The sequence below is a fragment of the Embleya sp. NPDC056575 genome, from assembly GCF_042793325.1.
Classification (GTDB): Bacteria; Actinomycetota; Actinomycetes; order Streptomycetales; family Streptomycetaceae; genus Embleya.
This window is the reverse complement of the sequence record NZ_JBHTVA010000014.1, coordinates 63,136-118,059: the sequence shown is the minus strand read 5'-3', so window position 1 is coordinate 118,059 and position 54,924 is coordinate 63,136. Positions and strand designations below refer to the sequence as shown.

Below are 54,924 nucleotides of genomic sequence, written 5' to 3'. Positions count from 1 at the left end.
CCGCACTACATCCGTACGGCGTACGCTCCGTCGCGTACAGAGTAAACACACCGTACGCCGTGCAGCAACAGCCCGGTATTCAGCGGAAATAAAGGCTTCGCCAAGTAGTGCACCGAAACTAGTGCACCGGTTCGGCGGCAAGGGTGCCCTATAGTGCACTGACCAGGACAGGGAGTACCGACAGCCCGAGAGGCCCCGATGCCCCGCGACGCCACGCCCTCGATCCGGATCGCCGACGAGCTGCGTCGGCGGATCGAGACGGGCGAGTTGCGTCCCGGCGATCGGGTGCCCTCCACCCGGGCGATCACCGCGGAGTGGGGCGTGGCCATGGCCACCGCCACCAAGGCGCTGACCGTGCTGCGCGAGGCCGGACTGGTCCGGGCGGTGCGCGGGGTCGGCACCGTGGTCGCCGACCACTCCGACGCGCCGCGCGCCCGGGTCCGGGCGATCACCGTCCCGCCCACACACCCGCCACGCACCGACGCCGAACTCACCCGGGAGCGGGTGGTCGCGGCCGCGATCGCCATCGCCGACGAACGCGGCCTGGCGGCGGTGTCGATGCGGCAGATCGCCGCCGAGGTGGGGGTGGCTCCGATGAGCCTGTACCGGCACGTGCCCGGCAAGGAGGACCTGCTCACCGCGATGGCCGACACCGTGTTCGCCGGGGCGCCGCTCCCCGCCGGGGAGCGCGTCGGCTGGCGGGCCCGCCTGGAGACCTCGTGCCGGACGCAGTGGGCGATGTACCGCCGCCACCCGTGGCTGGCCCAGGTCATGTCGATGACGCGCCCGCTGCCGACGGTGCGCGGCATGCGGCATGTGGAGTGGGCGATGGCCGAGTTCGAGGGACTGCCGACGGGCGTGATGATCCACATCGCGGTGACGATGCTCAACTACGTACGCGGCACCGCGGTCAATCTCGCCGGCGAATCAGAGGCCGAACGCGCCACGGGCGTGTCCAGCGAGGAATGGATGCAGGCCCAGGACGAGACCCTGGACCTGATCCTGGCCGGCGGCGACTTCCCGCTGTACTCCGCCGCGTTGACCGACCCCGACCTGGAACTGAGCCTCGAAACGTTGTTCACCTTCGGGCTGGACCGCCTCCTGGACGGCATCGCCTGCCTGATCCCCGCGAGCGGGTGAGCGCGCCGCGCCGCGACGGCGGGCGCGCCCGCGCTCACCCACGCGGCAGCGTCACCAGGCTCAGGAAGAACTCGTCGATCCCGCGCACCGTCTCCAGGAACGACTCCAACTCGACCGGCTTGGTCACGAACGCGTTCGCGTGCAGGTCGTAGCTGCGCCGCACGTCGTCCGGCGCGGCCGAGGTGGACAGCACCACCACCGGGATCGTCCGCCACCGCTCGTCGGCCTTCATCGCCGACAACACCTCGCGACCGTCCATCCGCGGCATGTTCAGATCCAGGATCACCAGATCCGGCCGCGCATGCGCCCGCAGCCACTCCAGCGCCTCCATGCCGTCCGCGACCCGACACAGGGTGTGCCCTCGCTCCCGGTCCAGCAACGCCTCCTCGATCATCAACGCGTCGCCCGGATCGTCCTCCACCAGCAACACCGTCAGCGTTCGTGTCATCGCGGTCTGGCTCATTCGCACCACCTTCGGATCACGGCCACGGCCGACCCTCGACCGGACCGACACCCATCCATCGAACTCGGCGCGCACGCACCACCGACCCGCCTCCGAAGGCTAACGCCTCCGGTCCACCGATACGGAGAGCACACCGGCACCGCCCGTCCCGGTCCTTGACGCATATCACGCGATGGCCCATCGTGGGGCGTCGGTCACACTCGGCAACGGGGCGGATGCGCGAATCGGTGCTCGGCGAACCAGGGGGAACCGCCATGCGGATGAACACGGTCGAGAAGATGGTCGTGGCCAGTCCACTGCGCCGGGGCCCGCAGATCTGGTACGAGACACCCCTGCTGCTGCGCCTGGGCGGCCGGCTCGACCCGGGCGCGCACGCGCTGGAGATCGGCTGCGGCACCGGCCGGGGCATCGAGCTGATCCTGAACCGCTTCGGCGCCGCGAGGGTGGACGGCATCGACGTCGACCCCGACTCGCTCGCCCGGGCCCGGCGGCGCTGGCACGGCAACAGCCGGGTCGCCATCGTCCAGGGTTCGGCCACCGACCTGCGCACCGCGGTCGACGCGGCGGACGCGAGCTACGACGCGGTCTTCGACTTCGCGATCGTGCACCACATCCCGGACTGGCGCGCGTGCCTGGCCGAGGTGGGCCGGGTGTTGCGCCCGGGCGGCCGGTTCTACTTCTCCGAGATGACCGCCCGCGCACTGGCCCGCCCCACCCTGGCCCTGCTGTTCGACCACCCCACCGAGGACCGCTTCGCCGCCCGCGACTTCCTCACCGAACTCCCCCGACACGGCCTCGACGTCATCGGCAGCAAGTCCCTCCTCGGCGACTACTTCTTCGGGGTGGCCCAACGCCGGGAGCCACAGGGCCGACCGGCCTGACCGGCCCGGCCCGACACCGCCAAACCCCGGCGTGCACACATCACGCAACAGGCGAAGCGGGCGGCACACCGAATCCGACCCGACCGCTAGGCTCGTCAGGCGATGCTCAACACACACCCCACCTTCGAAACCTTCGTCGCGGTAGGCGACTCCTTCACCGAAGGTATGTCCGACCCGGACGCCCACGGCAACTACCGCGGCTGGGCCGACCTCCTCGCGGACCGGCTCGCCGTCGACACACCCACGCTGCGCTACGCGAACCTGGCCGTGCGCGGAAAGCTGATCCGGCAGATCGCGGACGAGCAGGTCGACACCGCCGTCGCGCTCGACGGCGCGCTGATCAGCCTCGCCGGCGGCCTCAACGACGTGCTGCGCCCGCGCTGCGACGTCGGCGCGGTCTGCGCGGTGTTCGAGCAGGCCGCGGCCAAGCTCGCCGCCGGCGGTGGACACCTGGTGCTGTTCCGCAGCACCGACCCCACCCGCCGACTGCGCTCCTCCGCCCGGCTGATGCCCCGGATCGAACGCCTGGTGGAGTTCGTGGACACCGTCGGCGCCCGCCACGACGCCACCGTGGTCGACCTGTTCACCGCGCGCGTCTTCGACGATCCCCGGATGTGGGCGGACGACCGGCTGCACCTGTCCACCGAGGGGCACCGCCGGGTCGCCGAGGCCACCGCGCGGGCGCTCGGCCTGCCCGGCGACGACGACTGGCGCGCACCGCTGCCCGCAGCCGCGCCGCGCACGTGGGGCGACCGCAGGCGCGCCGACGCGCGCTGGGCCCGAACCCACCTCGGCCCCTGGCTGGCCCGCCGCGCCACCGGCCGCTCCTCCGGCGACGGCCGCGCACCCAAGCGCGCCGAACTCACCCCATGGCGATAGCGCGACCCGGCGGGAATCTTTCCGGCCCCGGGCGACCGACGGCACGCATGTCAGGTTAGGGTTACCTAACAAACACGCGCCGAGTCGCACAGTGCAGGCGAGGAGAACCCCCATGGCGGACAGCCCGGTACGCAAGCCCCGCAAGCTGATCGAACTCGAGGTGCGCAGCACCGAACAGGTCGGCCCGCACCTCATCCGGATCGTCGCCGGCGGCGACGGCCACCGGAACTTCACCGACAACGGCTACACCGACGCCTACGTCAAGGTGCTCTTCCCGCTGCCCGGGGTGACCTACCCGGAGCCGTTCGACATGGAGGTCATCCGGGCCGAACTCCCGCGCGAGGACTGGCCTCGCACCCGCACGTACACGGTGCGCGCGAACAACCCGGCGACCGGCGAGCTGACCATCGAGTTCGTGCACCACGGCGACGAGGGCCTGGCCGGCCCCTGGGCGGCGCGCGCCAAGCCCGGCGACACGCTGCGCCTGCTCGGTCCCGGCGGCGCCTACGCGCCCGACCCCGAGGCGGACTGGCACCTGTTCGTCGGCGACGAGAGCGCCTATCCGGCGATCGCCGCGTCGATGGAGCGGCTGCCCGCCGCCGCCCGGGCGATCGCCCTCCTGGAGGTGGGTACCGCGGCCGAGGCGCCCACCGGCATCCTGCCCGCGACCCACCCCGACCTGGACCTCGACCTCACCTGGATCACCCGCGACGCCGGCCCCGGCCTGCTCGACGCGCTGCGCGCGCTGGAGTTCCCGACCGGCCGGGTGCACGCGTTCGTGCACGGCGAGGCCGGTGTGGTCAAGGAACTGCGCCGACACCTGGTCGACGAGCGCGGCGTCGACCGCGCCGACATCTCCTTCTCCGGCTACTGGCGCAAGGGCCGCGACGAGGACGGCTTCCAGGCGGACAAGGCCGCCGAAAAGGCCGCCGAACGCGCCACCGAACAGCGCGCCTGAGCCCGTCCCGCCCCTCGGCGGTCCGGCCCCGTCCCGGACCGCCGCCGCGCCCCGACCACACCCGAATCGAACTCCCGGGCCGACGACGGCCGCACGGCGCCGCGGCCGACCCGGGCCGGCCGCGGGCGCACGCCGCTCGGGCGAAGTGCCGGGCCGGCCGGGTGAAACCGCGCGTGGGGCACTACCGCGGGCGATCGGGCCGGCACAGGGTGGTGCCCATGAGACGTCCACCACACACCGTCACATCCCTGCTCGCCCTCGCGACCGCCCTCACCCTCACCGCGACCGTCGCCCCCGTGGCCCACGCCGACGACGCCCGGCCCACCCCGGGCGCGCCCGGCATCGGCGATCCGCTGTTCCCGCTCAGCGGCAACGGCGGCTACCGCGCCGACCACTACACGCTCGCCTTCGACTGGCAGGCGCCCGGCGCCGCGTTCCCGGCCGTCACCACCATCGAGGCCACCGCCACCCAGGCACTGTCCCGGTTCGACCTCGACTTCGCGGGCAACACCCTCGGCCGGGTCACCGTCGACGGCCGCCCGGCCGAAACCCGCCGCGACGGGGACGAGTTGGTGATCACCCCGGCCCGCCCGCTGCGCAAGGGCCGCTCGTTCACCGTCCGGGTCGAGTACACCGCCGACCCCACCCAGCAGCGCCACCGCGACGACGCCATCGAGACGTTCGGCTGGATCCCCACCCCCGACGGCACGGTGATCTACCCGCAGCCCGACGGCGCCAAGATGATCTTCCCGAGCAACGACCACCCGAGCCTGCGCACCCGCACCACGGTCGAGATCACCGCGGCCGACGACCTCACCGCGCTCTCCAACGGCACCCTCGTCCACAAGCGCCCGGCCGCCCCCGGCCGCACCCGCTGGACCTACGACAGCCGGCAACCGGTGGCCGGCCAGCTCTTCCAACTCGCCGTCGGCAAGTACACCCTGATCGACGGCGAGGCCGCCGACGGCACCCGGCTGCGCGACGCGATCCCGCCGGACCTGGTCGACCGGGTCGAGCAGTACCGCTCGCTGACCCCGCGACACCTGGCCTGGGTGGCGGACAAGCTCGGCCCGTACCCGTTCGACAGCTACGGCCTGCTCGTCGCGCACACCGACCTCGGCGTCGCGCTGGAGACCCAGGGGTTGTCCCTGCTCCCCAAGGGCGACCTGCTCGGCGACAAGATCAACGCCGAACGCAACATGGTGCACGAGCTGGTACACCAGTGGACCGGCGACAGCGTGGCCATCGAACGCTGGTCCGACCTGTGGCTGAGCGAGGGTCACGCCCGCTACTACGAGCGCGTCTACAGCGAGGAGAACGGCGGCGCCAACCTGGAGGCGCTGATGCGCGAGGCGTACCGGCAACACGACATCTGGCGCCGCGACACCGGCGCGCCGGCCGAGCCCACCGAGCCGAACCTGTTCAAGCGCATGCGCTACGACGGGTCGGCGCTGGTCTTCTACGCGCTGCGCGCCGAGGTCGGCGCGGACACCTTCGCCCGGATCGAACGAGCCTGGACCACCCGCTTCCGGGGCCACGCCGCAAGCACCGCCGACTACGTGCAACTCGCCTCCCAGGTCGCCCGGCGCGACCTGGCACCATTCCTGACCCCGTGGCTGTACGGCGCCAAGACCCCGCCGATGCCGGGCCACCCGGACTGGACCGTCGACCCGGCCTGACCGCGCGCTCCCGACATCCCGGGCGCGGCGGCCGACCACCGCCGCGCCCGGGCCGGTTCGGCGTGCTCCCGCGCGAAACGGCCCCGGGAAAGCGACTTTGCCGACCGCCTCTCCCGTGATAGAAACTGGAACGAACGTCCCACTTTCTTTTCTATCGACGGGAACTCCCGTGCGTAACCCCTACCGAGACATCTTCACCGCGCCCGGCGCCAAGGGATTCTCGGCGGCCGGCTTCATCGCCCGCATGCCCATCTCGATGACCGGCATCGGCATCGTCACCATGCTCTCCGAACTGCGCGGCGAATACGGTCTGGCCGGTGCGGTGGCGGCCACCTTCGCACTGGCCACCGCGCTGATCGCGCCGCAGGTGTCGCGGATCGTGGACCGCTACGGGCAGGGCCGAATACTTCCGTCGGCCACCGCCGTCAGCGTGTTCGCGATGGGTGCCCTCCTGCTGTGCGCCCGCTACGACGCCCCCGCGTGGACCCTGTTCGTGTGCGCGGTGCCGGCCGGCTGCATGCCGAGCATGGGGGCCATGGTCCGCGCCCGCTGGCTGGTCCTGTACCGCGGCTCGGCGCACCTGCACACGGCGTTCTCGTTCGAGTCCGTGGTCGACGAACTGTGTTTCATCCTGGGCCCGATCATCGCCGTGCAGCTCTCGGTGTCCGTCTTCCCCGAGGCGGGGCCGCTGGCCGCGATCGTCTTCTTCACCGTCGGCGTGCTGCTGTTCACCGTGCAGCGCGGCACCGAGCCCCCACCGCACCCGCGCACCGCCGGCCCGACCAGGTCGGTCATGCGGATCCGGGGGCTCCAGGTGCTCGTGGTCACCCTGATCGCGATCGGCGCCATCTTCGGCACCGTGGACGTGGTCACCATCGCCTTCGCCGAGGAGCACGGCCAACGCGGCAACGCGAGCTTCGTGTTGGCCACCTACGCGGCCGGCTCCTGCATCGCCGGGGTCGCGTTCGGCGCGTTCAGGTTCGCCGCCCCGCTCGCCCGGATGTTGCTGATCAGCGTGGGCTGCACCGCGATCACCATCCTGCCGCTGCTGCTCGTGGGCAACCTGCCCGCACTCGCGGCGACCGTGTTCGTCGCGGGCATGTCCATCTCGCCCACCATGATCCTCACGGTCAGCCTGGTCGAGCGCCTGGTCCCGCCCGCGCGGCTGACCGAGGGCATGACCTGGACCACCACCGGCATCGGCATCGGCGTGGCCGCCGGCTCCTCGCTGTCCGGTCTGGTCGTGGACCACTTCGGCGCCCGGGCCGGCTTCGGCGTCGCGGTCGGCGCGGCCCTCGTCGCGGTCGTGATGGCGCTCGGTGGATACCGTGTGTTGCGGCGGACCGCCCCGCGCGTGGTCGGCACGACCGTCGCACACGGCGGCTCGCTGCCCCAGGCCGCACCCGTACGAGAAGGTGAGTCCCACTGACCGAGGAAGCCGTCGACGGCCGGCGGGCCAAGGGCGAACGCCGGCGCCGCGCGCTGATCGAGGCCACCTTGCGGGTGGTCGAGCGGGACGGCGCCGCGGGGGTCAGCCACCGCTCCGTCTCGCGCGAGGCGGGCCTGCCCACCAGCGCGTCCACGTACTACTTCGCCGGCGTCGACGACCTGCTCACCGCCGCGCTCACCACGTGTATGACCGAGGACGCGGCGCACATCCGGGGGCTCGTCGACGCCCCGGGCGACCCCCGGCGCGCGCTGGCCGAGCACCTGCGGCACATCTGCACCGCCCCCGGTCGGCTGGTCGCCGAGTACGAGTTGTTCCTGCTCGCCGCCCGTCGCCCGGAGTTGCGCGAGTCGACCGACCACTGGACGGCCGCCGTCACCGACTTCGCGCTGCGCTTTTGCGGCGATCCGGTTCGGGTCCGGGTCTTCGTCGGCGCGCTGGACGGGCTGCTCATCCAGGCGCTGCTCACCGACGCGCCGCCGAGCACCGACGAGTGGGAGGCGATGATCCGCGACCTGCTGCCGGGCCCCTGCCTGGCGCCCGCCTGACGCCCGCCCGACCGGCGCGCGGTGCGGTCGCCGGCTCCCCGCCCGCCGGATGGGCCAGAATCGGGTCATGTCCCGACGCACCCCGCGGCCCCGACCGGAGGCCGTCACCGCCGCCTCGCCCTGCCCCTGCGGCCTGTCCGCGACCTATGGCGAGTGCTGCGGCGCCCGCCACGCCGGCTCCCCCGCGCCCACCGCCGAGTCGCTGATGCGCTCGCGCTACAGCGCCTTCGTCGTCGGCGACGAGCCGTACCTGCTGCGCACCTGGCACCCGGACACCCGGCCGGCCCGGGTCGGCCTCGACGACCGCACCCGCTGGCTGGGCCTGGAGGTGCACGGGAGCACCGACGGCGGCTCGTTCCACCAGGAGGGCACGGTCGAGTTCACCGCGACCTACCTCGAACGCGGCAACCGGGGCGAGGTGCGCGAGCACAGCCGCTTCGTCCGGCACGAGGGCGCGTGGGTCTACGTCGGCCCGCTGCCTCCGTCGGCCTAGGCAACCGGTTCGCGCACCGCCCGGGGCGGCTACATCTCCGACTCGCCCCACTCCGTGACCGTGAGTTCGTCGCCCACCGCGACCTTTCCGGGGCGCAGCACGGCGAACTTGCCGCCGAAGGCCACCCCGCCCTGCGGCGCGCGACGGTATGCGGCGAAGGTGCGCAGCGGTTCCGGGCCGGCCTTGGCCCCCGTGCGCTGGTCGACCAGGGTGACCGCGCACCGGATCGCGAGCTTGGCGTAGCCCAGTTCGGCCTCGCCGAGCGTGAACCGGCGGATCCGGTCCTCGGTGTGCGGTTCGGCCCAGCCGTCCACCACGACGTTCGGCCGGAAGCGGCTCATCGGCAGCGGCGCCTCCCCGCGCTCGGCCAGGCGCGCGTGCAGCAGCGCGAGCGAGGCGCGGGAGAGCACGTGCAGGGGGGAGCTGTCCGCGTAGCCGCAGGTGCCCGGTATCGCGCCGTCGGTCACCCGGTCGTGCTCCGGCGGCACCCGGACCAGGCGGCTCGGCACGCCGAGCGCGGCGGACAACCACGCGGCCGGCGCGTCGCCCTGGTCGATGCCCCGATAGGGATCGCCGAACAGGTCCACGTCCCGGCGCGGGCCGTCGGTGTCCACCTCGATCGCGACCGGGTCGGCGTCCGGTCGATGCAGGATCAGCCGTGTGCCGTCGGCGTCGATCTCCGGTCGGATCGACGCCAGGCGCGGATCCCGCCGCTGGGTGCGGAAGACGCCGTCCGGATCGGTCACCATGAAGGTCCGGTCGTGGGCGAGCCCGGCGGGGGTGAGCAGGGTGCGCTCCACCGGGATGCCGGCGCAACCCTTGACCGGGTAGTGGATCAGTTCGACTACGGAGATCATCATCGGAGCCTATCGACGGCCGCGACACGTGCGCCGAGCGGCCGCGCGACCCTTGTTACCGACGCGTAGCACTGCTTGACTACCGGACATGTCGACGCACGAGGTCACCAATCAGGTCCCGGCTCCGACCGCGCGGGAGGCCGCCGCCGATCCGGGCCTGTTCGAGGCCCTGCACCGCGAGCAGGCGGATTGGGCCGAGGCCGAGGTGCGCGAGCTGGGCCTGCGCGCGTGGGACGAACGGGCGCAGGAGTGGGGCCGGTTGGCCAACGAGCACGAGCCGGTCCTGCGCAGCCACGACCGCACCGGGCACCGCATCGACGAGGTCGAGTTCCACCCGGCCTGGCACGAGTTGATGACCGTCGCGATCGAGCACGGCTTGCACGCGAGCCCGTGGCAGGAGGACCGGGTCGGCGCACACGTCGCGCGCGCGGCGAAGTTGTACGCGTGGGGTCAGGTCGAGGCGGGGCACATGTGTCCGCTGTCGATGACCTACGCGTCGGTGCCGGTGCTCCGGATCGAGCCGGAACTGGCCGAGCGCTACGAGCCGTTGCTGGCGGCGCGGACGTACGACTTCGGGTTGCGCGAGCCGACCGCCAAGCGCGGGCTGCTGGCCGGCATGTCGATGACCGAGAAGCAGGGCGGCTCCGACGTACGGACCAACACCACGCTCGCGGCCCCGACGGCGGACGGGTCGTACCGGCTGACCGGGCACAAGTGGTTCACCTCCGCGCCGATGTCCGACCTGTTCCTGACCCTGGCTCAGGCCCCCGGCGGGTTGTCCTGCTTCCTGGTCCCCAGGGTGCTCCCGGACGGCACGCGCAACACGTTCCGGCTGATGCGGCTCAAGGACAAGCTCGGCAACCGGTCGAACGCGTCGGCCGAGATCGAGTACGAGGGCGCGTACGCCCGCCTCGTCGGCGCCGAGGGCGAGGGGGTGCGGACCATCGTCACCATGGTCAACGCCACCCGGCTCGACTGCGTGATCGGCGCGGCCGTCGGGATGCGGGTGGGCGCGGTTCGCGCGGCGCACCACGCGGTACACCGGCGGGCGTTCGGCGCGGCGCTGATCCACCAACCGCTGATGCGCAACGTACTGGCCGACCTGGTGATCGAGTCGGAGGCGGCGACCACGGTGGCGATGCGGCTCGCGGGCGCTGCCGACCGGGCGTTGCGCGGGGATCCGACCGAGGCGGCGTTTCGCCGGATCGCGGTCGCGGTGTCGAAGTACTGGGTGTGCAAGCGCGGTCCGATGCACGCGGCCGAGGCGTTGGAGTGTCTGGGCGGCAACGGCTACGTCGAGGAGTCGGGGCTGCCCCGGCTGTACCGGGAGGCGCCGCTGGTGTCCATCTGGGAGGGCTCCGGCAACGTCGCCGCGCTCGACGCGTTGCGCGCGATGGCCCGCGAACCGGCGTGCGTGGACGCGTACTTCGCCGAGATCGACGCGGTCGCCGGGGCGGATCGCCGACTCGACGCGGCGGCCGCGGCGTTGCGCAAGGAGCTGGCCGATCCGAGCGAGGCGGAGTTCCGGGCCCGGCGGCTCGTCGAGTCGATGGCGGTACTGCTCCAGGGCGCGCTGCTCGTGCGGTACGCGAGCCCGGCGGCCGACGCGTTCTGCGCGACGCGGTTGGCCCGCGAGGGCGGCCACGCCTTCGGCACGCTGCCGGCGGGCACCGACGCGGCGCCACTGCTGGCCCGGGTCCCCGGTGCGTAGCGCGACGGGGACGGCGACGGGGACCGTGACCGGGACCCACGCTCTATGCTCCCGCTCATGATCAACTCTGTCGGACTTGTCATCTTCGACTGCGACGGCGTCCTCGTGGACAGCGAGCCGATCGCCATCCGGGTGCACGTGGCGCTCGGCGCCGAGCACGGCTGGCCGCTGACCCCCGCCGACGTGATCGAGCGGTTCGTCGGCCGTTCGTCGACGGCGATCGCCGAGCAGATCGCCGAGCGGGTCGGGCCGGACGTGGCCGCCGAGTGGACCCGGGGCTTCGAGGCGCGGCACCGGGACGAGGTGGAGGCGGGCCTGAGTCCGGTCGAGGGCATCGAGTACGCCGTGGACACCCTCGCCGACCTGGGCCTGCCCACGTGCGTGGCCTCCAGCGGCAGCCACGACAAGATGGCCCACACCCTCGGCCGAACCGGCCTGTACGACCGCTTCGCGGGCCGGATATTCAGCGCGACCGAGGTCGCTCACGGCAAGCCCGCCCCCGACGTCTTCCTCCACGCCGCGGCCCGGATGGGCGTCGCCCCGGAACACTGCGTCGTGGTCGAGGACAGCCTCAACGGCCTACGCGCCGCCCGCGCGGCGGGCATGCGCTCATTCGCCTACGCGGGCGACCTGGTGCCTCCGCACCTGCTGGAGGGCCCGACCACCACGGTCTTCAAGTCGATGCGAGACCTGCCGGCCCTGATCACCGGCACTCCCTGACCCACGGCACGGACGGCCCGCCGGGGCGGTCGGCGGGGGCGGCCGGTGGCGGCTGCCCGCTCCGGGTCAGGCCTGGTTGGTCGCGATCACTCGGGCGACCACCTCGACCGCCCGGGGGGCCGGTACACCGAGGGCCACCAGAGCCGCCACCGCCTGGTCCCCGGCGGTGACCACGATGTCCGTCTCGGCCGCCTGGAGGAGCGCGACGCACATCCCCTCCACCGCGAGCGCCAGCACCGACGCGGGCAGATGGTCCGCGAATACGCCACTGCGCTGGCCGGCCGCGATCAGCTCGATCGAGCGCTCCCGGACCGGTGCCAGCATGGCCGGGATCCCGCCGTCCTCCAGGTTGCGCTGGGCGAAGCTGATCAGCAGCCGATAACGCTCCCCGCCCTCCCACGCGGCGAGATCGAACCGCGCCACCGCCTCCTCGGGCGAGTCGCCGGCACGGCGCGCACCCTCGACCGCGGCCAGGATGTCCCGCCGCGCCTCCTCCGCGAGACCCGCGACCAGCGCCTCCCGGCTCGGGAAGTGCCCGTACACGGTGCGCCGCACCACTCCCGCCGCGCGTGCGATGTCGTCCATCGACGCGTCGGCGTCGCGGATCAGTTCGCTGCGGGCCACCGCCAGGATCCGTTCCCGGTTCGACTGCGCGTTGCGCCGACGCGGCGGCGCACTCGCGGCGGCGGGCGCCGCGGGCGCGTCGCCGACCGCTGCGGGTCCGGCCGCTGCGGCACCGGCCGGAATCCGTGCGGCGCCCGGTTTCGTCTCCATCGCGCGTTCCTCCCTGGGGTGACCTGGAGCCTGCCAGAGATCCGGCCCCGTCGGCACCGACACTCCGTCCCGAAGCGACGAATCGCCTGATTCACCCGACTCGTTCCACAATATTTGCACAGCCGTGTGCAATCAACTAAGTTGCACATCGTTGTGCAATTACTGCGGCTGCGCCGGCCGCCTGCCCCGAAAGGCGTTCGATGTCCGTCTTCGCCACCACGCCGGTCGATCGCATGGACCGGCCGTACACCCGCCGCTGGTGGGCCCTGGGCGTGCTCTGCCTGAGCCTGCTGATCATCGTCATGGCCAACACCTCGCTGATCGTGGCGGCTCCCGACATGACCCGCGATCTGGGCCTGTCCAGCCGCGACCTGCAATGGGTGATCGACGCCTACACCGTCCCGTACGCGGCGCTGATGCTCGTGCTCGGCGCGATCGGCGACAAGTACAGTCGCCGCGGCGCGCTCATCACCGGCCTGGTGGTGTTCGCCGCGGGCTCCGTCGCCGGTTCCCTGGTGCACTCGACCAGCGGCGTGATCATCGCCCGCGCGGTGATGGGCCTGGGCGCCGCGGTGATCATGCCCGCGACCCTGTCCCTGCTGGTCGCGTCCTTCCCGCGCAGCGAGCGGGCCAAGGCGATCACCGCGTGGACCGCGACCTCGGGCCTGGCGATCGCCCTCGGCCCGCTGATCGCCGGCTGGCTCCTGGAGCGCCACGCGTGGGGTTCGACCTTCCTGATCAACGTGCCCGTCGCGCTGATCGCCCTGGTCGCCGCGCTGTTCGTGGTCCCACCGTCGAAGGCGCACGACTACGGTCGGCTCGACCTGGTCGGCGGCGCGCTGTCCATCGTCACGCTCGGCTCACTGGTGTACGCGATCATCGAGGGCCCGCACTTCGGCTGGGGCACCGGCCCGGTGACCGCGCTGGTCCTCTTCGTCCTGGGCCTCGGCTCGTTCATCGGCTGGGAACTGCGGCACCCGCGCCCGATCTTCGACCTGCGCAAGTTCGGCGAGCGGGTCTTCTCCGGGTCGATGCTCGCCGTACTGCTGTTCTTCCTGGGCACCTTCGGCGCGATCTACTTCCTCACCCAGCACCTCCAGTTCGTGCTCGGCTACAGCCCGCTGGAGACCGGCGTACGACTGCTGCCGCTGGCCGGCGCGGTCTGCCTGGGCGCGATCGCCACCGGGCAGCTCACCCCGCGGCTCGGCATGCGGGTGACGGTGACCGGAGGGATGGCCCTCGGCACCCTCGGGGTACTGCTGATGACCCGGGTCTCGGACGGCTCCGGCTACACCGACTTCCTCGCCCCGCTGCTTCTGCTCGGCCTCGCGATCGGACTGAGCGTGTCGCCCTGCACGGAGGCGATCATGGGCTCGTTCCCGGAGAACGAACTGGGCGCGGGCGGCGGCGTCAACGACACCGCGGTGGAACTCGGCGGCGCCCTCGGCATCGCGATCCTGGGCTCGGTACTGGCCACCTCGTACGAGTCGGAGTTGACCAAGGCCGTAGACGGCAAGCTGCCACCGGAGGCCATGAACGCGGCCCAGGACTCCATCGGCGGCGCCCTGGCCGCAGCCGAACAGGTAGGCCACGTAGCCGGCCCCCAACAGGCCCAGGCCCTGATCCAAGCCGCCGACCACGCCTTCACCCAGGCGGTGGCCCACACCAGCCTGATCGGCGGAATCATCCTGGCAACAGGCACGATCCTGGTCGCCCTGATCCTCCCGAACAACACAAAAACATCCCAAATGCATGCAATTCAAGAGAAAGACTCAGCCCTCAACTCCACAAAACAGCCAGTCGCCTAGCCCCCGGGGCCCTCACCCGCAACAGACAGGGCCCAGGGCGGATCGCCGGCGAGTGCGCGCGCCCGCCGGGCGGGGCAGCCCGGATCCTGGGCGCCGACGCACCCCGGAGGCCGCGCGCGTCGGATGGCGCTCGACCCAGTGGCCGGGTCGGCGCCACCGACGCGCACACCAAAAACAACGGGCGGAGCGGGCGGGCACGCACACCAACCCAACTCAGCCAAGGCGCAACCGCAGCGCACCCCTGACCGCCCGCCCCACCCACGCCTCGAAGCGCTGCCACTCCACCAGCTCGGCCCCCGTACGAGGCTCCGGCCAATCCAACAGCGCGTCCCCCGCGTCCAGCAGGTCCCAGTACGGATGGTGCTCCGCCACCCGCCCGGAGGCCTTCGCGTACGCGGGCAGGAACTCCTCCGCCACCGCCACCCCGTGGGTGAGCGCCAGGTTGAGCCGCATCCGAGCCAGGTCCACCCCGCGCGGACCGACACAGCCCGTGGTCCAGTCGACCACCCCGCCGATCTCCTCGCCCAGCCACAGCAGTTGCCCACCGTGGAAGTCCCGGTGGATGAACCCCGGCACGGCCGGCGGCGGTTCCTCGGCAAGCGTGGCGAACATGCGCTGCCACACGTGCGGCCGGGTGGTCCACGCCGGTACCGTCCGCGCCCCGTCGACGGCCGGATCGTAGTAGGTGGCGTATTCCACCAAATCCGCCCCGCTCGCATCGACCGCGTGGATCGCCGCCAACACCTCGGCCGCCCGGTCCATCAGTACGGCCGGGTCCGCCGGCGGCTCCGGTGTACCCGGCACCCGCGTGGTCAACAGCGCCGGCTCCGCCCCCGCCAACCGCGCCGCGACCAACTCCGGTGCGGGGACCGGGGTTTCGGCGAGCAGACGCAGCGTGTGAGCCTCCTGCTCGGGGCGGTACCACGGGTCCCGGGCCAGCCGCTCCGCGTCGTGGAAAACCCGCAGGACCAGATCGCCGACCGTGTAGAGCCGGTTGGCACCGACCCCCATGGGCTCGACCGGCAGATCCCCCACGATCTCCCGCAACCAGGCGAGGGTTTCGGCATTCGGCATCGGTTCGGACTCGGACTCGGCCACGGGCACGGACACGGATCGGGCTCCTGTTCGGCGACGGGTTCACTCGCCGGCGGTCGCCGACACGGCGCCGCCCGACGACAAGCCTGCCACGTACCGCCTCCGCGCTTGAACTTCACACATGTTGACTTCAAGGCACACCCCTCGCCAAGATGACTTAGGCAAGCCTTACTTCACCGATCCGGGGGTGGCCGCATGGCCAAGGACGCGCATACGGATCCCACCGCCGGCGCCACACGTCCCACCGACACGACCGACGCCGACGAAAACTCGCGGCTGGTTGATTTCGCGGCCTCCAGGGCATCGGCGCGGCGATGTTGCTCGCCACCGGACTGCCGTTGATCGCCCAGGCGTACCGGGGCCAACGCCGCAACATGGCCATCGCGACGTGGGGTTCCGTCCTGGGCGCGTGCGCGGCGGTCGCCCCGCTGCTCGGCGGCCTGCTCGTGGACGTGGCGAACTGGCGATGGATGTTCCCGGTCAACGTCCCGATCGGGCTCGTCGCGTTCGCCCTGGCCGCGGCGAGGCTGCCCCGGGAGCGGCCGGCGCCGCAGGCCGGTCCGATCGACCGCACGGGCGCGATCGTGCTCGTGCTCATGTGGGGGCTGCCGAACCTGACCGTCACGCGTGGCGACGCGGTGGGCTGGACCGCGCCCGCGATCCTGGGTGGTTTCGTCGGCGTCGCCCTCCTGCCGACCGGCTTCGTCCTGGTCGAACGGCGGGCGGCGGCGCCGATGTTGGACCCGGCCCTGTTCCGGATCCCGACCTTCGTCGGCGCGTTGTCGATCTCATTCCTGTCCCGCTTCGTGACGGTCGGCTCGTCGGTGTACTTCCTGCTCTACTTCCAGGGCGCGTTGGATCTGTCGCCGCTGGAGTCCGGGCTCCTCCTGCTGCCGATCTTCGTCCCGCAGTTGTGCCTGGGCCTGGTCGCGGGCCGGTTGCAGGGGCGCTTCGCGGCGGCGCACATCATCGCGGCGGGCTTCGTCGGCCTCGCGCTCGGCGCGCTGCTGATGGGCCTGACGTTCACCCCCGACGCGTCCTGGCCGGCGCTGCTGCCGGGCCTGTTCGTCTGGGGCGTCGGTGGTGGCATCGCGTCGAGTCCGGTGATGTCGATCGCGGTGAACACGGTGCCGGTCGAGCGCGCCGGAATGGCCTCCGGGACCGCGAACGGGCTCTTCCCCATCGGTGCGGCGGTGGGCATCGCCGCGCTCGGCGTGCCGTTCTCGGCCCGATTCGACGCGGAGTTCGGTACGCCGGCGGGCGTGCCGGACCCGATCCGCGCCGAGATCGTGGCCGCCGCGCGCAACGGGGACACGGACCGGATCCGCGAGGCGACGCCGGCCCACGCCGGCGAGGCGGTGTCGGCGGCGATCGACCACGCGTACGCGGCGGGCGCCTCGGCGGTGATGTACACCGTCGCCGCGCTCGCCCTGATCACCGCCGCCCTCGCCCCGGCCCTGATCCGGCAGCACGATCTGCACCTCGCCGACGACGAGGGATAGCCCCGGGGCAAGCGGGCGCCGCCGCCTATCCTGGCCCCATGTCCACCGGCCCCACCCGCAAGCGCCCCACCCATCGCGGCGGGCGGCCCACCCTCACCCGCGAGGGCATCGGGCGCGCCGCGCTGGAGCTGGTCGCGCGCGACGGCGGGGCAGAGTTGACCATGCGCTCGCTCGCGGCACATCTGGGCGTGTCGCCGCGCGCGCTGTACAACTACGCCGTCGACCGCCGCGCCGTGCTCGAACTGGCCGCGCTGGCCTGGCAGTCCGACTGGCGGATCCCGACCCTGGACCCGGCCCGACCCGCCGACGGCGTGCGCGATCTGTGCGCCGCGATGCGCGCGTGGTACCGCCTGCACCCGCGCGCGGTGACCATCGCCGTCGACGAGAACCTGACCGCCGCCGTGCACCCCCGCACGCTGCGCAACAACGAGGCGATCCTGACCTTCCTGGTCGCCATCGGCCTGGATCCGGCGACCGCGAACCGGATCTTCCGCGAACTGGTCCTGCGCGTCGCGGCCTTCGTCCGGCTCAACGACGCGTGGCACGACGCACCGCCGGCCGGCCTCGACCCGCCGACCTGGGACGCCGCCCCCGCCGCCCGGCTCGCGACGGACCCGCCCGCCGACCTGCCCACCACCGCCCGCATCGCCGCGACGGCCCCGGTGGACTCGGTCGACGAACAGTTCGCCTTCACGATCGACCTGCTCGTACAGAACATCGAAACGCTGCTCCGCCCGGCGCCCTGAGCAAACCCGGGGTGTCTTCGAGCTCTAAGCGGAAAGCGCGTCCGGATCGGGGATCGCGCACACCGCCGCGACCTCGTCCAGCGACAGCCCCAGCTCCAGGGCCAGCGCCGCGATCGTGAAGAACGCGGGGGTCGGCGCCCGGCCGGTCTCGATCTTGCGCAGCGTCTCCGGCGACAGTCCGGCCGCGACGGCGACGTGGCCGATGCTGCGTTCGCCGCGCGCGCCGCGCAGCAGCGCGCCCAGTTGCAGGCCGCGCGCTCGTTCCAGTGGGGTCAGCGGGGTTCGCACCATGACCGTGATACTAATACCGGTATAAGAATTGGTCGAGGAGGGACCCATGGTCGAAATCAAGACCCGAGCCGAAATAGCCGCCATGCGCGAGGCCGGGAGAGTCGTGGGACAGGCCCTGGAGGCGACCCGCAAGGTCGCCGCCATCGGCGTGTCGCTGAAGGAACTGGACGAGGTCGCGCACACGATCCTGCGCGAGGCCGGGGCCACGTCCCCGTTCCTGGGCTACCGGCCGTCGTTCGCGCCCGTCCCGTTCCCGGGCGTGATCTGCGCCTCGGTCAACGACGCGGTGGTGCACGGCATCCCGACCGACTACCGGCTGCGCGACGGCGACCTGGTCAGCATCGACTGCGGCGCGACCCTGCGCGGTTGGACCGGCGACGCCGCGATCACCTTCACGGTCGGCACGCCGCGCCCGAAGGACCTGACACTGATCGCCGACACCCGACGCGCACTCGAGGCGGGCATCGCGGCGGCCGTACCCGGCGGCCGGTTGAGCGACATCTCCGCCGCGATCGGCGCGGTCGCCCGCGGGGCCGGCTACGGCATGCCGCGCGACTGGGGCGGCCACGGCATCGGCCGCACGATGCACGAGGACCCGCACGTGCACAACGAGGGCCGCCCCGGCCGCGGCATGGCGCTGCGCCCCGGCCTGACCCTGGCCCTGGAGCCGATGTTGCTCGCCGGCGGCAAGGACGCGTGCTACACCGCCCGGGACGGCTGGACGTTCCACACCAGCGACGGCTCCCGCGCCGCGCACATCGAACACACCATCGCGATCACCGAGGACGGCCCGCAGATCCTGACCCTGCCCTGAACCCACGCCGCCGGAGCCCTCGGCCCCGCCCCGGCCCTACCCCACCCGAACCGTGCGCCCCTCGCGCCGGGACACCACACACGCCTCGGCCACGGCCTGCGCCGCGAGCGCGTCGCCGCCCGGACAGGGGCTGGCGACGCGACCGGCGGCCATCGCCACGAACGCGGCCAGCTCCGCACGGTAGGCGTCACCGAATCGGGTCAGGAAGTCGCCCTCGGTGACGCCGCCGCAGGCATGGGTCCCGGCGGTGCCGGCCACTTCCAGCCGCACGTCGTAGCCCGGCTCGTGCCGCCGACCCGCGTGCGCGGTGCCGAGCGTGCCGTCGGCGAGCCGGAACAGCACCGCCGACACGTCGACGTCGTCGTGCTCCCGGAACACCGCCGCGTCCCGGTTCGCCCCGATCGCGGTCACCTCGACGATCGGCACACCGGTCACCCACGGCACGATGTCGAAGTCGTGGATGTGCGTGTCCCGATAGATGCCGCCCGAGGTCGGCACGAACGCGGCGGGCGGCGGGCGACGATCCACACTCACCGCGTGCACCCGGGTCACCGTGCCGAGTCCGCCGGCCTCGACCGCCGCGCGCGCCGCGACGTACATCGGGTCGAACCGGCGCTGGAAACCCACCTGGAGCCCGGCCCCGCGCGCCTCCACATACGCCACCGCCTCGCGCGCGACGATCGGGTCGAGCGCGATCGGCTTCTCGCACAGGATCGGCAACTTCGCGTCCGCCGCCGCCCGCAGCAGCGCGACATGCGCCGAGGTCGGCGCGGCGACCACCACGGCGTCCACCGCCGCGAACACCTCGTCGAGCCCGACCGCCGCGACGCCGGCCGCCCGGGCGAACTCCTCGGCCCGCCCCCGATCCACATCCGCGACCACGACCCGCTCGACCGCCGCGATCGCGCTCAACGCCCGGGCGTGAAACCCCCCGATCCGCCCGACGCCGACCACTCCGACCCGCATACCGCCCCCTTGCACACCCACACCACCCGGGCCAACCGGACCACCAAAACCCAACCACACCCGCGCCCACGCCCCGAACCCGTCTCCCCGCACCACGCCCACCATCGAGTGACCCCGAACACCACCGACCGAGTGGCACCGACGAACACACCGCCGGCGCTGCCGGAATGACTCGCCCGAAGGGGGTAGTCGTGGAGGAATGACCATCCCCCGCCGCTCGCTGTTCCTGACCGTCCCGGCCGCACTGGCCCTCTCCGGCCTGCCCTCGGCCCGGCACGCGGCCGCCGACGCCCCGGATTCCACCGCGACGCTCCCGCCCGCGCCCGCCCGAGCCGGCGTTCCCCTCCCCGCCGCCATCGGCGCCCGCCTGGCGGCGCGAATCCCGCCCGAGACCGCCCAGTTGTTGCTGGTCGTCGGCGACGGCCGGGACGCGGACTCCGGCACCGCCTCGTTCTGGACCCGCGAGTTCGACGGCTGGCGGGCCCGCGACGCGTGGCCCGCGCACAACGGCCGGGAAGGCTGGACGTTCGACCACCACGAGGACGACCTGCGCACGCCGATCGGCGTGTACACCCTGACCGACGCCGGCGGCGTGCGCCCCGATCCCGGCACCCGGCTGTCCTACGACCGCTCCGACGACTTCACGATCGACGGCACCGGCTTCGCCGGCGAGCCCTTGGCCGGCACCTTCGACCACGTGATCGCGATCGACTACAACCGGGTCCCCGGGACTTCGCCGCTGGACCCGGTCCGCCCGCGCGGCGACGCGTTCGGCGGCGACATCTGGCTGCACATCGACCACGGCGGCGCCACCCACGGCTGCGTCACCCTGCCCGCCGAGGCGCTGGTGTCGCTGCTGCGCGTCCTGGACCCGGCCGCGCACCCGGTCGTGGTGCTCGGCGACGGCCCGGCACTGGCCCAGGACGGCCCCGCTTCCTGACCTCGCGGCAAGGCTCTTACCCTGTCCGGGTGACCTCCGCCAAGCTCCGTCCGCTGCCCGCCGAAGTGATCACCCTGCTGGATCAACTCACCCCCTGTCCCCGCCTGGTCGAACATCTGCGCATCGTGCACGACGTGGCGTGCCGGCTGTGCGACTGGGTCGCGGCGACCTTCCCGGAACTGGCCTTCGACCGTGACGCGGTGCTGTTCGGCGCCGCCACCCACGACATCGGCAAGACCCTGCACCCGGAGGAGTTGTCCGGGCCGGGTTCGTGTCACGAGCAGGCCGGCTACGACCTGCTCACCGCCCAGGGGGTGTCCCCGTCCCGAGCCCGTTTCGCCCGCACGCACGCGGCCTGGAACCCGACCGACCCGGACGAACTCCTGGTCAGCCTGTCCGACAAGGTGTGGAAGGGGAGGCGGGTGGCCGCCCTGGAACAGGACCTGATCACGCTCCTCGCGACCGCCTCGGGCCGCCCGGAGTGGGAAATCTTCCAGGCGCTCGACGACTTCGCGACCACGATCGAAACCGACTCGCTCCTGTTCTGACCCCGCCCGCCGAACCGCCCCGCGAAACCACACCGTCGCCCCGCCCCACGACGCTCCGCCCCGCGCGACGCACCACCCACCGCTCAGCGCGGCAACCGCCGCCACAGCGCCCGAGGCAGCACCCGCATCCCGGCGAACACCGGCCGCAGTGTGCCCGGCACCCACACCTCGCCCCGGCCCCGCACCAGCGCCCGCACGGTCGCGTCCGCCACCTGCTCCGGCGTGCTGGACAACGGCGCCGGCGACATGCCTTGGGTCATCCGTCCCACCACGAACCCGGGCCGAACCAGCAACAGCCGTACCCCGCTGCCCGCGAGCGCGTCGGCCAGACCACTCGCGAAGCCGTCCAGACCGGCCTTGGCCGAGCCGTAGACGTAGTTCGCCCGCCGTACCCGGACCCCGGCCACCGAGGAGAAGACCACCAGCCGACCGTGCCCCTGCGCGCGCAACACGGCGGCAAGGTGCGTCAGTACGCTCACATGCGCGGTGTAATCGGTGTGCACCACCGCGACCGCGTGCGCCGCGTCGACCTCGGCCCGGCGCTGATCGCCCAGGACGCCGAACGCGGTGACCACGACGTCCAGGGCCCCGTGCCGGGCGATCACGTCGTCCAGCATCGGCCGATGCGTGGCCAGATCGTCCGCGTCGAACTCGACCCGGTCGACCCGCCGGGCGCCGGCCTCGAGCAGCCGCGCCTCCTCGTCGTCGAGGTCGTTACTGCGCCGCGCCGCCAGCACGACGGTGCGCGCCCCGCGAGCGATCAGCCGCTCCGCGACCGCCACCCCGATCTCACTGCGGCCTCCGAGGACCAAAACGGTTCCACTCACGGGCACAGTCTGCCGGATTCCCGGCCCGCGCCCGCTCCCCGTACCCGGCGCCGACTCAATAGCCTTGTCCGCGTGACGCCGAACCCGAACCCGAACCAGGCCGCGCGCACCGACCCGGCCCCGGACCCTCGACCCATCGTGCTGCGCGGAGCCGAGGCCGCCGCGTCCGCGGCCGAACCGCTGCGGGCGATCCTGGCCGAGCTGATCCGCGACGGCGCCGCACTCGGCTGGGTGGATCCACCGGACCTCGCCGAGGTGGGCGACCTGCTCACCGGCCTCGCCCAGGCGCAGCGGTCGGGCGACGCCGCGCTGCGGTTCGCGTACGCGGGCGAGGAACTGCTCGGGTTCGGCTACTGGCGGCGCTACACCCGGCCGACCCATCGGCCCAACGCCGACCTGGAGAAGCTCGCGGTGGCGCTGCCCGCGCACGGCCGCGGCATCGGCCGGCGGCTCACCGAGGCGTTGCTCGACGACGCGCGGGCCGCGGCGGTCGAGATCCTCACTCTCGACGCCCGGGGCGACAACGTCGGCGCGCTGCGGCTGTACCGCTCGCTCGGCTTCGTCGAGTACGGCCGGCTGCACGACTTCGTCGCGGTCGGCGCGCGCCGCTACGACAAGTACTTCTACTCGATCGACCTGCGCGCCTCCGTCGCGTGATCGGCCGCCCGCGGGGCCGCAGGGCCGCGGCCGGCGCGGAGCCGGGCCGCCCGCGTCCGCAACCATTACCGGCCGCGCCCACGACGGTGTCGGACACCGCGGCGGTGCTGCGCGCGGACGCGCCGGCGGCGGCCTGGGTCGCGGCGTTGAACGAGGCCGAGGCCGACGGCCGGATCGAGGTCGAGCTGCCCGCCGGCGACCGGCTGGCCGCGGTGCTCCTGGATCTGTCCGTCCCGCACGAGGACGTCAACGAACTGCTCTCCGCCCGGTCCGTACTGCTCGCCGATCCGGTGCTGCGCGAGCTGTTCGAACGGGCCGTCCGGGTGCTGGTGGCCGACATGGGCACGCCGACGCGGCGCCGCCCCTTCCCGCCGCTGCCGGCGGCGTCGGGCGTGGCGGGCCGGTGGTTCCACGTGTATGTGTACGTCGCCGCGCTGCCGCACGTACTGGCCCACCACCACGGGCTCGGCATCCCGCCCGAGGTGTCCCGCCGCACCCTCGCCGACCTGGGCCGGCACCTGGCGCTGCATCGGCGCAGGCACGGCTCGGGCGGGCTGAGCGCGCGGCACTGGCCGGGTTACCACTTCCGCGGCGAGCTGTACCAGCTCGGCCGGCTCCAGTTCCAACGTTCGACGATGCGCGAGAGGGCGGCGGCGAGCGCCACGGCGCTCGGGCTCGACCACGGGCCCGAGGACCCCGCGCTGGAGCTGCACATCCCGGATTTCCTCGGCCCGATGTCCCCGGCGGCGTGCGACGAGTCGTTGGACCTCGCCCGCGCGTTCTTCCCGCGCCACTACCCGGGCGAGCGCTACACGGTCGCGGTGTGCGGTTCATGGCTGCTCGACCCGCAGTTGGCCGAGTATCTGCCGCCCGAGTCCAACATCATCCGCTTCCAACGCCGCTTCCACCTGTACTCGGACCCGGCCGGACCCCGGCCCGACGACACCGCCCCGATCGGCTTCGTCTTCGGCAACCCCGACCTACCCACCGCGTCCCTCCCCCGGAACACATCCCTGCAACGCGCGATCGGCGACCACCTACGCACCGGCCGCCACTGGCACGTACGCACCGGCTGGTTCGAGTTGTGACCCCCTCGCGCGTCCGGAAAAATCCGCCGGCGCGCGACCGTCGTTCCGGGCGAGGATGCCGGGATGAGGGACGATCTTCGACGTCGCTTCGCGGCGTACACCCGGGAACCGGTCACCGACGGCATGTCCGGGGCGGGGGTGTACCGACTGCGCGGCCGTGGCGGCGACGAGCTGTATCTCAAGATCGGCACGCCCAACGAGCACCCGGATTCCGGCTTCCACGTGTCCGCCGAGGTGGCCCGGGGCACCTGGGCGGCGAAACAGGGGCTGCCGGTCGCCGAGATCCTGGACCACGACGTGGACGACGCCGGGGGTTGGCTGCTCACCCGGGCCGTGTACGGCCGCTCGGCCGCCGACCCGTGGCCCGCCGAGCAGCGCGACGCGGTCGTGGACGCGCTCGCCGACCTGGCCCGCGACCTGCACCGACTGCCCGTCGCCGACTGCCCGTTCGACCGCACACTCGCGGTCACCGTGCCGGCCGCCGAGCAGGCGATCGCGGCCGGCCTGGTCGATCTCGACGACGTCGACGAGGAACGGGCGGGCCGCACCGGTCCCGAACTGCTCGCCGAACTGCTCGCGACAGTCCCGCCCACCGAAGACCTGGTGGTCGGCCACGGCGACTACTGCCCGCCCAATGTGCTCCTCGACCCGGACACCGCGCGGGTCACCGGCCTGATCGACCTCGGCCGCCTGGGTCGCACCGACCGGCACGCCGACCCGGCCCTGCTCACCCGCAGCCTCCTCGACGACGACCACGGCCAGTACTCCCCCGAGCACACGGCCCGCTTCCTCGCCCGCTACGACCCGGACAACGCCCTCGACCCACAACGCTTGCGCTTCTACCGCCTGCTCGACGAATTCTGCTGACCCCGCCCCCGACCGCTCGGCCTCCCCCACCGGACCCGTCCCGACACCGTCGGGGCAGGTCGAGGACCGCGGCGCACTCGCCCGCCACAACGCCTCCTCGTCACCGGTCGACCGGGGCGTTTCGGACGAAGACTCCGGCGCGGGCCGCTGCCTCGGCCGCGTCGGCCGCGCGGCGGGCCTGGCCGGCGTCGACCGGCTCGCGCGTGATGAACAGGCGGTAGTACAGGGCGCCGACGGCCGTGCGCACCACCTCGCCCGCATCCGTGCCCACCGGCAATTCCCCACGCCCGACCGCCCGTTGCACCACCACCTCGGCCTGGGCGAGTCGACCGACCAGAAAGTCGTGCAGCGCCGCGCCGGTGGTCGGATCCCGCACCGCCGCCCCCACGAGGGCCCGTGCGATCGGCCCGCGCCCGGGGTCCTCGAAACCCGACACCACCATCGCGGTGATCGCCCGCAGATCGTCGCGGAGCACACCGGTGTCCGGCAGCGGCCACGGCTCCTCCGCCGCGAGGTCGAGCGCGTCGGCGGCCAGCCCGGCCGCGTTGCGCCAGCGCCGGTACACCGTCGTCTTGTGTACCCCCGAGCGCACGGCGACCGCCTCCACGGTCAACCCGTCGAAGCCCTTGTCCGCCAATTCGGCCAGCGTCGCCCGCCGCACCGCGTCCCGGGTCCGCGCGGTGCGCCCCCCGGGCCGCGCCTCACCCACACCACTCACCCGACACCCCAAAAGCAACCCGGTTGCATTAGCAATGCTCCATCCGTCATACTCATACTAACGCAACAAGGTTGCATTTACCCGGCTCACCCATAAGTACCCGCCCGCGTCGCGCCGAACGAGAGAAGGCCCGGATGACCACCCCCGCCGCGATCACCGGACTCCCGGTCGCCGACCGCGAGTCCGGCCCGTACTCGATCGCCGTCGGCCCGGACGGCGCCCTGTGGTTCACCCTGGTGCACGCCGGTCGCATCGGCCGTCTGGACCCCGCCGACGGGCAGACCACGATCCACGATCTCGGCGACCCGACCTGCGGCCCGACCGTGCTGGTCGCGGGCCCCGACGAGGCGCTGTGGTTCACCCAGTACAAGGCCCACCGCATCGGCCGCATCACCACGACCGGCACGGTGACCCACTTCGACCTGCCCACCGCCGATTCCGGGCCGTACGGGATCACCCGCGGCCCCGACGGCGCGCTGTGGTTCACCGAGACCGCCGCGAACCGCATCGGCCGGATCGACCCGACCGGCGCGGTCACCACGTTCGACCTGCCGATCCCGGCCGCGTTCCCGTCGGCGATCACCACCGGCGCCGACGGCGCGCTGTGGTTCACCCTCAACGCCGCCAACGCGCTCGGCCGGATCACCACGACCGGCGCGGTGACCGTGCACCCACTGCCCACCCCGGGCGCGGCCCCGGTCGGGATCGCGGCCGACCCCGACGGCTCGGTGTGGTTCACCGAGATCGGCGCGGGCGCGATCGGCCGCCGCACGGCGTCCGGCGAGTTCACCCAATTCCCGCTGCCGGACCGGGAGTCCCGCCCGCACGCGGTGGCGCTGGACGCGGCCGGCCACTGCTGGTTCACCGAATGGGCCACGAACCGGGTCGGCCGACTCGCCCGCGAGGGCACTCTGACGGAGTACGACTTGCCCGGCGTCGCCGCCGAACCGCACGGCCTCACCCAGGGCCCCGACGGCGCGATCTGGGTCGCCCTGGAGACCGGCGGCCTGGCCCGCGTCGAGCCCTGAATCACCTGAAAACCCCTGGTGAACGCCGATTCGCCGGCCCCATCCACCACCCCTCCCGGATCCGACCCGACGCCGAACACGCCCCCCGTACGCCCCTGTACGCGCCCGCGCACGCGAAATGAACGACCGTCGACACCAATCACGAAATGGTGCAAAGCCTGACAAAAAGTGCCTATGGTCGAAGACACGGGGCGTCGCCGAGCCCGGCGATGTGGTCACCACGAGGGAGCACCCGATGCTTACTCAGCACGTCCGTCAGTCCACGCCGGTCCACGCCGGCACCGTCGCGACGCTCATGGTCGAGCAGGAAACGACCATCAGCGACGCTCCGCTGTGCGTGCCGGAAGACTTCGGCGGCGGTGTCGGCCTGCTGCTTGCCGGCCTGCTCCTGTCCCCGAAGCCCCCGAAGGAGCGGTGACCCCGGACGAATCGTCCGTGACACCACCGGTTCCGACGGAAAGTTGAACACCACCATGCCCTTCGCCGGCACCTCGCCACACGAGGACTACACGGCGGCGGTCGAGCGAGTGGCAGGCCAGGCCCTCGGCGTCCTCATGGACGCCGGGGGCGCGGTCGTGCCCGCCGGATTCGCCGCCGACGACCTGCACACAGCACAAACCCGCGACCCCGACGCCGACTTGCCCGGCCTGCGGGTCCTGGGCTCGGACGCGCTCGCCCCCCACGTCCTGCGCGGCACTCCCGTACCGACCGATCGAGCCGAGGCCGCCGCCAGAGCGTTCGCCGTCTTCCCGCCCGACGCGGTGGGCGCCTCGCCCGACACCGCGTGGATCGTCACCTGGCGCGACTGGGCGACCGCCCGCACCCTGACCCGCTTCGGCCTGACCGTGGACGTGCCCGTCCCCGGCGACGGCGCCCAGGTCGCCGACGCGACGTCCTGGCAGACCTGGTCGGTACGCATGGCCCAACTGTCCTCCCTGGCCCTGCCCGGCCTGGACGGGCCCATCCACACCGCCGCCCGCGAAGGCGTCGAGGCCCTGTCCCGGGGCCTGGTACGGGCGATGCTGCGCCGCGACTACCGCACCGCCGCCCGGATCGCCCGCTGGCTCGCGTGGGTGGCCGCCGACGGCGTCGCCCCGCCGCTGGACCTCGCGCCGCTGCTGCGCCACGTCCGGCTGTTCGGCGGCGGCAGCACCCGTACCGTGCTCGACACCCGTATCGCCCAACACGTGACCGGGCTGGAGGGCTCATGAACGCCGAGGTGCTCAAGACCGCGCACACCATCGGCTCGCGAGCGTTGCGCTGGCTGCACGACAACGCCGAGTTCGGCACCCTGCCCACACACACCATCGTCGACTTCAACGACCGCGACGGCGCGTACAAACCGCTCGGCGAGACCGCGCTGGCCACCTCCCTGATGTTGCGCGAGGGGGTCGCCGGGCCGGGCGACCTGGCCACCGCGCGCAACCTGATCGGCTTCGCCTGGGAGCAGTTCCAGTCCGGGAACTTCCTCTACGAGCGCCAGCTCCGGCACCCGCTGATCACCGATCCGCTGGAGACGTACGCGCACTTCGCCCGGGCGGGCCTGCGGCACGAGCCGATGGATCGTCTGCAGGAGCACCTGGCCGAGTTGCGCTCGGTGCAGGGCATCGAACTGATGCCCAACCGGCGGCTCGCGGTGGCCAACGCGAGCCGGGTCGCCGGATCGAACCGCCGATTCGACTGGGCGGCGCTCGCCGCCGACACCTGGTTGGGCCTGACCCCCGAGCCGTGGCTGATCGACTGGATGACCGCGTACTGCATGACCCACACGGTGTTCCACGTCACCGACTGGGGGGCGCATCCCGAACTGTTGCCCGCCGAGATCCAGGACTATCTGCGGCTCTGGTTGCCGGTATGGGTGGACATCTGGGCCGAGGTGTCGCAGTTCGACCTGGTCGGCGAGTTGTTGGCGGTCGACGCGTGTCTGACCGAGCCGGTCTGCGACGCGCGGGGCTGGGAGCGGCTCGCGGCGGCACAGCACGAGGACGGGCTGCTGCCGCGCGACGCGGATCCGATCGACGAGGACCCGAAGCAGGCGTTCAAGGACCACGAGCACACCGCCGTGGTCGCGATCGTGGCCGGCACCATCACGCTGGCGCGCTCCCTGGGTACCACGCCGGCCCCCGTTCCCGCGTGAGCGAGTCGCCCGCACGGTTGTTGGCGCCGCTGTTGCGGACCGTGCCCTCGGCCGGCGCGCTGGTCGTGGGCACGGTCCGGGCGGGCGAGTCGTCGGTGGTGTGCCGAGGGCCCGCGGTGGACGCCGACGCCCGGTTCGAACTGGGCTCGGTGACCAAGACGTTCACCGCGCTGCTGTTGGCCGACGCGGTGGCGCGCGGTGAGGCCCGCCTCGACGATCCGCTGATCACCTACCTGCCGCTCGGCGCCCGGCCGCGCTGGTCCTCGGACGTGACACTGCTGCATCTGGCCACGCACACCTCCGGGTTGCCCCGGCTGCCGGCCGGCACGCTGCGCACGGCGTTGCCCGCCTGGTACTCGAACCCGTACGCGGGCTACACCGAGCAGCGCCTGTTCGCGTTGCTCGGCCGGACCCGGCCGCACGCGCGTCCGGGCACCCGGGTGCTGTACTCCAACCTGGCCGTGGCGCTGCTCGGACACGCGCTCGCGCGCGCCGCCGGCATGCCCTATCCGGACCTGGTGGTGGCCCGGCTCGGAGTGCCACTGGGGCTGACGATGACCACGTGCGACCCGAACGGGCCGCAGGTGACGGGATATCTGCGCGGTCGACCCCGGCCGCCGTGGGACATGCCGGGGCTGCCCGCGGCGGGAGCGCTGCGCGGCAGCGGGACGGACGTGACCCGGTACCTGGCCGCGCACCTGGATCCCTCCGGGGTGCAACCCGCCTCGCTCGCCCGCGCGTTGGTCGACGTGCGGCGGCCTCGGCTGATCTGCCCCGGCGGCGGTGATCGACTGTGTCTGGTGTGGAATCTGCGGGTGCGTCGGGGGCACGATCTGATCTTCCATGGCGGCGCGACGCGCGGGTTCACCACGTTCGTGGGCTTCAGCCCGCAGACCGGGGTCGGGCTCGCCGCGCTGGTGAACCGGGCGACGGGGGACCGGGGGCCCTTCATCCAGGTCGCCTACGACACGTTGCGGGCGCTCGCGGACGACGCCGGGGCGGGCTGAGCCCTCCCCGCACACCGGGCGAGCCGATACTTCGACCGCCGCGGCCCGGATCCGGGCCGCGGCGGTCGTGCGCTGCGCTATGCCCCCTCGTCCTCCGCGTCCAGGGCGTCGGCGACCGCGCGGAGCCAGATCACCACGGCCTCCGCGCCCGGGTCGACCGTGCCGATCGCCCGGTCGCCGAGGTAGCTGCTGCGGCCCCGGCGGGCGCTGTGCGTCGCCGTCTCCTCGGTGCCGGCGGCGGCCGCGTCGATCGCCTCGGCCAGGCTCGCGCCGCCGACCAGGGCCTCGCCGGCGGGTACGAGCGCGTCCAGCATGGTGCGGTCGCCGACCCGGGCGCCGCCGAGTTCGCCGACCGCCCGGGCGCCTGCGGCCAACGCCTCGCGCCACCCGTGCGGTGACGGGTCGGCCTCCACCGCGCCCGCCGCGCGCAGCAGGAGCACCGAGTACAGCGGCCCCGAGGTGCCGCCGAGGGCGCGTCGTACGGTGTCGGCGAGCCCGCGCAGCACGGCGGCCGGGTCGCCGCCGCCGTAGCCGGGCAACTCGCTCCGGACGGCCTCGGCGCCGCGCGCCAGGCTGATGCCCAGGTCGCCGTCGCCGACGATCCGGTCCAGCTCGGTCAGGTGCGGCTCGGCCTCGGTCAGCGCCGCGCACGCCGCCTCGACGGCGCGGGTGAGGGGGGTCTGCTCGGTCAGCGCGGTGCGGGCGTCGGCGGTGCCGGGGGCGGGGGCCGCCGGCAGCACGGTGACCTCGCCCACCCGGCCCGCCACCGGCGTCGGCCACGCGGGGGCGGAGGTCGCCGCGTCGAGGCGGGCGAGCCGGGCGTCGTCGACCCGGAGCAGGGACAGCGAGACGCCGGCCATCTCCAGGGCGGTCAGGAACGGGCCGCGCCAGGCCCGCTCCAGGACCAGACCCCGGCCGGCCAGGTTCCGCACGGCGCCGCGCAGCACGATGTCCAGTTCCATGGTCGGGGTGCCGCCGAGGTTGTTGACCAGCAGCGCGACCCGGTCGCCGGCTTCGAGGCCGGTTTCCGTCACGATCCGGTCCAGGAGTTCGGCCACGAACGTGTCGGCGGGCGCGATCTTGTCCCGGCGTACCCCCGCCTCGCCGTGGATGCCCAGGCCCAATTCCACCTCGTCCTCGCCGAGTTCGAAGCCCGGCTGCCCGGCGGCCGGCACCGTGCACGGGCTGAGCGCGACGCCCATCGTGCCGAGCGCGCGGGCCGCCGCCTCGGCCTCCGCCCGGACCTCGGCCAGCGTCGCGCCCGCCTCCGCCGCCGCTCCCGCGACCTTGTGCACGAACACGGTGCCGGCGATCCCTCGCCGGCCGGCGGTGCCCTCCCCCGCGGCCAGCGCCACGTCGTCGGCGACCACCACCACCTCGACCGCGATCCCCTCGGCCCGGGCCAACTCGGCGGCGAGGCCGAAGTTGAGCCGGTCGCCGGTGTACGACTTGACCACGAGCAGCACCCCGGCGGGGCCGGCGACGGTGCGGATCGCGGCCAGGATCGTGTCGGTGGCCGGGGAGGTGAACACGTCTCCCGACACGGCGGCGGTCAACATCCCGGGCCCGACGTATCCCGCGTGCGCGGGCTCGTGGCCGGCGCCGCCGCCGGAGATCACCGCGACCCGGCCGCTCTGCGCGTACGCCCGCGCGTCCGCGCGCAACGCGACGTTCGCGCCGTCGAGCAGGGCGATGCCGGGGTTGGCCAGCGCCAGCCCCTCCAACATCTCGGGGACGACGTCGCGGGCGGAATTGATCAGCTTCTTCATGGCTGCATCTCTACCTGGCCACGCCGCGGACGAATCCACCGGGTCGTCCCGAATCACGGGCAACCGGGCGGGCGGTACACGCGTGTCGATCATCGGGACCGAAGGTCCCGGGGCGCGGCGGATCGCCGTCCGGCGGTCGTGCCGCCCGGCCCGTGGCGGGAGTGGTTCCTCCTCAGGACTTCCGCCACGAGCCGGACTCCGGTCGGTGCGGCGGCACTCACCCGTCCGCGGGCACCGACTCGCGGATCTTGCGGCCGGCGCCCGGACGCGGTTCGCCGTCCACGGACACACAGATCCCGTAGACGCGGGCGTACGAGGTCCAGCCGTTGGTCCGGCCACGATTGTTGCTGATCTGGACGCGCGAACGGGTGACATCCAGTGCGGAGACCAGGTGCAGGTACATCTTTCCCGCGACCCTGGCCAAGACGATGTCCCCGAGAGCGAGACGGGCCGGGTCCACCGGCGCGACGGTCACGAGTTGGCGACTGCGAATAAGCGGGGCCATGGAGGTCCCGCGCGGGCGAAACTCGACGGTGGCGCCGCGCGCCACCTTGGCGGCCATGCTGTCCATCATTCCCATCGCGGAACAGGATGACGGATGAACGCCGAACCGGCCACGGGTTTTTTCGCCCGCCGGCCGGCCCGACGAACCAACCCTCGACGACCCACCCGAAAGGCCGCGGATGAGCACCCGACCGCACCACTACCGATTCGCCCACGTGGTCTTCCGCTCGATCGCGCTGCGCAACGCCGCCGGGCTGCTGGCCGCGCCGCTCGACGAGCTGAACGCGCGGACCGCGGACCTGTGGGTCGGCGTCGGCGGCGAACTGCCCGAGGAGCAGCGGCTGCCCGCCGACGGACTGGCCCTGTCGCACGTGCCGCTGGGCACCGGGACCGCCCTGCTGGTGCGCTTCCCGCCCGCGCTGCATCCGCCGGAGGCGCATTTCGCCCTGCTCCTGGGGCCGGATGTGGTGGGTGAGCCGCGCTACTTCGTCCTGGAGGAGGGCCTCGACATGTTCACCCGTGCGCGGGTCACGGTGCTCGGCGCCTGGAACGCGGACACCCACCTCAACCTCGGCCCGGGCCCGGTCGCGGAGGCGGACGCCTTCGTGACGGCGGTCGGGGCGCGGGTGGGGTAGGACGGTGGGCGTGGGGCGGCCGGCTCGGCCCGGTGTCGCCCTCGCGCGGGTCAGCGGGCCGGGCGGTCGGCGGTGGTCGCGCGCCAGGGGGCGGTCAGCGCGTCCCGGTCGGCGGCGGACATCAGGTGGGGCGCGCCGAGCGCCATCGCGGCGTGCAGCAGCGGGGCGAACGCGTGCGACCACGGCTCGGCCGGCACCTCCTCGCTCTCCCCGTCCTCCTCGTCGTACAGCGTCTCGAACGCCGTCGGGCCGCCGCGTTCGCGCGCCGCGGCTTGGACCGCGGCGGACACCGCCAGGAACCCCCTGCCGATCGGCGAATCGGCCGGGCCCGCGCCGGGGACGGCGAGGGTGGCGGAGTGGTCGCGGTCGAGGTAGGGCGCGGCGTTCGGTTCACCGGCGAGCCAACGATTCCAGGCCGCGCCGTAGCGGGCGGCGGCGCCCGGGATCGAGGCCGCGGCGAGCCGGGCGGCGGCCTGCGGGGTGAGCGCGCGGGCCGCGTCGAGGACGTCCACCACCGCCGCGCCGTGCGGGCCGAACAGCGCGGACGTGGGCAGTTCGGCGAGCACGTCCACCGTGAACGCCCGGATGTACTCGGCGGGTTGGCGCAGCGCCTCGTTGGCCCGCGTCAGCGCCGCGCGCTCGGCGTCCGTCTCGGGCGGGGTCACCGCGACCCGGTACAGCCGGCCCGGCCACCCGCCGACGATCACGCTCGACAATTCCCGGTCGACCACGATGCACGGCGGCTCGAAGTCCGCCTTGGCGATCCGGCGCCCGACGGCCGCGCCGGCCATCGGCCCGGGGCGCGCCTCGCGCACGAAGACGAAGCCTTCCTCGGGAGGGTCGGTGCGGATCATCCGTCCAGCGTAGCCCCGGCTTTCGGGCCACCCGCGCCACGCCGCCGGCCAGGCTTGCCGCACACGCGTGCTACGCCGGACCGGGTGCCACCGACCCGGTGCGGTGACCGCCGCGTTCGGGGCGGCCGTCGCGGCCGCGGGACAACTCGGTTGCCGGGAAAACGGCGAAGGCGACAGAATTGCGCATTGCAAGTGACGGCCGGCGGCGAGTGGTGCGACAGCGGGGGCACGTGTGATCGAGACAAGCGCGATAATCGGGGTCAGCGCCGTGGCGCTGGGGATGGTGCTCACTCCCGGGCCCAACATGATGTACGTGACCTCGCGCAGCATCACCCAGGGCCGCCGCGCCGGCATGGTGTCGCTGCTCGGTGTGGCGCTCGGGTTCATGATCTACATGTCGATGGCCAACCTCGGCCTGTCCGCCGTGTTCCTCGTCGTGCCGGAGCTCTACCTCGCGGTCAAGCTGGCCGGTGCCGCCTACCTCGGCTGGCTCGCCTGGCAGGCACTGCGGCCCGGTGGTGTCTCGGCGTTCGCCCCGCAGGAGCTGACGCCCGACTCCAACCGGCGGCTGTTCACCATGGGGTTGCTGACCAACCTGCTGAATCCCAAGGCCGCGATCATGTACCTCTCGCTGATCCCGCAGTTCGTCGACCCGAAGGCCGGGCACGTGCTGCTTCAGGGATTCGTGCTCGGCACCATCCAGATCCTGATCAGTCTGACGGTGAACGGCGTCCTGGTCCTCGCGGCCGGCTCGATCGCCATCTTCCTGACCAAGCGGCCGTCGTGGCTGCGCATCCAGCGCTATGTCATGGGCACCGTGCTCGGCGGCCTCGCGGTCAAGCTGGCCACCGACCGGAGCCATCCCGCCACGGCCTGACCCATCGACACCCCCGGGAGCGGAGCGGTATGCGGCTCGACGAGTACGCCCGGTACGACGCGGTCGGCCTGCGTGACCTGATCCGGAGCGGCGAGGTCACCGCGGCCGAGGTCGAGCAGGCCGCCCGGGCGGCGATCGAGGTCGCGAACGCCGAGCTGAACGGGCTCGCGCTGCCCGTGTTCGAGCCGGCCCTCGACCGCTCCGCCGACCCGCACGCGCCGTTCGCCGGCGTGCCGTTCCTGATCAAGGACTCCGGGCCGGTCGCGGCCGGTGTCCCGTTCTTCCTGGGCAGCCGCGCGGTGCCCGGGGTGGTCATGCCGCACGACAGCGAGCTGATGACCCGCTTCCGGGGCGCCGGTCTCGTCACCCTCGGGCTGACCACCGCGCCGGAGATGGCGATCAGCTTCGCGACCGAGTCGGTCAGGTACGGCATCACCCGCAACCCGTGGGATCCGGAGCGCGGCGCCGGTGGCTCCAGCGGCGGCGCCGCGGCCCTGGTCGCCGCCGGCGCGGTCCCGATCGCGCACGCCACCGACGGCGCGGGCTCGATCCGCGTGCCCGCCTCGGCCTGTGGCCTGGTCGGGCTCAAGCCCACCCGGGGGCGTACCCCGTGCGGCCCCGACCTGGGCGAGTCGTTCTTCGGGATCTCGTACAACTTCGCGCTCACCCGCACCGTGCGCGACACCGCGCATCTGCTCGACGCGGTTTCCGGTCCGGCGCCGGGTGACAAGTACGGCGCGCCCACCCCACTGCGGCCCTACTCCGCCGAACTCGGCGCCGACGTACCGCCGTTGCGGATCGGCGTGACCACCCGGGCGTGGTCCGGCGTCGCCGTCGACCCCGAAGCGGCGGGAGCGGCCACGGCGGTCGCCGGGCTGCTGGGCGAAATCGGCCATCGGGTCGACGAGGCGGGCCCGTCGGTCGACTGGGAGAGCGTGCTCGACGGGCTGGTGCCGGAGGTGGTGTCGTTCGTCGCCGCCCCACTGCTCGGCGCGCCCCGCCCGCCCGACCCGGCCAGGCTGGAGGCGGTCACCCGGCAGATCCTGCACGACGTGCACGCGGTGACCGCGCTCGACCTGATCGCCGCGTTCGACGCGCACAACCGGGTGTCCCGCTCGGTCGGGACCTTCTTTGCCGATCACGACCTGCTGATCACCCCGACTCTGGGGCAACTCCCGGCGCCGCATGGCACGTTGGACTTCGACGACCCGAAGCACTCGGTCCGGGGATGGCTGGAGACGATCTTCGCCTACGGCCCGTTCACCGCGCTCTTCAACGTCACCGGCCAGCCCGCGATCAGTCTTCCGCTGGGGCACAGCGCCGACGGCCTGCCGATCGGCGTGCAGCTGGTGGCCCCGTTCGGCCGCGAGGACACCCTCCTTCGGGTCGCCGCGCTGCTCGAACAGGCCCTGCCCTGGCACGACCGCGTCCCGCCGACGTTCGTCGGCGGCCGATAGCGGCTACTCGCCCTCGGGGAGGAACCGCACCGGGATCACCCCGGTGCGCTTCCGGGCCACCTCGCGTGCCTCGCCCGGCAGTTCCTCGACGTCGATCAACCGGGGCAGCAGATCGGGCTCGATGGTCAGCGCCCGAAAGCACACCCCGACCGTGAGGTCGTGGTGGGGCCGGGAGACCACGGTGATCGCATCGCCCGCGCGCACCTCGCCCGGTTCCAGCACCCGCAAGTAGGTTCCGGGCAGGGCACGTTGGGTGAATCGGCGGACCCAGCGCCGCTCGTCCAGCCAGTGTGCGAACGTCGAGCACGGAATGCGCGGGACGGAGACCTCCAACAGCGGACCCGCCGCGCCGCCCACCCGCCAGCGCTCGCCGATCAGGGCCGCCTCGACGTCGAGGTCGGTCGTGGTCAGGTTCTCGCCGAAGCTGCCGTTGGCGAGTTCGCGGCCCAGGTCGGCCGACCACATGTCCAGGTTCTCCCGGGCATAGGCGTATACCGCCTGGTCGTTGCCACCGTGGTTTTGTCGGTCGTAGATCTCGTCGCCGACCAGTCCGCTGCCGTGGCCGCCGTATTTGGGCCCCGGCGGTCGCACGGCGACCGCGTGGTCGACCGGCCGCTTGTCGATCCCGGTCAGGTCGATCCCGGCCTTCACCGGGTTGGCGCGCGGATGGGCCAGGTTCACGGAGAGGACGTGAGACATACCGGCAGGCTACCCGCTCCCTCCTGGCGGGCCTCGGCGGGCCGATTCGGCGGTTTTCCGGGGGTGTTCCGGCGGATTCGGCCCGGTCGAACCGCGTATCCCGGTCCAGAACGGGGCAAACACCTGTTATCGGCGCCCTCGGGGACGCCGACGCCCGCCTTTGCGGGCATCAGGGAGGGACCACGACATGAGCGCGCTGTCGAAGACCGTGAAGAAGATCCAGGGGTACATCCGCCGCAATCCGCGCCAGGTCGAGCAGGGCAAGCGGCACCTGCGCGACCGGCTCACCCGCCGTCGCGGCGGCAACAGCGGCTCCGGCAACCCGCCGACCACTTAGGCCCCACCAAGCCGGGGCGAACGCATCGGCCCGCACCCGCGCACCGCTCGCGAACGCCCCGGGCACCCACCCCCTCCGCGCCCCGCCGCCGACCGTCTCGCGGCCCTCCTCCGCGACACCGACCGCGAACTCCCCCTCGACCGAGGCCGATCGGCCGATCGATCGTTCAACCGATCAGCGTCGCCTTCGCCCGCACCACGCAGAACTCGTTGCCCTCCGGGTCGGCGAGCACCGTCCACGACTCGGTGCCGGTCTGGCCGACGTCGACGCGGCGGGCGCCGAGCGCGATCACCCGCTCGATCTCCGCGTCCCGCTCGCCGGGACCGGCGCCCGGGGTCAGGTCGAGGTGCAGTCGGTTCTTGACCGTCTTCACGTCCGTCACCGGCATGAAGCAGATGCCGACCGGCGCTCCCGGCTCGGTGCCGATGACCACCTCGCGCTCGCGCTCGGACAACACCTGCCAGCCCAGCACTTCGGCCCAAAAACGCGCGAGTCCGGGCAGATCGTGTGCGTCGATGACGATGTGATGCAGGGAAATGGCCATGCGCGCCATTGTGCGCGGGGCGGTCGGCCGGACCAACCGGGTTTCGCGCACCGCCGCACACCGGCCGGCCGACCCTGCCCGCCGGATCGTCGGTCAGCCGTGGTTCACGACCACGGTGCCCACGAAGCCACCCTTGGCGTGGTGGCGCAGCGCGTCCGGGATCTCGTCGAAGCCGAACTCGCGGTGGATCGTCGGCCGCACCCGCCACGCGTCCACCGCGCGGTTCATCGTCTCGAACGCCGCCCGGTTGCCCACCGCGAGCGGACGCAGCACCGCGCCGGCGTTGAAGAAGTCGGTCGGGGACGGCGTGGAATCCGGGGCGTCCGTGCCCAACCAGTGCCCGACGAAGGCGATCTCGCCGCCGAGCGCGGTCGCCGCGAGCGACTGGGACAGGTCCCCCACGACGTCGACGACACGGTCCACCCCACGCCCGCCGGTACGCCGCCGCACCTCCTCGCCCCACCGGGGGTGCTGCCGGTAGTCGACCACCTCGTCGGCCCCGAGCGCCCGCAGTTGCTCCGCCTTGTCCGGGCTGGACGTCGTGGCGATCACCCGGGCGCCGGACCGCTTGGCGAACTGCACGGCGAACAACGACACACCTCCGGTGCCGAGAGTGAGCACGGTCTCCCCCGGCATCGGCGCCCGGCCGCCGGTCAGCGCATTCCACGCTGTCACCGCGGTCAGCGGCAGGGCTGCGGCCTCGGCGAAGGACAGGTGCGCGGGGATGTGCACCAGCGCCCGCTCGTCCGCGAGCGTGTACTCGGTGAACATGCCGTCGCGCGAACTGCCCAGCTGGGCCGCGTAGTCCAGGCCGAACGGGCCGTCGATCCAGTCCGGGAAGACGGTGGCGGCGACCCGGTCCCCCGGCGCCACCCGGGTCACCCCGGCGCCGACCGCGACCACCTCGCCGACCCCGGCGCAGCCCGGAACGACGTCCGGCAGCACGGGCAGCGGATAGTCGCCGGCCAGGACGAGCAGCTCGCGCAGGCTGATCGAGGAGGCCCGGACCCGAACCAGCACCCGACCCGGACCCGGCGCGGGCTCGTCGTGGTCCCGCACGGTGAGTCCGTCGATTCCGGCGCCCGGCCGCAGGTGGTAGCTCTTCATGGTGGTGCCTCTTCCGCGTTGCGACGATGGTGTGACGATCCGCTGTTCCCGGCCCGCCGCTCGGCGGGCCGTGGTGACGATCCTGCGAGCGAGCCGCCCGACAGGACAATTCCCGCAAGGGAATTGCCCGCGGTGCCCGCACTGCCTAGAACTGGCCCATGAGCACGATCACCCACGGCCCGGAATTCCCCGCCGAACTGCGGCGCTGGCGTACCGCTCGGCGGCTGAGCCAGCTGGAGCTGGCCGCCCGCGCGGAGACCTCCCAGCGGCACCTGAGCTTCATCGAGAGCGGTCGGTCCCGGCCCGGCCGGACCATGATCATCCGGCTCGCCGAATCCCTGGAACTGTCACTGCGCGAGCGCAACGCGCTGTTGCACACCGCCGGCTTCGCGCCGGTGTTCCCCGAGTCCGATTGGGACGCCCCGATGATGCGGCCGGTCCAGGAGGCGCTGAGCGCGGTGATCGAGGGTCATCTGCCCTATCCGGCGATGGTGCTGCGGCCGTACGGGCAGATCGTGGCGGCCAACGCGGCGATCGACGTGCTCACCGACGGCGCGGCCCCGGAACTGCTCGGGCAGCCGATGAACATGTTGCGGCTGATGCTGCATCCGCGGGGCATGGCACCGCGGGTGGAGAACCTGGCCGCGTGGGGCCATCACGTCATCGAGAACATGCGGGCCCGGGCGCTGCGCAGCCCCGATCCGCTGCTCGACACGTTCATCGAGGAGCTGCGCGGCTACGTCCCGAACGTGGAACCGGGCCCCGACCACCTCGGCTTCGCGGTACCGCTGCGGTTGCGGGACCCGGCGAGCGGGGGCGAGTTGCGCCTGCTCACCACGCTCACCTCGTTCGCGACGGCGACCGACGTCACCGTGTCCGAACTCCACCTGGAGGCGTTCCTGCCCGCCGACGAGGCGACCGCGACCGCCCTGCGCCGCCACGCCGCCGAACGTTCGTGAGCCCGGGCGGCCCGAGCGGGACCGGCCCGGCCGGCCGCCCCCGAAACGCACGAAACCGCCGTGCCGCCCCGGAATCGGGACGGCACGGCGGTGGTGTACCCGGGCCCGCGGACCGGGTCAGAAGTCCTCGTCGAAGGAGACCGATCCGGTGACCGCGACCTGGTAGGCCGACACCCGCCGCTCGAAGAAGTTCGACAGCTCCTGCACGTCCTGGAGTTCCATGAAGCCGAACGGGTTCGCCGAGCCGTACACCGGCGCCATGCCGAGCTGGGCGAGCCGCCGGTCGGCCACGTGCTCCAGGTAGGAGCGCATGTCGGCGACGGTCATCCCGGACACCCCGCCCTGGAGCAGGTCCTCGGCGAACGCCGTCTCCGCGTCCACCGCCTCGGCCAGCATCCGCCGTACGTCCTCGGCGAGTTCGTCGTCGAACAGGTCGGGCTCCTCGGCCCGCACCGTCTCGACCACGGAGAACGCGAAGTCCATGTGCGCGGACTCGTCGCGGAAGACCCAGTTGGTCCCCGAGGCGAGGCCGTTGAGCAGCCCTCGCGAGCGCAGGAAGTAGACGTAGGCGAAGGCGCCGTAGAAGAACAGCCCCTCGATGCACGCCGCGAAGCAGATCAGGTTGAGCAGGAACTGCCGCCGGTCGTCCCGCGATTCGAGCCGGTCCAGGCCCATCGCCGAGTCGATCCAGCGGAAGCAGAACTCCGCCTTGCGCCGGATCGACGGGATGTGCTCGACCGCGGCGAACGCCTGCTCGCGCTCCTCGTGGTCGGGCATGTAGGTGTCGAGCAGCGTCAGGTAGAACTGCACATGGACGGCCTCTTCGAAGAGCTGCCGCGACAGGTACAGCCGGCCCTCGGGCGAGTTGATGTGCCGGTACAGGTTCAGCACCAGGTTGTTCGCCACGATCGTGTCGCCGGTCGCGAAGAACGCGACCAGGCGCTGCACGAGGTGCCGCTCCGCCGGGCTGAGCTTGTCCAGGTCGGCGAGGTCGCTGTGCAGGTCGACCTCTTCGACCGTCCAGGTGTTGCGGATCGCCGCCCGGTACTTCTCGTAGAAGTCCGGATACCGCATCGGGCGCAGCGTGAGGTTCATTCCGGGATCGAGCAGGCTCACGTGCACGCCTCACATGCTTCGGGGTTCTCCAGCGAGCAGGCGATAATCTCGACATCGGAGGGGGCGAGGTCCGAGATCTCCTCGACCGGCGCGGCGGACGCCTGCGCGGGCACGGTCGCCTGCTGGATCCGCGTCGCGGGGCGCGAGCGCAGGTAGTACGTGGTCTTGAGACCGGTGGACCACGCGTAGCGGTACATCGAGGACAGCTTGCCGATGGTCGGGTCGGCCATGAACAGGTTCAGCGACTGCGACTGGTCGATGTACGGCGAGCGGGCCGCCGCCAGATCGATCAGCGCGCGCTGCGGAAGCTCCCACGCGGTTCGGTACAACTCCCGTACGTCCTCCGGGAGTTCGGCGATGCCCTGGACCGAGCCCTCGGCGCGCTTGATCCGGTCGCGCACCTCGGGGGTCCACAGGCCGCGGGCCTTGAGTTCACGCACCAGGTAGCCGTTGATCTGCAGGAACTCGCCGGACAGCGTCTCGCGCTTGAACAGGTTGGACACCTGCGGCTCGATGCACTCGTAGGCGCCCGCGATGGAGGCGATGGTCGCGGTCGGCGCGATCGCCACGAGCAGCGAGTTGCGCAGCCCGTGCTCGGCCACGCGGGTGCGCAGCGCGTCCCAGCGCTTGGTCCGGGTCGGGTACACGCCCTCCCACAGGTCCGGCTGGAGCCGGCCGCGCGCGGCGTGCGTCTCGGCGTAGGCCGGGTGCGGGCCGTGTGCCTCGGCGAGCGCCGAGGAGGTCTCCAGGGCGGTGAGGTAGATCTCCTCGGAGATCAGCGTGGACAACTCGCGCGCCTCGGCCGAGTCGAACGGCAGGCCGAGCGTGAAGAACACGTCCTGCAGGCCCATCAGTCCCAGGCCCACCGGGCGCCAGCGCGGGTTGGACGCGGCGGCCTGGTCGGTCGGGTAGTAGTTGATGTCGATCACGCGGTCGAGGAAGATCACCGCGGTGCGCACCGTGGCGCGCAGCTTGTCCCAGTCCATGCCCTCGCCGGCGACCACGTGCGCGCCGAGGTTGACCGAGCCGAGGTTGCACACGGCGGTCTCGCCGTCGCTGGTGACCTCCAGGATCTCGGTGCACAGGTTGGACAGGTGCACCACGTTGCCCGGTTCGGCGGCCTGGTTGCAGGTCCGGTTGGCGGCGTCCTTGAAGGTCATCCAGCCGTTGCCGGTCTGCGCGAGGGTGCGCATCATCCGGGCGTACAGGTCGCGCGCGGGCATCTGCCGGACGAATCGGCCGTCCCGCTCGGCGGCTTCGTACACCTTGTCGAACTCGGCGCCCCACAGGTCGGGCAGCTCGGGCAGCTCGTTCGGGTCGAACAGCGACCAGACGCCGTCCTCCTCGACGCGCCGCATGAACAGGTCCGGCACCCAGTTGGCCAGGTTGAGGTTGTGCGCACGACGCGCGTCCTCGCCGGTGTTCTCCCGCAGTTCGAGGAACTCCAGGATGTCGGGGTGCCAGGTCTCCAGGTACACGCAGGCCGCGCCCTTGCGCCGGCCGCCCTGGTTGACCGCCGCCACCGACGAGTCGAGGGTCTTCAGCCACGGCACGATGCCGTTGGAGTGCCCGTTGGTGCCCCGGATCAGCGAGCCGCGCGAGCGCACCCGCGACCAGGCCACGCCGATGCCGCCGGCGAACTTCGACAGCCGGGCGATTCGCCCGTACATGTCATAGATCGACTCCAGCTCGTCCTTGGGCGAGTCGAGCAGGTAGCACGAGGACATCTGGGTGTGCACGGTGCCGGAGTTGAACAGCGTCGGCGAGCTGGGCAGGTAGGCCAGCGAGGACATCAGCCGGTAGAAGCCGATCGCCTCGCCGGGCTCCTTGGACAGACCGCACGCCACGCGCAGCAGGAAGTGCTGCGGGGTCTCGACCACCTTGCGCGAGACGGGGTGGCGCAGCAGGTAGCGGTCGTAGACGGTGCGCAGGCCGAAGTACTCGAAGCGGCGGTCGCCGTCGGCGTCGACGGCGGCGTCCAGCTCGGCGGCGTGCGCGGCGACGAACGCCGCGGTCTCCGCGCCGATGATGCCCTCGCGGTGACCGAGCGCGATGCCGGCGCTGAAGGAGGCGACGCCGGCCTCGGCGGCCTCGTCGGCGATCCGGCCGGCCAGCAGGCGCGCGGCGAGCCGCGAGTAGGCGGGCTCCTCGGCGATCAGCTCGGCGGCGGTGCGCACGGCCAGGTCGGCCGCCGCGCCGCGGTCCGCACCCTCGTTCAGACCCGCGACGACCCGGCGGACGACCCGATCCGGATCGACCTCCGGCAGATCGCGCGCCTGGGTGCGCACCAGGGTGGCAAGGCGGTCCTCGGGGCTCTCGTCGACCCGCATCCGGGTCGCGCCCACGCTGTCCACAACGGTCACGTGCTCTCTCCTCGCGAGCTCGTACGTACAGGTGACCCCACGCCCGAAGGCGCGGGCAGCCGGCAGGTATTCGGACTCGCGGGCATGCCGGGGCACCGCCGGGCACGGCGTGTGCTCGGTGGTCCGCGGAGTGCCTAGGGGCCGTCGCTTCCCGTACGCCCTTCGGCGTCCGGCGCTCTATGACGACTTTCGTTCCCGCTCACCGCTGCGGGGGCAGTTCCGGCCTCGCACCGGATTCCCTCTTGCCTCGCCTTCCCGGAAACTTCGGTCGGGCGAACCAGCTGCGTCGCAGAGCATATATGTAGTGGCGGGGTGGTCGTTGCACCCCCAGGTGTTGTGTCGGGTCCCGATTCCCGGCGTGTCACGGTTCGCCGGAGACGTGCCCGGGTGGTACGACCGGCGAGCAATTGCGACACGCGTCGAGCGCCCCGAACCCCCGCTCCCCCGGCGTCAGTCCGGCCCCACCGGGCCTGCACGGGCCGCGCGGGACGGGGCCGGGGGCGGCGGGAGCACGGCCGGGGCGGACCGGATCGATGGTGGATCGCACGTCGGCCGCCGCGCCGATCGGCCGGCAAATTCCTTCCTCACCGGGCGTGTCGCAGGGCGCGTGACAAGAAGCACATCGCGCCGCGGTCGGCCGATTCACGCGGAGCGGATCGGCGGCCTCGGCCCTCGGGTCGGGACGAGCGGGGTCGCCTCCGGGCCCGGATCACGCCGCGCGGCCGACTCACGGCCGACGCGTGCGCGGGCTCGGTCCGGGTGGGCGGGCGTGTCGGGGCGGGCTGCCTTGCGGTCGGTCCGTCGGCCGGGGTACCTCCCGGCCCGAGTCGCGCCATTCGGCGACCAACGCCTCGTAGACGGGAGTTTCGAACGTCTCGGTGGGCCACGGCCCGTATGGGGCCCGCAGGATCTTCATGTCGACCCAACCGCGCGGGAGGGCGCGAAGTAACCGCCAACCGAGTGATGCCACCCGGTCGATTGACGGCCCACCCCGGGTCGGGTCGCCCACGACGACGCCCGGTCGCCGCCGCACACGGTGGGCGGCACGGATGGCGCCCCCGCGCGCGGTCCTCCTACTCGGGCGGGTAGGCCGTGGTGCGCAGGGCGGTGAAGGCTTCGGCCAGGGCCGCGGCCGTCCAGTGGGCGTTCAGACCGCTGGGGTTGGGGAGTACCCAGATTCCGGTCTCGTCGATCGTCTCCGACTGGCGGCCGACCACCGCCTTGGGGCGGCCGAAGCCGGTGCGGTAAGCGCCGATGCCGAGGACCGCCAACCAGGCCGGTCGGTACCGGCGTACCTTCGCGGTGAGCGCCAGGCCGCCGGCCCGGTACTCCTCCTTCGTCAACTCGTCGGCGCGCGCGGTGGTTCGGGCCACCACGTTGGTGATGCCGAGGCCGAGCGTGGTCAACTCGCGCTGCGCGGCGGGCTCGATCAGGCGCGGAGTGAAGCCCGAGGCGTACAGGGCCGGCCAGAACCGGTTGCCGGGACGGGCGAAGTGCCGCCCGGTGGCGCCCGACCAGAGCCCCGGGTTGATGCCGCAGAACAGCACCCGCAGGTTCGGCGCGATCACGTCCGGGATGCTTCGACCGTGCGCGGCGGCCAACTCGTCGGCGGTGGGATTGCGGCCGGGCGGGATCGGCAGCACGATCGACGCGGCGGCATCGGTCTTCGCGCCCGCCTGCTCCGCGCCCGCCGCGCCCGCCGCGCCCGCCCGCGCCTCGTCCCGCCGGCTCACGGCGCCTCCGCGATCATCGCCGTCCCCACCGAGCGGAAGCCGATCCGGTCGTACACCCGCGCGACGTCCTCGTCCCCCGCGCTCAGGAACACCGTCTCGCTCCCGCCCTCCAGCGCGTGCCGGGCCAACTCCCAGGTCACCGCCGCCGCGAGGCCGCTGCGCCGGGCCGCGGGCAGGGTGGCCACGCCGACGATCTCGGTCGTGTCGTACAGGTGCTGGTAGCTGCCCACGCACAGCGGTCCGGCCGGGCTGTACGCCGCGAACATCACCGTCTCGCCGCTGCGCAGCCGCTCGTTGAGGTAGGACAGCAGGCCCGGATCCTGGCCGAGCGCCGCGGTGTCCCGCTCGGCGGGCCCGTCGGAGCCGGGCGCGGTCCCGGGGTTGGCGAAGCCGACCGCCGCGACGCTGTGCACGATCGCCAGGTCGGTGGCGTCCGCGCGGATTCGCCGCAGCGTCACCAGGTCCGGCAGATCCGGGCGCTCGACCGGATGCTCGTCCGGGTCGAGCACCATCAGCGGGTGCTCGTGTACATGCAGTTCGGCCTCGATCGCGGCCGCCCGCAGCGCGGGCGTGCTCTCGTGGACCCATTCGAACGTCTCGGGCACTTTCAACTCTCTCTGCCGCGCCCGCACCGCGCGCACGTCCGCGACGGTGGGCTCGGCGAGGCCGCCGAGCGTGGGTCGGGCATAGTAGGGCCACCCTTCGCCCTCCCGGACGAACAGCGTCAGCGCGCCGATCGCCTCGGTGCGGGTGAACCGGCGGGGCACCGCGTCGTAGAAGGTCTCCAAATGCGCGCGCAGTTCCGCGGCGGACTTCGGCATGCGGGTCAGTGTGACACGGCCGTCGGCACCGGTTCGGCCCGGTGTCCGAAGCCCGCCTTCACCCCGGAGCCCGCGTTCGACCCGAAGCCCGCCTTCAACCGGCCCAGGAGTTCGGACAGTCGCTCCGCGTCCTCGTCCGGCCAGTCGGCCAGCCGCTCGGCGATCACCGCGAGGCAGCTCTCGGTGGCCCGGTCGACCACGGCGCGCCCCTCAGGGGTGAGTCCGAGCAGCACCGACCGGCCGTCGCGCGGGTCCGGGCGGCGGGCCACCCAGCCGTGTTCGACCAGGTGCGCCAGGTGTCGGCTGACCACGGACATGTCCAGGTCGAGGAGTTCGGCCACGCGCCCGGCGCGCAGCGGTTCGGCGCTGCGGCCGAGCACGAACAGGACCGCGGAGCCGGGCGGCAGACTGCCGGGCGGGACAGCCTTGACGAGGCCGCGGTGTACGCCGACGATGCCCTCCAACTCGGTGAGCAGGTGCCGACAGGCTTCCCTGGTGGCCATGGCGGCTCGCTCCTTCCTGTGCGCGGGCGGTGGTACGCCCGCGCCGCGGCGACTTCGTTGCCTGCCACAACCATAGAAGAACTTAGTTGCATTCGACAACTTCTCCGGCCGGAGGATCCGCCACGCCCGGCCGGCGCCCGGGTACGGTATGCGGCGTTCCCGCAGCCGACGGAGGCACCGCCGTGTCCGGATCGCCCGCTCGTCGCGTGTTCGACGCGCATCTGCACATCGTCGACCCGCGTTTCCCGCTCGTCGCCAACCACGGCTACCTGCCGCCGACCTTCACCACCGCCGACTACCTGGCCCGCGCCGTCCCGCTCGGCGTGACCGGCGGCGCGGTGGTGTCCGGCTCCTTCCAGGGCTTCGATCAGACCTACCTCCTCGACGCGCTGGACCGACTCGGCCCCGCCTTCGTCGGGGTGACCCAGCTGCCGCCCGACGTCCCCGACCGGCGGATCGCCGAGCTGGACGCGGCCGGGGTACGGGCGATCCGGTTCAACGTCCGGCGCGGCGGCTCGGCGACGATCGACCACCTGGACCGGCTCGCCCACCGGGTCCACGAGATCGCCGGTTGGCATGCCGAGCTGTACCTCGACGCCCGCGATCTGCCCGACCTGCTCCCGGTGTTGACCGCGCTGCCGAGGGTGAGCATCGACCACCTGGGCCTGTCCCGGGAGGGGCTGCCGCATCTGCTGCGGCTGGTCGAACACGGCGCCCGGGTCAAGGCCACCGGTTTCGGCCGGTTCGACGCGGACGTATCCGCGACGCTGCGCGCCGTCGCCGCCGTCGACCCGCGGGCCCTGCTCGCCGGCACCGACCTGCCCTCGACGCGCGCGCCCCGCCCGTTCCAAGACGCCGATCTCGACCTGATCGCGGACTCGGTCGGGCCGGACCTGGCCGCCGCCGTCCTGTACGACAACGCGCACGCCCTCTACCGTCCGCGCGATCAGGCGGCGCTCGTCGGGTCGGTCGGCGCCCCCGGGCCGCCGGCACCGCTCACTCCCGGGCCGCGAGCGCCCGGACCGTGTCCATGTCGTCCGCCTCCGCGGCCGTCTTGTCCTCCCGGTAGCGCAACACCCGCGCGAAGCGCAGCGCGAGGCCGCCCGGATAGCGGGTGCTGGTCTGCAGCCCGTCGAAGGCGATCTCCACGACGAGTTCGGGTCGCACCCACACGGTCCAGTCGTCCCGGCGCACCTCGAGTTCCCGCAACCGCCGGGTCTGCCACGCGAGCAGTTCGTCGGTGAGTCCCTTGAACGTCTTGCCGAGTATCACGAACCCGTCCCCGCCCGGATCCCGCGCGCCCAGGTGCAGATTGCTCAGCGTGCCGCGCCGGCGCCCGTGGCCCCACTCGGCGGCCAGCACCACCAGGTCGAGGGTGTGCCGCGGTTTGACCTTGACCCAGCCGGCGCCGCGCCGACCCGCCGTGTAGGGGGTGTCCAGGGACTTCACCACCACCCCTTCGTGCCCGCGTGCGACCGCGTCGGCGAAGAACGCCCGCGCCGCCGCGTCGTCCCCGGTGACCAGCCGGGGCACCAGGAGTTCGGGCGGCGCCAGGTCCGCGAGCGCGGCCCAGCGGTCCGCGCCGGGGTGGTCGATCAGGTCCTCGCCGTCCACGTGCAGCACGTCGAACAGGTATACCGTCAGCGGCGTCTCGGCCCGCAGCCGCGCCGCGTCGCGGGTCCCGGTCCGGGAGGCGGTGATCTGGAACGGGTGCGGCCTGCCGTCCGGGCGCAGCGCGATCGCCTCGCCGTCGAGCACGGCGGTACGCACCGGCAACGCCCGTACCGCCTCGACCAGTTCGGGTACGCGCGGGGTGATGTCGTCCAGGCTGCGGGTGTACACCGCGACCCGAGCGCCGTCGCGGTGGATCTGCACCCGGATGCCGTCGATCTTCCACTCCAACGCGACCTCGGCGGCGGGGTCCTTGGCCCGCAACCTGGCCAGCGCGCCGGCCACGTCCGGCGCACCGGCGGCGAGCATCGGGCGCACCGGGCGGCCGACGTCGAGGGTGAGCGCATCGAGCGCGGCCCGGCCGCCGTGCAGCGCGGCGGCGGCCACCGGTCCGGCGGCGCCGCGCAACATCAGCGCCCGCCGTACCGCCGTGGCCGGGACCTCGGCCGCGCGGGCGATCGCGTCCGCCATCACCCCGTCCAGTGCGCCCTGGCGTACCTCGCCGACCAACAGCCCGATCAGGAAGCGCTGTTCGACCTCGGTCGCGCGGGCGAACAGCGCGTCGAGCGCGGCCCGTCGGGCGGCCTGCGAGCCGGTACCGGTGGTGGCCCCGATCGCGGCCAGCGCGGCGTCCACCTCCAGGAGGGTCAACGACGCCTCGGCCGCGGGCTGCGGCACCGCCCGCAGCATGGCGGGCCCCACACCGATCTGCCGCTGGGTGAGCGTGCCCGCGAGATAGGCGACCACCACGGTCGCCTCGTCCGGCTCCGCCCGCCGCAGACACCCGGCCACCAACTCCGCCTTCGCGGTCCGCCCGGACTCCCCCGCGATCTCCCCGGACACGACGGCCACCTCCCGAAACGACAGCGACCCCACGCCCACCACTCCTCCCGACGACTCCCCCCACCATGACCGCCGAGACCACATTTCAATCCCCGGCCCCGGGTCGCCCGCCCGACGGACAACCGATGCGGTCCGACCGACTCGCCGCGACGGGGCGGCCCCGTGGTATTTGACGGAACATGAGGCCCGCCGGTGCTGCCGCCACCGCGACGCCCGAGCCGGCCGTCGTGACGTCGGGGCGACCAGGAGCCCGTGAGGCCGAACGCCGAACGGGCCGGGGCATGCGAGGGATTCCCGCGTGACCCGGCCCGTTCGGCGGCAGGTGCGATTGGACCTGGCGCGTGCCTTCGAACTCCCGCGCTAGAGAATCGCGCCCGGGCGGTACTTCGCCGCCTCCGGGTGCTTCTCCGCGACCGCCTCGACCCGACGGACCACCTCGGCCACCTGGGCGGCCGCGGCGCCGGTGAACGACAGCCGGTCGGCGAGCAGCGTGTCGAGGGCGGCCCGGTCCAGCGGCAGCCGCTCGTCGGCGGCCAGGCGGTCGAGCAGTTCGTTGCGTTCGACGCCCTCCCGCAGCGCCAGCGCCGAGGCGACCGCGTGCTCCTTGATCACCTCGTGCCCGGCCTCGCGCCCCACCCCACCGCGGATCGCGGCCATCAACACCTTGGTCGTGGCCAGGAACGGCAGGTAGCGGTCGAGTTCGCGCGCGACCACGGCCGGAAACGCGCCGAACTCCTCCAGCACGGTCAGGAACGTCTCGACCAGCCCGTCGAACGCGAAGAACGCGTCCGGCAGCGCCACCCGCCGCACCACCGAGCAGGACACGTCGCCCTCGTTCCACTGGTCGCCCGCCAACTCGCCGACCATCGAGGCGTAGCCGCGCAGGATCACCGTGAAGCCGTTGACCCGCTCGCACGAACGTGTGTTCATCTTGTGCGGCATCGCCGACGACCCGACCTGACCGGGCTGGAAGCCCTCGGTGACCAGTTCGTGCCCGGCCATCAGCCGGATCGTCTTGGCCAACGACGACGGCGCGGCGGCCAACTGGACCAGCGCGGTCACCACGTCGTAGTCGAGCGAGCGCGGGTAGACCTGACCGACGGACACGAACGCGTGCTCGAAGCCCAGGTGCGCGGCGACCCGCCCCTCCAGCTCGGCCAGCCGGTCCTCGTCGCCGCCGAGCAGGTCGAGCATGTCCTGCGCGGTGCCGACCGGGCCCTTGATCCCACGCAGCGGGTAGCGGGCGATCAGGTCCTCGAGGCGGTGGTAGGCCACCAGCAGCTCGTCGGTCGCCGACGCGAACCGCTTGCCCAGCGTGGTCGCCTGCGCGGCGACGTTGTGCGAGCGGCCGGCCATGACCAGCTCGGCGTACTGTGCGGACAGCTCGGCGAGCCGGACCAGCAGCGCCACCACCCGGTCGCGGACCAGTTCGAGCGAGGAGCGGATCTGCAACTGCTCGACGTTCTCGGTCAGATCGCGCGAGGTCATGCCCTTGTGCACGTGCTCGTGGCCGGCGAGGGCGTTGAACTCCTCGATCCGGGCCTTGACGTCGTGCCGGGTGACCCGCTCGCGCTCGGCGATCGAGGCCAGGTCGACCTGCTCCACCACCCGCTCGTAGTCGGCGACCGCGCCCTCGGGCACGTCGATGCCCAGGTCGGCCTGGGCACGCAGCACCGCGAGCCACAGTCGGCGCTCGAGCACCACCTTGTACTCGGGGGACCACAGCGTGGCCAGCGCCGGGGAGGCGTAGCGGTTGGCCAGAACGTTCGGAATGCGGGGCTTGCGCACAGGCTGGGACGTCACGACCGGGGAGTTTACCGAGCCGCCGGCCCCGCTCTCACCGGCCGTCCACGATCGTGGACGGCCGGCGGGCCCGGTGCGCGTGCGCCGGGTGTTCGGCCGCGTCGCGCTTCGCCCCTACGGTACGTCCATGATCGTCGCGCGCTCCCTGGTCCTGTTCGCCTTCGCCGCGCTCGCCGAGATCGGCGGCGCGTGGCTGGTCTGGCAGTCCGTGCGCGAACACCGGCCGTGGTGGGTGGCGGGCCTCGGGGTGATCGCGCTGGGCGTGTACGGGTTCGTCGCGACCCTCCAGCCCGACGCCGATTTCGGTCGGATCCTGGCCGCCTACGGCGGGGTGTTCGTCGCGGGCTCGCTGGCCTGGGGCATGGTCGTGGACGGCTTCCGCCCGGACCGCTGGGACGTGGCCGGCGCGAGCGTGTGCCTGGTCGGCGTGGCGCTGATCATGTACGCGCCGCGCCGCTGACGTCTCCCCGTTTCACCGATACGGCCGAATCACCGGTGCGGCCGACGGCACGGACGGCGGCGAGGGGACAATCGACGGCATGGACAAGATCCGGCCCGCCTACGAGGAACTGGGCGCCGAGGGTTTCTACGCCCGCCACGGGGCGGAGTACCGCAACCCGCACGAGCCGCGGGTGCGGGCGGTGCTGGCCGAGGTGCTGACCGGGCCGTTCGCGGCCGAGCCCGGGTTGGCGGCCTCGGTCCTCGACCTGGCCTGCGGCAGCGGCGAGGCCACGCTGGCGCTGCGCGACCTGGGCGCGCGGGAGGTGACCGGCGTCGATCCGTACACCGGCGATGCCTACCTGGAGCGGACCGGGCGGCCGGCCGAGCCGTTGCGGTTCGAGCAGATCGCGGCGGGCGCGCTGGCCGGGCGCACCTATTCGCTCGTGGTGTGCAGCTACGCGCTGCACCTGCTCGCCGAGTCGCGGCTGCCGGCGCTGGCCTACGCGCTGACCGAGGTCACGACGGCGTTCGTTGTGGTGACTCCGCACAAACGTCCGGTGCTGCGGCCGGAGTGGGGGTGGCACCTGCATCGGGAGTTGCTCGTGGATCGGGCCCGGGCCCGGGTGTATCGGACATTCCCGGAGTCGACCGGGACCGCCGTGCCTGCCGGGTCCGCCGGGTCTCCCGGGGCGACTGGGCCAGGGTGACGCCCGCGCTGGCGATCACCACCAGCGCGATGCCCGCGATCTGCACGAGCACCAGCGACTGGTGCAGCACCAGGAAGCCGGCCATCCCGGCCACGGCCGGCTCCAGGCTGGCCAGCAGGCCGAACGTGGCCGGCGGCAGGTGCTTCATCGCCAGCATCTCGAAGCTGTACGGCAGCGCCGAGGACAGCAGCGCGACACACGCGCCCAACCCCAGCATCTTGGGCTCGACCAGTGCGGAGCCGGCCGTCGCCACACCCAGCGGCGTCACCAGCACCGCGGCCACCACGAAGCCCAGGGCCAGGCCCTCGATGCCGTCGAAGCGTGCGGAGATCTTCGAGGCGACCACGATGTAGCCCGCCCAGCAGGCCGCCGCGGCCAGGATGAACACCACCCCCACCGGGTCGAGGCCGCCGAATCCGCCGCCGCCGAGCAACAGCACGCCGCCGGCGGCGAGCACGATCCACACCATGTCGCGCAATCGGCGGGACAACACCACGGCCAGGCCGAGCGGGCCCAGGAACTCCAGGGTGACCGCGGGTCCCAGCGGGAGCCGGTCGATGGCCTCGTAGAAGCACATGTTCATGCCCGCGAACATCACGCCCAGGCCGGCCACCACCAGCCAGTCGCCGCGTGAGCGTCCACGCACCCGGGGCCGGGAGAAGGCGAGCAGCAGCGCGGCGGCGATGACCAGACGCAGCGTGACCGCGCCCGCCGGTCCGACCTGCGGGAAGAGCCGGGCCGCGAACGCGGCGCCGAACTGGATCGAGCACGCACTCGCGAGCACCAGCAACACCGCACGCCCTCGCGGCCCCGGCAACAGCCGGTCGGCGAGGGCGGGATGCGGGCGCGCGGGCACGCCGGTGGTGGTGCGGGAGGTCATTCCCCGACACTACGGACACCGTCAAGCCGGTTCAGCCGGCGGCCCCGGATTTCGCGTCCCGTACCACCACGCGCAGCGCGTCCGGGATCGGGCCGAGAGGCGCCGACAACTCGTTGATCCGCTTCTTCGCCTCCCGGCGTTCCCGACCGCCGAGCACCGTGCGCAGTTCACCCTGGTAGGCGAGTACGGCCAGGGCCGCGTCCGGAGTGGGCACCTCGGCGACCCGGCCCTTGAGCGCGGCCCGCATCGCGTTCACCGCCGCGACGCGCATCGGTGCCTGCCGCAGCACGAACCGGCGGTACGGGATGAGCCCGAACAGGCGGCGCGTCTCCTGCCGGATCACCCGGTCGTGCACCAGCGAGTCCGCGACCCGGTCGACGGCCTTGCCGTCACGCTTTTTCACCCAGTACCGCCAGCGGTGCGCCCGCTCGCTCGCCTCGATCCGGGCCAGCAGGTCGGCCGCCAGCTCACACGGCGGCACGGCCGCTCCGGCCCGCCCCGTCCGCCCCGACGTCGCCCGGACCTTGCCGGCGTCGTCGCGGATCAGGCCCAGGTCGTGGAGCTCGTACAGGGCCGCCGCCTGCAGCGTCGCCCCGAGGTGGGTGCGGCTCAGCATGCGTTGCCGTTCGGGGCTGTAGGCCAGCAGGAACACTCGTTGGGGCAGTGTCGCGTGCATGTCGACCTCCTCGGCGCCGGGGCGTCGGATCGTCTCCGGGATGGTGGTTCGGTCCTCCGCCTGTGCGGTGACCTGCGAGATGGCCCGCGAGGTGGTCGTCACGGCGCGGTCTCGACGTCGCCAGGGTCGCCACCGTCGCCGCCGCGCCGACCAGGAGTGCCAGGGTCGCCTCGATCGCCACCGTCGCCTCCACCGGGCTCGGTATCGGAATCGGAATCGGTATCGGAATCGGCGGCCGAGCCGGCCGGCGGAGCCGACTTGGGCGGGCGGCCCCGTCGGGCCGGTCGCCCGGCATTGCCCGGCATCCGCCCCGCGTCGCCCAGCGCACGGCGCAGCAGGAACTCGATCTGGGCGTTGGTGCTGCGCAGTTCGTCGGCCGCCCACTTGGCGATCGCGTCGTGCACGGCCGGGTCCAGCCGGAGCAGGATCTTCTTGCGTTCGGTCACGGGGACCGACTATGCGTACAGGGAACCCGTGTTGACCACGGGCTGGGTGGCCTGGTCGCTGCACAGGACCACGAGCAGGTTGCTGACCATGGCCGCCCGACGGTCGTCGTCGAGTTCCACCAGGTCGCCTTCCTCGAGCCGGTTCAGCGCCAGTTCGACCATGCCCACCGCGCCCTCGACGATCCGCTGCCGGGCCGCGACCACCGCACCCGCCTGCTGGCGACGCAACATCGCCTGGGCGATCTCCGGCGCGTAGGCGAGCCGGGTGATCCGCGACTCGACCACGCTGACCCCGGCCGAGGCGACCCGGGCACCGATCTCGGCGGACAACTTGCCGGTGATCTCGTCGGCGTTGTCGCGCAGGGACATGCCGCCCTGGCCGTGGTCGTCGTACGGGTAGCTGTTGGCGATGTGCCGCACGGCGGTCTCGGTCTGGATGGCGACGAACTCCTCGAAGTCGTCCACCTCGAACTTGGCCTGCGCGGTGTCCTCGACCTGCCAGACCACGACCGCGGCGATCTCGATCGGATTGCCGTCGTTGTCGTTGACCTTGGCGGTCTGCGTCTCGTGGTTGCGGATCCGGGTGGAGACCTTGGTGCGGTCGGTGAACGGGTTCACCCAGCGCAGCCCGTCCTTGCGCAACGTGCCCTTGTAGTGCCCGAACAGCTGAAGAACCCGCGCCTCGCCGGGCGCGACGGTGGTCAGTCCACACAGCCCGAACAGCGCCAGGACGATGATCACGATCCCACTCGTGACGGCGGCCACCTTCTGCCCGTCGTCCAGGAGCGCGCCGACCACGGTCAACCCGATGCCCCCGGCGATACCGAGCACCCCCACGACCAACGCGGGCAACCCGGCCGCCCCCGTCACCACCCGCTCCCGCACCTGAGGCGCCGGCATCTCCACGACGGCCCCGGACCCGAAATCACTCACAACGTCCACTCCCCACTCGACCAACCTGTCATCACCACTATAGCAAAGTGATATCACTTTTCCGCAAGCCCCGAACCCCCGACCCGGGCCCCGACCGACAGGCACCACAGCCGGGCGACGAATCGGCACCCGACCGCCGACGCGCGCTCCTTACGCGCGGGCGGTCGGCGAGCGGGAGGGCCGGCAGCGAGCGAGCCGGCAGCCCAACGGGCGGGCAGGCGACCGGCGAACGGCCTGGCACGCGGGCGGCCTGGTGCCTCGACGTCCGACGAGTGGCCGTGGTCGTGTCCGGGGGGGTGGGCACCGTCGTGGTGGTCGGGTCGGTGGCGGACGCGCGGCGGGTGGACACCCGGTCGGGTGCCGCGCCGGTCGCCTCCCGATCAGGTCAGCGACTTGATGGTGCCGCCCGACTTGAGCGTGGCCATCACCTGGGGGCGGGCCGTGGTGTTCGGGGTGGCGCCGGGGGACTTGAGGATCAGTTGGCGAGCGTCCGCCGAGCCGGTGAGGGGGGCGGAGGCGGTCAGCTTGACCACATCCCGGCTGCCGGCCGCGACCAGGTACCAGGTGCCGGATCGGGCGCGCCACCACGTGGCGGTGACGATGTCGTTGGCCGAACGGCTGCACGCGGGCGAATCGGCGAGCCGCTCGACGGTCTGC

Annotated in this window: 55 protein-coding genes, 3 pseudogenes and 1 riboswitch (1 of these 59 only partly in view); of the genes and pseudogenes, 32 read left to right on the top strand and 26 right to left on the bottom strand. The window is 72.9% G+C overall.

What is annotated here, in order from left to right; all coding sequences use genetic code 11:
- Positions 1-198: 198 nt before the first annotated feature.
- Positions 199-1,140, top strand: a complete 942-nt coding sequence (locus tag ACFRCG_RS13740; protein WP_380031143.1) for a TetR/AcrR family transcriptional regulator C-terminal domain-containing protein — start codon at positions 199-201, stop codon at positions 1,138-1,140.
- A 34-nt stretch (positions 1,141-1,174) separates the two neighbouring features.
- Here the strand turns inward: ACFRCG_RS13740 and ACFRCG_RS13735 are convergent, their stop codons facing one another.
- Complete coding sequence (locus ACFRCG_RS13735) at positions 1,175-1,603, bottom strand: response regulator (protein ID WP_380031141.1); 429 nt, start codon at positions 1,601-1,603, stop codon at positions 1,175-1,177.
- Positions 1,604-1,857: 254 nt separating this feature from the next.
- Between ACFRCG_RS13735 and ACFRCG_RS13730 the strand changes: the two genes are divergently transcribed.
- The 7 genes from ACFRCG_RS13730 to ACFRCG_RS13700 all read left to right on the top strand — a co-directional run bounded on the left by ACFRCG_RS13730 (position 1,858) and on the right by ACFRCG_RS13700 (position 8,488).
- On the top strand, positions 1,858-2,484 hold the full coding sequence (locus tag ACFRCG_RS13730; RefSeq protein ID WP_380031138.1) for a class I SAM-dependent methyltransferase: 627 nt from the start codon (positions 1,858-1,860) through the stop codon (positions 2,482-2,484).
- A gap of 102 nt (positions 2,485-2,586) precedes the next feature.
- Positions 2,587-3,363, top strand: coding sequence for an SGNH/GDSL hydrolase family protein (locus tag ACFRCG_RS13725; RefSeq protein WP_380031136.1), 777 nt, complete (start codon positions 2,587-2,589; stop codon positions 3,361-3,363).
- 112 nt (positions 3,364-3,475) lie between these two features.
- Positions 3,476-4,321, top strand: a complete 846-nt coding sequence (locus ACFRCG_RS13720) for a siderophore-interacting protein (protein ID WP_380031134.1) — start codon at positions 3,476-3,478, stop codon at positions 4,319-4,321.
- A 218-nt stretch (positions 4,322-4,539) separates the two neighbouring features.
- Positions 4,540-6,000: a M1 family metallopeptidase gene (locus tag ACFRCG_RS13715; RefSeq protein ID WP_380031131.1), complete on the top strand. Its 1,461-nt coding sequence runs from the start codon at positions 4,540-4,542 to the stop codon at positions 5,998-6,000.
- 169 nt (positions 6,001-6,169) lie between these two features.
- A complete protein-coding gene (locus ACFRCG_RS13710; RefSeq protein WP_380031128.1) occupies positions 6,170-7,429 on the top strand; it encodes an MFS transporter in 1,260 nt (419 codons plus the stop codon).
- Positions 7,430-7,503: 74 nt separating this feature from the next.
- Positions 7,504-7,995: a TetR/AcrR family transcriptional regulator gene (locus tag ACFRCG_RS13705; protein ID WP_380031260.1), complete on the top strand. Its 492-nt coding sequence runs from the start codon at positions 7,504-7,506 to the stop codon at positions 7,993-7,995.
- Positions 7,996-8,062: 67 nt separating this feature from the next.
- Entirely contained in the window at positions 8,063-8,488 is a 426-nt protein-coding gene (locus tag ACFRCG_RS13700) for a YchJ family protein (RefSeq protein ID WP_380031126.1), read from the top strand.
- 29 nt (positions 8,489-8,517) lie between these two features.
- Here ACFRCG_RS13700 and ACFRCG_RS13695 read toward each other — a convergent pair whose 3' ends face one another.
- Positions 8,518-9,345: an MOSC domain-containing protein gene (locus ACFRCG_RS13695; protein WP_380031258.1), complete on the bottom strand. Its 828-nt coding sequence runs from the start codon at positions 9,343-9,345 to the stop codon at positions 8,518-8,520.
- An 88-nt stretch (positions 9,346-9,433) separates the two neighbouring features.
- Here ACFRCG_RS13695 and ACFRCG_RS13690 point away from each other — a divergent pair, with 88 nt between their 5' ends.
- A complete protein-coding gene (locus tag ACFRCG_RS13690; RefSeq protein ID WP_380031124.1) occupies positions 9,434-11,056 on the top strand; it encodes an acyl-CoA dehydrogenase family protein in 1,623 nt (540 codons plus the stop codon).
- Between the two features lie 57 nt (positions 11,057-11,113).
- Positions 11,114-11,776 carry an HAD family hydrolase gene (locus ACFRCG_RS13685; protein ID WP_380031122.1) on the top strand — a complete coding sequence of 221 codons (663 nt, stop codon included), beginning with the start codon at positions 11,114-11,116 and terminating at the stop codon, positions 11,774-11,776.
- 66 nt (positions 11,777-11,842) lie between these two features.
- On the opposite strand, the gene ACFRCG_RS13680 is transcribed toward ACFRCG_RS13685, so the two are convergent.
- Positions 11,843-12,550: a TetR/AcrR family transcriptional regulator gene (locus ACFRCG_RS13680; RefSeq protein ID WP_380031120.1), complete on the bottom strand. Its 708-nt coding sequence runs from the start codon at positions 12,548-12,550 to the stop codon at positions 11,843-11,845.
- A 200-nt stretch (positions 12,551-12,750) separates the two neighbouring features.
- Between ACFRCG_RS13680 and ACFRCG_RS13675 the strand changes: the two genes are divergently transcribed.
- The gene (locus tag ACFRCG_RS13675; protein ID WP_380031118.1) at positions 12,751-14,358 is read left to right on the top strand and encodes an MFS transporter; all 1,608 of its coding nucleotides are present in this window, start codon (positions 12,751-12,753) and stop codon (positions 14,356-14,358) included.
- Between the two features lie 213 nt (positions 14,359-14,571).
- On the opposite strand, the gene ACFRCG_RS13670 is transcribed toward ACFRCG_RS13675, so the two are convergent.
- Positions 14,572-15,468, bottom strand: a complete 897-nt coding sequence (locus ACFRCG_RS13670) for a phosphotransferase family protein (protein WP_380031116.1) — start codon at positions 15,466-15,468, stop codon at positions 14,572-14,574.
- A gap of 281 nt (positions 15,469-15,749) precedes the next feature.
- Here ACFRCG_RS13670 and ACFRCG_RS13665 point away from each other — a divergent pair.
- Both ACFRCG_RS13665 and ACFRCG_RS13660 read left to right on the top strand, forming a co-directional pair.
- Positions 15,750-16,955: pseudogene (locus ACFRCG_RS13665) on the top strand (MFS transporter); the annotation flags it as partial.
- Positions 16,956-16,993: 38 nt separating this feature from the next.
- Positions 16,994-17,701, top strand: coding sequence for a TetR/AcrR family transcriptional regulator (locus tag ACFRCG_RS13660; RefSeq protein ID WP_380031114.1), 708 nt, complete (start codon positions 16,994-16,996; stop codon positions 17,699-17,701).
- A 24-nt stretch (positions 17,702-17,725) separates the two neighbouring features.
- Here ACFRCG_RS13660 and ACFRCG_RS13655 read toward each other — a convergent pair whose 3' ends face one another.
- Positions 17,726-17,992 (bottom strand): helix-turn-helix domain-containing protein, encoded by a 267-nt coding sequence (locus tag ACFRCG_RS13655; protein WP_380000608.1) that lies wholly within the window; start codon positions 17,990-17,992, stop codon positions 17,726-17,728.
- A 46-nt stretch (positions 17,993-18,038) separates the two neighbouring features.
- Between ACFRCG_RS13655 and map the strand changes: the two genes are divergently transcribed.
- Positions 18,039-18,806, top strand: a complete 768-nt coding sequence (gene map, locus ACFRCG_RS13650) for a type I methionyl aminopeptidase (RefSeq protein WP_380031112.1) — start codon at positions 18,039-18,041, stop codon at positions 18,804-18,806.
- A 36-nt stretch (positions 18,807-18,842) separates the two neighbouring features.
- Here the strand turns inward: map and ACFRCG_RS13645 are convergent, their stop codons facing one another.
- On the bottom strand, positions 18,843-19,772 hold the full coding sequence (locus ACFRCG_RS13645; protein WP_380031110.1) for a Gfo/Idh/MocA family oxidoreductase: 930 nt from the start codon (positions 19,770-19,772) through the stop codon (positions 18,843-18,845).
- A gap of 199 nt (positions 19,773-19,971) precedes the next feature.
- Between ACFRCG_RS13645 and ACFRCG_RS13640 the strand changes: the two genes are divergently transcribed.
- Together ACFRCG_RS13640 and ACFRCG_RS13635 are read left to right on the top strand one after the other, a co-directional pair.
- Entirely contained in the window at positions 19,972-20,712 is a 741-nt protein-coding gene (locus ACFRCG_RS13640) for a L,D-transpeptidase family protein (protein WP_380031108.1), read from the top strand.
- Positions 20,713-20,741: 29 nt separating this feature from the next.
- Positions 20,742-21,260: an HD domain-containing protein gene (locus ACFRCG_RS13635; protein WP_380031106.1), complete on the top strand. Its 519-nt coding sequence runs from the start codon at positions 20,742-20,744 to the stop codon at positions 21,258-21,260.
- Positions 21,261-21,343: 83 nt separating this feature from the next.
- Here ACFRCG_RS13635 and ACFRCG_RS13630 read toward each other — a convergent pair whose 3' ends face one another.
- Positions 21,344-22,087: an SDR family NAD(P)-dependent oxidoreductase gene (locus ACFRCG_RS13630; protein WP_380031103.1), complete on the bottom strand. Its 744-nt coding sequence runs from the start codon at positions 22,085-22,087 to the stop codon at positions 21,344-21,346.
- A gap of 135 nt (positions 22,088-22,222) precedes the next feature.
- Here ACFRCG_RS13630 and ACFRCG_RS13625 point away from each other — a divergent pair, with 135 nt between their 5' ends.
- From ACFRCG_RS13625 to ACFRCG_RS13615, 3 genes are all read left to right on the top strand, one after another.
- Positions 22,223-22,744 carry a GNAT family N-acetyltransferase gene (locus ACFRCG_RS13625; RefSeq protein WP_380031256.1) on the top strand — a complete coding sequence of 174 codons (522 nt, stop codon included), beginning with the start codon at positions 22,223-22,225 and terminating at the stop codon, positions 22,742-22,744.
- 146 nt (positions 22,745-22,890) lie between these two features.
- A complete protein-coding gene (locus ACFRCG_RS13620; RefSeq protein WP_380031254.1) occupies positions 22,891-23,832 on the top strand; it encodes an acyltransferase domain-containing protein in 942 nt (313 codons plus the stop codon).
- 63 nt (positions 23,833-23,895) lie between these two features.
- A complete protein-coding gene (locus tag ACFRCG_RS13615; protein WP_380031101.1) occupies positions 23,896-24,699 on the top strand; it encodes an APH(3') family aminoglycoside O-phosphotransferase in 804 nt (267 codons plus the stop codon).
- Positions 24,700-24,799: 100 nt separating this feature from the next.
- On the opposite strand, the gene ACFRCG_RS13610 is transcribed toward ACFRCG_RS13615, so the two are convergent.
- Positions 24,800-25,417, bottom strand: coding sequence for a TetR/AcrR family transcriptional regulator (locus ACFRCG_RS13610; RefSeq protein ID WP_380031099.1), 618 nt, complete (start codon positions 25,415-25,417; stop codon positions 24,800-24,802).
- Positions 25,418-25,551: 134 nt separating this feature from the next.
- On the opposite strand from ACFRCG_RS13610, the gene ACFRCG_RS13605 reads away from it, so the two are divergent.
- The 5 genes from ACFRCG_RS13605 (at position 25,552) to ACFRCG_RS13585 (ending at position 29,589) form a co-directional block, all read left to right on the top strand.
- On the top strand, positions 25,552-26,445 hold the full coding sequence (locus tag ACFRCG_RS13605) for a virginiamycin B lyase (protein WP_380031098.1): 894 nt from the start codon (positions 25,552-25,554) through the stop codon (positions 26,443-26,445).
- A 235-nt stretch (positions 26,446-26,680) separates the two neighbouring features.
- Positions 26,681-26,863: a hypothetical protein gene (locus ACFRCG_RS13600; RefSeq protein WP_380031096.1), complete on the top strand. Its 183-nt coding sequence runs from the start codon at positions 26,681-26,683 to the stop codon at positions 26,861-26,863.
- Positions 26,864-26,906: 43 nt separating this feature from the next.
- Positions 26,907-27,656 (top strand): hypothetical protein, encoded by a 750-nt coding sequence (locus tag ACFRCG_RS13595; protein ID WP_380031095.1) that lies wholly within the window; start codon positions 26,907-26,909, stop codon positions 27,654-27,656.
- Complete coding sequence (locus ACFRCG_RS13590) at positions 27,653-28,582, top strand: DUF6895 family protein (RefSeq protein ID WP_380031092.1); 930 nt, start codon at positions 27,653-27,655, stop codon at positions 28,580-28,582. The genes ACFRCG_RS13595 and ACFRCG_RS13590 overlap by 4 nt, the downstream gene beginning before the upstream one ends.
- The gene (locus tag ACFRCG_RS13585) at positions 28,579-29,589 is read left to right on the top strand and encodes a serine hydrolase domain-containing protein (protein ID WP_380031090.1); all 1,011 of its coding nucleotides are present in this window, start codon (positions 28,579-28,581) and stop codon (positions 29,587-29,589) included. The genes ACFRCG_RS13590 and ACFRCG_RS13585 overlap by 4 nt, the downstream gene beginning before the upstream one ends.
- Before the next feature lie 77 nt (positions 29,590-29,666).
- On the opposite strand, the gene ACFRCG_RS13580 is transcribed toward ACFRCG_RS13585, so the two are convergent.
- Positions 29,667-31,358: a dihydroxyacetone kinase family protein gene (locus ACFRCG_RS13580; RefSeq protein ID WP_380031088.1), complete on the bottom strand. Its 1,692-nt coding sequence runs from the start codon at positions 31,356-31,358 to the stop codon at positions 29,667-29,669.
- Positions 31,359-31,575: 217 nt separating this feature from the next.
- Positions 31,576-31,920 (bottom strand): S26 family signal peptidase, encoded by a 345-nt coding sequence (locus ACFRCG_RS13575; protein ID WP_380031086.1) that lies wholly within the window; start codon positions 31,918-31,920, stop codon positions 31,576-31,578.
- A gap of 121 nt (positions 31,921-32,041) precedes the next feature.
- On the opposite strand from ACFRCG_RS13575, the gene ACFRCG_RS13570 reads away from it, so the two are divergent.
- Positions 32,042-32,497 carry a hypothetical protein gene (locus tag ACFRCG_RS13570; RefSeq protein ID WP_380031083.1) on the top strand — a complete coding sequence of 152 codons (456 nt, stop codon included), beginning with the start codon at positions 32,042-32,044 and terminating at the stop codon, positions 32,495-32,497.
- Between the two features lie 50 nt (positions 32,498-32,547).
- Here ACFRCG_RS13570 and ACFRCG_RS13565 read toward each other — a convergent pair whose 3' ends face one another.
- Positions 32,548-33,351 (bottom strand): hypothetical protein, encoded by an 804-nt coding sequence (locus ACFRCG_RS13565; protein WP_380031081.1) that lies wholly within the window; start codon positions 33,349-33,351, stop codon positions 32,548-32,550.
- Between the two features lie 280 nt (positions 33,352-33,631).
- On the opposite strand from ACFRCG_RS13565, the gene ACFRCG_RS13560 reads away from it, so the two are divergent.
- Positions 33,632-34,228: a LysE family translocator gene (locus ACFRCG_RS13560; RefSeq protein ID WP_380031252.1), complete on the top strand. Its 597-nt coding sequence runs from the start codon at positions 33,632-33,634 to the stop codon at positions 34,226-34,228.
- Positions 34,229-34,257: 29 nt separating this feature from the next.
- Positions 34,258-35,685 (top strand): amidase, encoded by a 1,428-nt coding sequence (locus tag ACFRCG_RS13555; RefSeq protein ID WP_380031079.1) that lies wholly within the window; start codon positions 34,258-34,260, stop codon positions 35,683-35,685.
- A 3-nt stretch (positions 35,686-35,688) separates the two neighbouring features.
- Here the strand turns inward: ACFRCG_RS13555 and ACFRCG_RS13550 are convergent, their stop codons facing one another.
- Complete coding sequence (locus ACFRCG_RS13550) at positions 35,689-36,384, bottom strand: MOSC domain-containing protein (RefSeq protein WP_380031077.1); 696 nt, start codon at positions 36,382-36,384, stop codon at positions 35,689-35,691.
- Positions 36,385-36,571: 187 nt separating this feature from the next.
- Between ACFRCG_RS13550 and ACFRCG_RS13545 the strand changes: the two genes are divergently transcribed.
- Positions 36,572-36,721: a hypothetical protein gene (locus tag ACFRCG_RS13545; protein ID WP_380000654.1), complete on the top strand. Its 150-nt coding sequence runs from the start codon at positions 36,572-36,574 to the stop codon at positions 36,719-36,721.
- 166 nt (positions 36,722-36,887) lie between these two features.
- On the opposite strand, the gene ACFRCG_RS13540 is transcribed toward ACFRCG_RS13545, so the two are convergent.
- Complete coding sequence (locus tag ACFRCG_RS13540) at positions 36,888-37,265, bottom strand: VOC family protein (protein ID WP_380000657.1); 378 nt, start codon at positions 37,263-37,265, stop codon at positions 36,888-36,890.
- Positions 37,266-37,358: 93 nt separating this feature from the next.
- Positions 37,359-38,372 (bottom strand): NAD(P)-dependent alcohol dehydrogenase, encoded by a 1,014-nt coding sequence (locus tag ACFRCG_RS13535; RefSeq protein ID WP_380031075.1) that lies wholly within the window; start codon positions 38,370-38,372, stop codon positions 37,359-37,361.
- Between the two features lie 158 nt (positions 38,373-38,530).
- Here ACFRCG_RS13535 and ACFRCG_RS13530 point away from each other — a divergent pair, with 158 nt between their 5' ends.
- Entirely contained in the window at positions 38,531-39,331 is an 801-nt protein-coding gene (locus ACFRCG_RS13530; RefSeq protein WP_380031074.1) for a helix-turn-helix domain-containing protein, read from the top strand.
- Between the two features lie 117 nt (positions 39,332-39,448).
- Here the strand turns inward: ACFRCG_RS13530 and ACFRCG_RS13525 are convergent, their stop codons facing one another.
- The 5 genes from ACFRCG_RS13525 to ACFRCG_RS13505 form a co-directional block, all read right to left on the bottom strand.
- Positions 39,449-40,426, bottom strand: coding sequence for a ribonucleotide-diphosphate reductase subunit beta (locus ACFRCG_RS13525; protein ID WP_380001139.1), 978 nt, complete (start codon positions 40,424-40,426; stop codon positions 39,449-39,451).
- Between the two features lie 17 nt (positions 40,427-40,443).
- Positions 40,444-42,777: a ribonucleoside-diphosphate reductase subunit alpha gene (locus tag ACFRCG_RS13520; RefSeq protein WP_380031249.1), complete on the bottom strand. Its 2,334-nt coding sequence runs from the start codon at positions 42,775-42,777 to the stop codon at positions 40,444-40,446.
- Positions 42,778-42,853: 76 nt separating this feature from the next.
- A riboswitch (cobalamin riboswitch) is annotated at positions 42,854-43,107 on the bottom strand.
- A gap of 776 nt (positions 43,108-43,883) precedes the next feature.
- Positions 43,884-44,444, bottom strand: a complete 561-nt coding sequence (gene mug / locus ACFRCG_RS13515) for a G/U mismatch-specific DNA glycosylase (RefSeq protein ID WP_380031247.1) — start codon at positions 44,442-44,444, stop codon at positions 43,884-43,886.
- A gap of 95 nt (positions 44,445-44,539) precedes the next feature.
- Complete coding sequence (locus ACFRCG_RS13510; protein WP_380031072.1) at positions 44,540-45,364, bottom strand: GNAT family N-acetyltransferase; 825 nt, start codon at positions 45,362-45,364, stop codon at positions 44,540-44,542.
- 5 nt (positions 45,365-45,369) lie between these two features.
- A complete protein-coding gene (locus ACFRCG_RS13505; protein WP_380031070.1) occupies positions 45,370-45,867 on the bottom strand; it encodes a MarR family winged helix-turn-helix transcriptional regulator in 498 nt (165 codons plus the stop codon).
- A 182-nt stretch (positions 45,868-46,049) separates the two neighbouring features.
- Here ACFRCG_RS13505 and ACFRCG_RS13500 point away from each other — a divergent pair.
- Positions 46,050-46,793: pseudogene (locus ACFRCG_RS13500) on the top strand (amidohydrolase family protein); the annotation flags it as partial.
- A 70-nt stretch (positions 46,794-46,863) separates the two neighbouring features.
- Here the strand turns inward: ACFRCG_RS13500 and ACFRCG_RS13495 are convergent.
- Both ACFRCG_RS13495 and purB read right to left on the bottom strand, forming a co-directional pair.
- Positions 46,864-48,414, bottom strand: coding sequence for an ATP-dependent DNA ligase (locus tag ACFRCG_RS13495; RefSeq protein WP_380031067.1), 1,551 nt, complete (start codon positions 48,412-48,414; stop codon positions 46,864-46,866).
- A 327-nt stretch (positions 48,415-48,741) separates the two neighbouring features.
- Entirely contained in the window at positions 48,742-50,184 is a 1,443-nt protein-coding gene (gene purB, locus ACFRCG_RS13490; protein WP_380000668.1) for an adenylosuccinate lyase, read from the bottom strand.
- Positions 50,185-50,311: 127 nt separating this feature from the next.
- Between purB and ACFRCG_RS13485 the strand changes: the two genes are divergently transcribed.
- Positions 50,312-50,644, top strand: a complete 333-nt coding sequence (locus ACFRCG_RS13485; RefSeq protein ID WP_380031065.1) for a YnfA family protein — start codon at positions 50,312-50,314, stop codon at positions 50,642-50,644.
- A 79-nt stretch (positions 50,645-50,723) separates the two neighbouring features.
- Positions 50,724-51,125 (top strand): annotated as a pseudogene (locus ACFRCG_RS13480) (class I SAM-dependent methyltransferase); the annotation flags it as partial.
- 16 nt (positions 51,126-51,141) lie between these two features.
- Here the strand turns inward: ACFRCG_RS13480 and ACFRCG_RS13475 are convergent.
- The 5 genes from ACFRCG_RS13475 to ACFRCG_RS13455 form a co-directional block, all read right to left on the bottom strand.
- Positions 51,142-52,212 (bottom strand): DMT family transporter, encoded by a 1,071-nt coding sequence (locus ACFRCG_RS13475; protein WP_380031063.1) that lies wholly within the window; start codon positions 52,210-52,212, stop codon positions 51,142-51,144.
- Between the two features lie 31 nt (positions 52,213-52,243).
- On the bottom strand, positions 52,244-52,990 hold the full coding sequence (locus tag ACFRCG_RS13470; protein ID WP_380031061.1) for a GPP34 family phosphoprotein: 747 nt from the start codon (positions 52,988-52,990) through the stop codon (positions 52,244-52,246).
- Positions 52,987-53,334 carry a hypothetical protein gene (locus tag ACFRCG_RS13465; protein WP_380031059.1) on the bottom strand — a complete coding sequence of 116 codons (348 nt, stop codon included), beginning with the start codon at positions 53,332-53,334 and terminating at the stop codon, positions 52,987-52,989. The genes ACFRCG_RS13470 and ACFRCG_RS13465 overlap by 4 nt, the downstream gene beginning before the upstream one ends.
- A 9-nt stretch (positions 53,335-53,343) precedes the next feature.
- Positions 53,344-54,234: an SPFH domain-containing protein gene (locus ACFRCG_RS13460; protein WP_380031245.1), complete on the bottom strand. Its 891-nt coding sequence runs from the start codon at positions 54,232-54,234 to the stop codon at positions 53,344-53,346.
- A 413-nt stretch (positions 54,235-54,647) separates the two neighbouring features.
- Positions 54,648-54,924 carry the end of a hypothetical protein gene (locus tag ACFRCG_RS13455; RefSeq protein WP_380031057.1) on the bottom strand. It continues 1,757 nt past the right edge of the window, so 277 of the gene's 2,034 nt are visible here — the last part of the coding sequence; its start codon lies beyond the right edge, outside the window; its stop codon occupies positions 54,648-54,650.

Excerpts from the sequence above, each read along its gene's own strand:
- ACFRCG_RS13740 (WP_380031143.1), top strand. The coding sequence starts at position 199 with ATGCCCCGCGACGCCACGCCCTCGATCCGGATCGCCGACGAGCTGCGT.
- ACFRCG_RS13735 (WP_380031141.1), bottom strand. The coding sequence starts at position 1,603 with ATGAGCCAGACCGCGATGACACGAACGCTGACGGTGTTGCTGGTGGAG.
- ACFRCG_RS13730 (WP_380031138.1), top strand. The coding sequence starts at position 1,858 with ATGCGGATGAACACGGTCGAGAAGATGGTCGTGGCCAGTCCACTGCGC.
- ACFRCG_RS13725 (WP_380031136.1), top strand. The coding sequence starts at position 2,587 with ATGCTCAACACACACCCCACCTTCGAAACCTTCGTCGCGGTAGGCGAC.
- ACFRCG_RS13720 (WP_380031134.1), top strand. The coding sequence starts at position 3,476 with ATGGCGGACAGCCCGGTACGCAAGCCCCGCAAGCTGATCGAACTCGAG.
- ACFRCG_RS13715 (WP_380031131.1), top strand. The coding sequence starts at position 4,540 with ATGAGACGTCCACCACACACCGTCACATCCCTGCTCGCCCTCGCGACC.
- ACFRCG_RS13700 (WP_380031126.1), top strand. The coding sequence starts at position 8,063 with ATGTCCCGACGCACCCCGCGGCCCCGACCGGAGGCCGTCACCGCCGCC.
- ACFRCG_RS13695 (WP_380031258.1), bottom strand. The coding sequence starts at position 9,345 with ATGATCTCCGTAGTCGAACTGATCCACTACCCGGTCAAGGGTTGCGCC.
- ACFRCG_RS13690 (WP_380031124.1), top strand. The coding sequence starts at position 9,434 with ATGTCGACGCACGAGGTCACCAATCAGGTCCCGGCTCCGACCGCGCGG.
- ACFRCG_RS13685 (WP_380031122.1), top strand. The coding sequence starts at position 11,114 with ATGATCAACTCTGTCGGACTTGTCATCTTCGACTGCGACGGCGTCCTC.
- ACFRCG_RS13680 (WP_380031120.1), bottom strand. The coding sequence starts at position 12,550 with ATGGAGACGAAACCGGGCGCCGCACGGATTCCGGCCGGTGCCGCAGCG.
- ACFRCG_RS13675 (WP_380031118.1), top strand. The coding sequence starts at position 12,751 with ATGTCCGTCTTCGCCACCACGCCGGTCGATCGCATGGACCGGCCGTAC.
- ACFRCG_RS13660 (WP_380031114.1), top strand. The coding sequence starts at position 16,994 with ATGTCCACCGGCCCCACCCGCAAGCGCCCCACCCATCGCGGCGGGCGG.
- ACFRCG_RS13655 (WP_380000608.1), bottom strand. The coding sequence starts at position 17,992 with ATGGTGCGAACCCCGCTGACCCCACTGGAACGAGCGCGCGGCCTGCAA.
- map (WP_380031112.1), top strand. The coding sequence starts at position 18,039 with ATGGTCGAAATCAAGACCCGAGCCGAAATAGCCGCCATGCGCGAGGCC.
- ACFRCG_RS13645 (WP_380031110.1), bottom strand. The coding sequence starts at position 19,772 with ATGCGGGTCGGAGTGGTCGGCGTCGGGCGGATCGGGGGGTTTCACGCC.
- ACFRCG_RS13640 (WP_380031108.1), top strand. The coding sequence starts at position 19,972 with ATGACCATCCCCCGCCGCTCGCTGTTCCTGACCGTCCCGGCCGCACTG.
- ACFRCG_RS13615 (WP_380031101.1), top strand. The coding sequence starts at position 23,896 with ATGAGGGACGATCTTCGACGTCGCTTCGCGGCGTACACCCGGGAACCG.
- ACFRCG_RS13605 (WP_380031098.1), top strand. The coding sequence starts at position 25,552 with ATGACCACCCCCGCCGCGATCACCGGACTCCCGGTCGCCGACCGCGAG.
- ACFRCG_RS13600 (WP_380031096.1), top strand. The coding sequence starts at position 26,681 with ATGCTTACTCAGCACGTCCGTCAGTCCACGCCGGTCCACGCCGGCACC.
- ACFRCG_RS13590 (WP_380031092.1), top strand. The coding sequence starts at position 27,653 with ATGAACGCCGAGGTGCTCAAGACCGCGCACACCATCGGCTCGCGAGCG.
- ACFRCG_RS13580 (WP_380031088.1), bottom strand. The coding sequence starts at position 31,358 with ATGAAGAAGCTGATCAATTCCGCCCGCGACGTCGTCCCCGAGATGTTG.
- ACFRCG_RS13575 (WP_380031086.1), bottom strand. The coding sequence starts at position 31,920 with ATGGCCGCCAAGGTGGCGCGCGGCGCCACCGTCGAGTTTCGCCCGCGC.
- ACFRCG_RS13570 (WP_380031083.1), top strand. The coding sequence starts at position 32,042 with ATGAGCACCCGACCGCACCACTACCGATTCGCCCACGTGGTCTTCCGC.
- ACFRCG_RS13565 (WP_380031081.1), bottom strand. The coding sequence starts at position 33,351 with ATGATCCGCACCGACCCTCCCGAGGAAGGCTTCGTCTTCGTGCGCGAG.
- ACFRCG_RS13560 (WP_380031252.1), top strand. The coding sequence starts at position 33,632 with ATGGTGCTCACTCCCGGGCCCAACATGATGTACGTGACCTCGCGCAGC.
- ACFRCG_RS13555 (WP_380031079.1), top strand. The coding sequence starts at position 34,258 with ATGCGGCTCGACGAGTACGCCCGGTACGACGCGGTCGGCCTGCGTGAC.
- ACFRCG_RS13550 (WP_380031077.1), bottom strand. The coding sequence starts at position 36,384 with ATGTCTCACGTCCTCTCCGTGAACCTGGCCCATCCGCGCGCCAACCCG.
- ACFRCG_RS13545 (WP_380000654.1), top strand. The coding sequence starts at position 36,572 with ATGAGCGCGCTGTCGAAGACCGTGAAGAAGATCCAGGGGTACATCCGC.
- ACFRCG_RS13540 (WP_380000657.1), bottom strand. The coding sequence starts at position 37,265 with ATGGCCATTTCCCTGCATCACATCGTCATCGACGCACACGATCTGCCC.
- ACFRCG_RS13535 (WP_380031075.1), bottom strand. The coding sequence starts at position 38,372 with ATGAAGAGCTACCACCTGCGGCCGGGCGCCGGAATCGACGGACTCACC.
- ACFRCG_RS13530 (WP_380031074.1), top strand. The coding sequence starts at position 38,531 with ATGAGCACGATCACCCACGGCCCGGAATTCCCCGCCGAACTGCGGCGC.
- ACFRCG_RS13525 (WP_380001139.1), bottom strand. The coding sequence starts at position 40,426 with ATGAACCTCACGCTGCGCCCGATGCGGTATCCGGACTTCTACGAGAAG.
- ACFRCG_RS13520 (WP_380031249.1), bottom strand. The coding sequence starts at position 42,777 with ATGCGGGTCGACGAGAGCCCCGAGGACCGCCTTGCCACCCTGGTGCGC.
- ACFRCG_RS13510 (WP_380031072.1), bottom strand. The coding sequence starts at position 45,364 with ATGCCGAAGTCCGCCGCGGAACTGCGCGCGCATTTGGAGACCTTCTAC.
- ACFRCG_RS13505 (WP_380031070.1), bottom strand. The coding sequence starts at position 45,867 with ATGGCCACCAGGGAAGCCTGTCGGCACCTGCTCACCGAGTTGGAGGGC.
- ACFRCG_RS13485 (WP_380031065.1), top strand. The coding sequence starts at position 50,312 with ATGATCGTCGCGCGCTCCCTGGTCCTGTTCGCCTTCGCCGCGCTCGCC.
- ACFRCG_RS13475 (WP_380031063.1), bottom strand. The coding sequence starts at position 52,212 with ATGACCTCCCGCACCACCACCGGCGTGCCCGCGCGCCCGCATCCCGCC.
- ACFRCG_RS13460 (WP_380031245.1), bottom strand. The coding sequence starts at position 54,234 with ATGCCGGCGCCTCAGGTGCGGGAGCGGGTGGTGACGGGGGCGGCCGGG.